Origin of the sequence: Microcoleus sp. B7-D4, assembly GCF_036705125.1 — a bacterium.
In the GTDB taxonomy this organism is placed as follows: Bacteria; Cyanobacteriota; Cyanobacteriia; order Cyanobacteriales; family Microcoleaceae; genus Microcoleus.
Genome location: NZ_JAUBTT010000012.1, coordinates 1 through 57,671 on the forward strand (window position 1 = coordinate 1; position 57,671 = coordinate 57,671).

At 45.1% G+C, this 57,671-nt stretch carries 54 protein-coding genes and 1 pseudogene; 27 read left to right on the top strand and 28 right to left on the bottom strand.

Features of this window, described 5'->3' with window-relative positions; translation table 11 throughout:
* Positions 1-557: 557 nt before the first annotated feature.
* Complete coding sequence (locus tag QUB12_RS06840) at positions 558-776, bottom strand: hypothetical protein (protein ID WP_333140974.1); 219 nt, start codon at positions 774-776, stop codon at positions 558-560.
* A gap of 888 nt (positions 777-1,664) precedes the next feature.
* Between QUB12_RS06840 and scpB the strand changes: the two genes are divergently transcribed.
* Together scpB and QUB12_RS06850 are read left to right on the top strand one after the other, a co-directional pair.
* The gene (scpB, locus tag QUB12_RS06845; protein ID WP_333081868.1) at positions 1,665-2,180 is read left to right on the top strand and encodes an SMC-Scp complex subunit ScpB; all 516 of its coding nucleotides are present in this window, start codon (positions 1,665-1,667) and stop codon (positions 2,178-2,180) included.
* Between the two features lie 42 nt (positions 2,181-2,222).
* Positions 2,223-2,570 (top strand): DUF760 domain-containing protein, encoded by a 348-nt coding sequence (locus tag QUB12_RS06850; RefSeq protein WP_006635907.1) that lies wholly within the window; start codon positions 2,223-2,225, stop codon positions 2,568-2,570.
* 318 nt (positions 2,571-2,888) lie between these two features.
* On the opposite strand, the gene QUB12_RS06855 is transcribed toward QUB12_RS06850, so the two are convergent.
* Positions 2,889-4,109: an HhoA/HhoB/HtrA family serine endopeptidase gene (locus tag QUB12_RS06855; RefSeq protein WP_333306102.1), complete on the bottom strand. Its 1,221-nt coding sequence runs from the start codon at positions 4,107-4,109 to the stop codon at positions 2,889-2,891.
* Between the two features lie 304 nt (positions 4,110-4,413).
* On the opposite strand from QUB12_RS06855, the gene QUB12_RS06860 reads away from it, so the two are divergent.
* Positions 4,414-5,337: a M23 family metallopeptidase gene (locus QUB12_RS06860; RefSeq protein WP_333306105.1), complete on the top strand. Its 924-nt coding sequence runs from the start codon at positions 4,414-4,416 to the stop codon at positions 5,335-5,337.
* A gap of 68 nt (positions 5,338-5,405) precedes the next feature.
* Positions 5,406-5,576 (top strand): hypothetical protein, encoded by a 171-nt coding sequence (locus QUB12_RS06865; protein WP_333306106.1) that lies wholly within the window; start codon positions 5,406-5,408, stop codon positions 5,574-5,576.
* A gap of 269 nt (positions 5,577-5,845) precedes the next feature.
* Here the strand turns inward: QUB12_RS06865 and QUB12_RS06870 are convergent, their stop codons facing one another.
* Positions 5,846-8,206 (bottom strand): calcium-binding protein, encoded by a 2,361-nt coding sequence (locus QUB12_RS06870; RefSeq protein ID WP_333306108.1) that lies wholly within the window; start codon positions 8,204-8,206, stop codon positions 5,846-5,848.
* Positions 8,207-8,336: 130 nt separating this feature from the next.
* Between QUB12_RS06870 and QUB12_RS06875 the strand changes: the two genes are divergently transcribed.
* The gene (locus tag QUB12_RS06875) at positions 8,337-8,900 is read left to right on the top strand and encodes a hypothetical protein (protein WP_333306110.1); all 564 of its coding nucleotides are present in this window, start codon (positions 8,337-8,339) and stop codon (positions 8,898-8,900) included.
* Between the two features lie 101 nt (positions 8,901-9,001).
* Here the strand turns inward: QUB12_RS06875 and QUB12_RS06880 are convergent, their stop codons facing one another.
* The 3 genes from QUB12_RS06880 to purS all read right to left on the bottom strand — a co-directional run bounded on the left by QUB12_RS06880 (position 9,002) and on the right by purS (position 11,389).
* Entirely contained in the window at positions 9,002-9,805 is an 804-nt protein-coding gene (locus QUB12_RS06880; RefSeq protein ID WP_333306112.1) for a DUF4058 family protein, read from the bottom strand.
* Between the two features lie 326 nt (positions 9,806-10,131).
* Positions 10,132-10,833: a phosphoribosylformylglycinamidine synthase subunit PurQ gene (purQ, locus tag QUB12_RS06885; protein WP_333306114.1), complete on the bottom strand. Its 702-nt coding sequence runs from the start codon at positions 10,831-10,833 to the stop codon at positions 10,132-10,134.
* 271 nt (positions 10,834-11,104) lie between these two features.
* Complete coding sequence (gene purS / locus QUB12_RS06890; protein WP_333055476.1) at positions 11,105-11,389, bottom strand: phosphoribosylformylglycinamidine synthase subunit PurS; 285 nt, start codon at positions 11,387-11,389, stop codon at positions 11,105-11,107.
* A gap of 143 nt (positions 11,390-11,532) precedes the next feature.
* Here purS and QUB12_RS06895 point away from each other — a divergent pair, with 143 nt between their 5' ends.
* The 3 genes from QUB12_RS06895 to QUB12_RS06905 all read left to right on the top strand — a co-directional run bounded on the left by QUB12_RS06895 (position 11,533) and on the right by QUB12_RS06905 (position 13,949).
* Positions 11,533-11,925, top strand: a complete 393-nt coding sequence (locus QUB12_RS06895; RefSeq protein WP_333306117.1) for a Fur family transcriptional regulator — start codon at positions 11,533-11,535, stop codon at positions 11,923-11,925.
* A 499-nt stretch (positions 11,926-12,424) separates the two neighbouring features.
* Positions 12,425-12,550 carry a hypothetical protein gene (locus QUB12_RS06900; protein ID WP_333306119.1) on the top strand — a complete coding sequence of 42 codons (126 nt, stop codon included), beginning with the start codon at positions 12,425-12,427 and terminating at the stop codon, positions 12,548-12,550.
* Between the two features lie 43 nt (positions 12,551-12,593).
* Complete coding sequence (locus tag QUB12_RS06905; RefSeq protein ID WP_333306121.1) at positions 12,594-13,949, top strand: serine/threonine-protein kinase; 1,356 nt, start codon at positions 12,594-12,596, stop codon at positions 13,947-13,949.
* 170 nt (positions 13,950-14,119) lie between these two features.
* On the opposite strand, the gene QUB12_RS06910 is transcribed toward QUB12_RS06905, so the two are convergent.
* The 5 genes from QUB12_RS06910 to QUB12_RS06930 all read right to left on the bottom strand — a co-directional run bounded on the left by QUB12_RS06910 (position 14,120) and on the right by QUB12_RS06930 (position 17,836).
* Positions 14,120-16,330, bottom strand: a complete 2,211-nt coding sequence (locus QUB12_RS06910; RefSeq protein ID WP_333306123.1) for a peptidase domain-containing ABC transporter — start codon at positions 16,328-16,330, stop codon at positions 14,120-14,122.
* Between the two features lie 135 nt (positions 16,331-16,465).
* Positions 16,466-16,645, bottom strand: a complete 180-nt coding sequence (locus QUB12_RS06915) for a hypothetical protein (protein WP_333140949.1) — start codon at positions 16,643-16,645, stop codon at positions 16,466-16,468.
* Positions 16,646-16,814: 169 nt separating this feature from the next.
* Complete coding sequence (locus QUB12_RS06920; protein WP_333140948.1) at positions 16,815-17,039, bottom strand: secretion protein HlyD; 225 nt, start codon at positions 17,037-17,039, stop codon at positions 16,815-16,817.
* Between the two features lie 220 nt (positions 17,040-17,259).
* Positions 17,260-17,439 (bottom strand): hypothetical protein, encoded by a 180-nt coding sequence (locus QUB12_RS06925; protein ID WP_333140949.1) that lies wholly within the window; start codon positions 17,437-17,439, stop codon positions 17,260-17,262.
* A 169-nt stretch (positions 17,440-17,608) separates the two neighbouring features.
* Positions 17,609-17,836, bottom strand: coding sequence for a secretion protein HlyD (locus QUB12_RS06930; RefSeq protein ID WP_333140944.1), 228 nt, complete (start codon positions 17,834-17,836; stop codon positions 17,609-17,611).
* Positions 17,837-18,318: 482 nt separating this feature from the next.
* Between QUB12_RS06930 and QUB12_RS06935 the strand changes: the two genes are divergently transcribed.
* The 3 genes from QUB12_RS06935 (at position 18,319) to QUB12_RS06945 (ending at position 20,112) form a co-directional block, all read left to right on the top strand.
* Entirely contained in the window at positions 18,319-19,434 is a 1,116-nt protein-coding gene (locus QUB12_RS06935; protein ID WP_333140942.1) for an HlyD family efflux transporter periplasmic adaptor subunit, read from the top strand.
* A gap of 139 nt (positions 19,435-19,573) precedes the next feature.
* A complete protein-coding gene (locus QUB12_RS06940; protein WP_333140940.1) occupies positions 19,574-19,900 on the top strand; it encodes a nucleotidyltransferase domain-containing protein in 327 nt (108 codons plus the stop codon).
* On the top strand, positions 19,897-20,112 hold the full coding sequence (locus QUB12_RS06945) for a HEPN domain-containing protein (protein ID WP_333140938.1): 216 nt from the start codon (positions 19,897-19,899) through the stop codon (positions 20,110-20,112). Before QUB12_RS06940 ends, QUB12_RS06945 begins: the two co-directional genes overlap by 4 nt.
* A 51-nt stretch (positions 20,113-20,163) precedes the next feature.
* On the opposite strand, the gene QUB12_RS06950 is transcribed toward QUB12_RS06945, so the two are convergent.
* Positions 20,164-20,511, bottom strand: coding sequence for a type II toxin-antitoxin system PemK/MazF family toxin (locus tag QUB12_RS06950; RefSeq protein ID WP_333306125.1), 348 nt, complete (start codon positions 20,509-20,511; stop codon positions 20,164-20,166).
* Positions 20,508-20,759: a hypothetical protein gene (locus tag QUB12_RS06955; RefSeq protein ID WP_333108022.1), complete on the bottom strand. Its 252-nt coding sequence runs from the start codon at positions 20,757-20,759 to the stop codon at positions 20,508-20,510. The genes QUB12_RS06950 and QUB12_RS06955 overlap by 4 nt, the downstream gene beginning before the upstream one ends.
* A gap of 245 nt (positions 20,760-21,004) precedes the next feature.
* Here QUB12_RS06955 and QUB12_RS06960 point away from each other — a divergent pair, with 245 nt between their 5' ends.
* Positions 21,005-23,689, top strand: a complete 2,685-nt coding sequence (locus QUB12_RS06960) for a CHAT domain-containing protein (protein WP_333306127.1) — start codon at positions 21,005-21,007, stop codon at positions 23,687-23,689.
* A 284-nt stretch (positions 23,690-23,973) separates the two neighbouring features.
* Here the strand turns inward: QUB12_RS06960 and QUB12_RS06965 are convergent, their stop codons facing one another.
* Positions 23,974-24,477: a hypothetical protein gene (locus QUB12_RS06965; protein WP_333306129.1), complete on the bottom strand. Its 504-nt coding sequence runs from the start codon at positions 24,475-24,477 to the stop codon at positions 23,974-23,976.
* A 9-nt stretch (positions 24,478-24,486) separates the two neighbouring features.
* Entirely contained in the window at positions 24,487-24,867 is a 381-nt protein-coding gene (locus tag QUB12_RS06970; RefSeq protein WP_333306131.1) for a hypothetical protein, read from the bottom strand.
* Positions 24,868-24,984: 117 nt separating this feature from the next.
* On the opposite strand from QUB12_RS06970, the gene QUB12_RS06975 reads away from it, so the two are divergent.
* The 5 genes from QUB12_RS06975 (at position 24,985) to QUB12_RS06995 (ending at position 31,019) form a co-directional block, all read left to right on the top strand.
* The gene (locus QUB12_RS06975; RefSeq protein WP_333306133.1) at positions 24,985-25,308 is read left to right on the top strand and encodes a hypothetical protein; all 324 of its coding nucleotides are present in this window, start codon (positions 24,985-24,987) and stop codon (positions 25,306-25,308) included.
* Positions 25,309-25,324: 16 nt separating this feature from the next.
* Complete coding sequence (locus QUB12_RS06980) at positions 25,325-26,728, top strand: hypothetical protein (protein ID WP_333306135.1); 1,404 nt, start codon at positions 25,325-25,327, stop codon at positions 26,726-26,728.
* A gap of 135 nt (positions 26,729-26,863) precedes the next feature.
* Entirely contained in the window at positions 26,864-27,874 is a 1,011-nt protein-coding gene (trpS, locus tag QUB12_RS06985; RefSeq protein WP_333306137.1) for a tryptophan--tRNA ligase, read from the top strand.
* Positions 27,875-28,250: 376 nt separating this feature from the next.
* Entirely contained in the window at positions 28,251-29,141 is an 891-nt protein-coding gene (locus QUB12_RS06990; RefSeq protein ID WP_333306139.1) for a methylenetetrahydrofolate reductase, read from the top strand.
* Between the two features lie 258 nt (positions 29,142-29,399).
* Positions 29,400-31,019 (top strand): mucoidy inhibitor MuiA family protein, encoded by a 1,620-nt coding sequence (locus tag QUB12_RS06995; protein WP_333306141.1) that lies wholly within the window; start codon positions 29,400-29,402, stop codon positions 31,017-31,019.
* 91 nt (positions 31,020-31,110) lie between these two features.
* On the opposite strand, the gene QUB12_RS07000 is transcribed toward QUB12_RS06995, so the two are convergent.
* From QUB12_RS07000 to ebsA, 5 genes are all read right to left on the bottom strand, one after another.
* A complete protein-coding gene (locus QUB12_RS07000; protein WP_333306143.1) occupies positions 31,111-31,602 on the bottom strand; it encodes a YajQ family cyclic di-GMP-binding protein in 492 nt (163 codons plus the stop codon).
* Positions 31,603-31,740: 138 nt separating this feature from the next.
* On the bottom strand, positions 31,741-32,157 hold the full coding sequence (locus QUB12_RS07005; protein WP_333055489.1) for an MAPEG family protein: 417 nt from the start codon (positions 32,155-32,157) through the stop codon (positions 31,741-31,743).
* Positions 32,158-32,172: 15 nt separating this feature from the next.
* Positions 32,173-32,676, bottom strand: a complete 504-nt coding sequence (locus tag QUB12_RS07010; protein WP_333258007.1) for a DNA recombination-mediator protein A — start codon at positions 32,674-32,676, stop codon at positions 32,173-32,175.
* A 278-nt stretch (positions 32,677-32,954) separates the two neighbouring features.
* Entirely contained in the window at positions 32,955-34,052 is a 1,098-nt protein-coding gene (locus QUB12_RS07015) for a phosphotransacetylase family protein (RefSeq protein WP_333306145.1), read from the bottom strand.
* Positions 34,053-35,442: 1,390 nt separating this feature from the next.
* A complete protein-coding gene (gene ebsA / locus QUB12_RS07020; protein ID WP_333140917.1) occupies positions 35,443-35,817 on the bottom strand; it encodes a type IV pilus biogenesis protein EbsA in 375 nt (124 codons plus the stop codon).
* Between the two features lie 246 nt (positions 35,818-36,063).
* Between ebsA and QUB12_RS07025 the strand changes: the two genes are divergently transcribed.
* The 4 genes from QUB12_RS07025 to QUB12_RS07040 all read left to right on the top strand — a co-directional run bounded on the left by QUB12_RS07025 (position 36,064) and on the right by QUB12_RS07040 (position 41,675).
* The gene (locus QUB12_RS07025) at positions 36,064-37,581 is read left to right on the top strand and encodes a glycosyltransferase family 2 protein (protein WP_333306147.1); all 1,518 of its coding nucleotides are present in this window, start codon (positions 36,064-36,066) and stop codon (positions 37,579-37,581) included.
* Between the two features lie 338 nt (positions 37,582-37,919).
* Entirely contained in the window at positions 37,920-39,149 is a 1,230-nt protein-coding gene (locus tag QUB12_RS07030) for an ATP-grasp domain-containing protein (protein WP_333306149.1), read from the top strand.
* A gap of 285 nt (positions 39,150-39,434) precedes the next feature.
* The gene (gene iscB / locus QUB12_RS07035; RefSeq protein ID WP_333140911.1) at positions 39,435-40,706 is read left to right on the top strand and encodes an RNA-guided endonuclease IscB; all 1,272 of its coding nucleotides are present in this window, start codon (positions 39,435-39,437) and stop codon (positions 40,704-40,706) included.
* A gap of 72 nt (positions 40,707-40,778) precedes the next feature.
* The gene (locus QUB12_RS07040; RefSeq protein WP_333140909.1) at positions 40,779-41,675 is read left to right on the top strand and encodes a CoA-binding protein; all 897 of its coding nucleotides are present in this window, start codon (positions 40,779-40,781) and stop codon (positions 41,673-41,675) included.
* A gap of 280 nt (positions 41,676-41,955) precedes the next feature.
* Here QUB12_RS07040 and QUB12_RS07045 read toward each other — a convergent pair whose 3' ends face one another.
* Both QUB12_RS07045 and QUB12_RS07050 read right to left on the bottom strand, forming a co-directional pair.
* Positions 41,956-42,657 (bottom strand): alpha/beta hydrolase, encoded by a 702-nt coding sequence (locus QUB12_RS07045; RefSeq protein ID WP_333140907.1) that lies wholly within the window; start codon positions 42,655-42,657, stop codon positions 41,956-41,958.
* A 357-nt stretch (positions 42,658-43,014) separates the two neighbouring features.
* Positions 43,015-43,140: a hypothetical protein gene (locus QUB12_RS07050; protein WP_333140905.1), complete on the bottom strand. Its 126-nt coding sequence runs from the start codon at positions 43,138-43,140 to the stop codon at positions 43,015-43,017.
* A gap of 111 nt (positions 43,141-43,251) precedes the next feature.
* Here QUB12_RS07050 and hpsL point away from each other — a divergent pair, with 111 nt between their 5' ends.
* Complete coding sequence (gene hpsL, locus QUB12_RS07055) at positions 43,252-44,916, top strand: hormogonium polysaccharide biosynthesis protein HpsL (protein WP_333140903.1); 1,665 nt, start codon at positions 43,252-43,254, stop codon at positions 44,914-44,916.
* Between the two features lie 313 nt (positions 44,917-45,229).
* On the opposite strand, the pseudogene QUB12_RS07060 reads toward hpsL, so the two are convergent.
* From QUB12_RS07060 to QUB12_RS07075, 4 genes and pseudogenes are all read right to left on the bottom strand, one after another.
* Positions 45,230-46,890 (bottom strand): annotated as a pseudogene (locus QUB12_RS07060) (IS1182 family transposase).
* A gap of 259 nt (positions 46,891-47,149) precedes the next feature.
* Complete coding sequence (locus QUB12_RS07065; protein ID WP_333140901.1) at positions 47,150-48,523, bottom strand: DPP IV N-terminal domain-containing protein; 1,374 nt, start codon at positions 48,521-48,523, stop codon at positions 47,150-47,152.
* Between the two features lie 68 nt (positions 48,524-48,591).
* A complete protein-coding gene (locus QUB12_RS07070) occupies positions 48,592-49,038 on the bottom strand; it encodes a hypothetical protein (RefSeq protein ID WP_333140899.1) in 447 nt (148 codons plus the stop codon).
* On the bottom strand, positions 49,035-49,907 hold the full coding sequence (locus QUB12_RS07075; protein ID WP_172192852.1) for a ParA family protein: 873 nt from the start codon (positions 49,905-49,907) through the stop codon (positions 49,035-49,037). Before QUB12_RS07075 ends, QUB12_RS07070 begins: the two co-directional genes overlap by 4 nt.
* Positions 49,908-50,059: 152 nt before the next feature.
* Between QUB12_RS07075 and QUB12_RS07080 the strand changes: the two genes are divergently transcribed.
* Positions 50,060-51,247, top strand: a complete 1,188-nt coding sequence (locus QUB12_RS07080) for an AAA family ATPase (protein ID WP_333140896.1) — start codon at positions 50,060-50,062, stop codon at positions 51,245-51,247.
* Positions 51,247-51,993, top strand: a complete 747-nt coding sequence (locus QUB12_RS07085; protein ID WP_333140894.1) for a DUF4276 family protein — start codon at positions 51,247-51,249, stop codon at positions 51,991-51,993. Before QUB12_RS07080 ends, QUB12_RS07085 begins: the two co-directional genes overlap by 1 nt.
* 118 nt (positions 51,994-52,111) lie before the next feature.
* Here QUB12_RS07085 and typA read toward each other — a convergent pair whose 3' ends face one another.
* The gene (typA, locus tag QUB12_RS07090) at positions 52,112-53,902 is read right to left on the bottom strand and encodes a translational GTPase TypA (protein ID WP_333140892.1); all 1,791 of its coding nucleotides are present in this window, start codon (positions 53,900-53,902) and stop codon (positions 52,112-52,114) included.
* A 272-nt stretch (positions 53,903-54,174) separates the two neighbouring features.
* Here typA and QUB12_RS07095 point away from each other — a divergent pair, with 272 nt between their 5' ends.
* The 3 genes from QUB12_RS07095 to QUB12_RS07105 are packed head-to-tail and all read left to right on the top strand — an operon-like array spanning position 54,175 to position 57,125.
* Positions 54,175-54,519 carry a type II toxin-antitoxin system RelE/ParE family toxin gene (locus QUB12_RS07095; RefSeq protein ID WP_333306151.1) on the top strand — a complete coding sequence of 115 codons (345 nt, stop codon included), beginning with the start codon at positions 54,175-54,177 and terminating at the stop codon, positions 54,517-54,519.
* Positions 54,491-54,877 (top strand): transcriptional regulator, encoded by a 387-nt coding sequence (locus QUB12_RS07100; RefSeq protein ID WP_333140888.1) that lies wholly within the window; start codon positions 54,491-54,493, stop codon positions 54,875-54,877. Before QUB12_RS07095 ends, QUB12_RS07100 begins: the two co-directional genes overlap by 29 nt.
* A 58-nt stretch (positions 54,878-54,935) precedes the next feature.
* Positions 54,936-57,125: a pentapeptide repeat-containing protein gene (locus tag QUB12_RS07105; protein WP_333140886.1), complete on the top strand. Its 2,190-nt coding sequence runs from the start codon at positions 54,936-54,938 to the stop codon at positions 57,123-57,125.
* 33 nt (positions 57,126-57,158) lie between these two features.
* Here the strand turns inward: QUB12_RS07105 and QUB12_RS07110 are convergent, their stop codons facing one another.
* Complete coding sequence (locus QUB12_RS07110; protein WP_333140884.1) at positions 57,159-57,599, bottom strand: hypothetical protein; 441 nt, start codon at positions 57,597-57,599, stop codon at positions 57,159-57,161.
* Positions 57,600-57,671 lie beyond the last annotated feature (72 nt).

Here is a 57,671-nt window from a genome sequence, read left to right on the forward strand (position 1 = left end):
CCGAGGGCTTGACCTCTCTTTCTACATGGTGATGATGATGACTTATTTCTCTGCAGTCTTCAGGGTTTTTTACCCTTATTTTTTTTCCGTCTCTACACAGACGCAGTTGCATCACTGGGATACTATTCCTTTTTCCGTTGTTAAAACTCCGGGTTGCTAATCTGAGGGAAGAGGATATGATTGCGTCTAATTTTCATCAATTCCGCAATGGGTGCATGGCAAAGCTCCCTCCCTACTCCCTCCGCTTCGCTGCGCCCACGATTGACCGTATAATCCAATTCAAAAGCTACTATGACGGCGTTGCGATCGCCTCGACGACCGTAAGGCGACCGATGTATGTAGGAATTCCCATAAGCTTGAGCTTGTGTCCTTGTAAAATCGCACAACTATAAGCAACTATAAGCTAAAGCTATTAAAAATATTAAAGTTTTATAATATTAAAGTTTTGAGGCGGTCGTCACCAGGGTAACTTTTTTCAAGATTATAGCCTCCTGTTTTACAATCCTTAAACATTGCTTCGATACCACTGCGACATTTAAACGCTGTTACAGCTTGTTTCAATTTCGCGATATTGGTGAGTAAATACCAGTCTTCATCTTCGCCACTATTTCGATATTTTCGTTGCCCATAACCAGCGACATCAAAACAGCCAAATCCTTGCTGCTGATTTTAACTCCTGTCACATAAAAGCTCGTACCTGCTACTAAACCACACTCACTCAACCGCTTAAATTCCTCTCCTTCTTCTTGAATATAGCGTCCCTGTTTTACTCTCAAAACAAACCTTATGTTATTTTCACACAGCCCACTTGCCAGCTTAACGATCGCAAATTCAGGCGTTTCCTAAAAGGACCATTTTATATTTTTTTAGCAGACCAAGAATGGGGCCGATTAAGCTTTGTTGTTCTCGGATGTTGCTACAGGCACAGCGAAGGCAATATCTGCTACTACAACGGTAAAGCTCTCTTGTCCCCAATCAGGCTAATCATCAACATATTTTTATCTCGCCACTGCGTTCTATCAATGGCGACCTTCAACTCTTGTTTCTTTTTAAATTGAGTTCTCCAGATATATTTAAGCAGATGAAACCAAAGCTTTTCTATCTTGAGGATAGGTAGCTTGAGAAACCGTTGAATAGAACGTCGTCGGCTCTCAAACATGATTGGGTATGGCATCAATTTCGCGAATAACTCAATACTCACTTGTTTATGGGTTGGGAGCAGAAAAACTAAAATAGTCACAGTCAAGTATTCGGTGTTTTTGAGCTGCTGTTGGAAACAAATTTGGTATGATTGAGGTAACATTTTTAACTGATGGGGCTTCTTAACAAGACTGACCCCATATTTTTTTTACCAAAAATCGGTCCTAGCCCCGTCATCTGTATTGGTTGATATATTTTACCATAAGCTCAGGAGAGCTAGAAACGTTATATATTCCTGCGTCTCGGATTGATATAAAAAAAGAAAATTAATAGTGTAGGTTTTGTTTCTCAACCTAACCTACACTATTAATAATTTGTGTAAGGGGAATGTTTATTCCTAACTCTCATTCTTCACGACACGGAAGTTACGGAAATACGGATAACTGTTGTTTTCCTGATTCCTTCTTGTTTCTTGCTTATTCCTTCTTCTTTCAACGTCCCCATTCCTCATTACTAATTCCCAAATGACTCGCTTAGCCACAACAATAGAAGCCATACTTTACCTAAAAGGTCAGCCCGTGTCGATCGCAGAAATTGCCGAGATTGCCAAGTGCGATCGAGCCGAAGCCGAAGACGCCATCATCGAACTCATGTCTGACTCGTCCCACCGCGACAGTGCATTAGAAGTCGTCGAAACCCCCACAGGATACAGCCTGCAACTCAGAGAAGAGTTTGCCAGTTTAATGCAAACTTTAATACCTCCAGAATTAGGTGTGGGAGCTTTGCGGACGCTGGCTGCGATCGCCCTCAAAGGCGGCATCGCTCAGCCAGATTTAGTTAACTTGCGAGGTTCAGGAGCTTACCAGCAAGTGCAGGAACTGGTAGAAATGGGTTTCGTCCGCAAACGGCGGCCTGCTGAGGGGCGGTCGTATTGGTTACAAGTTACCGAGAAATTTCACCGGTACTTTCAAGTAGACCAACTGCCAAAACAATTGCAACTTGACTTTCAGGCAAATTTGTACCCAAGCAATGACGAGTAGTTTGAAGTAGAATGTAACCAGCCAGAAATTAAGAATCGCCAAATGGTTTTTCACCCTGACTTTGACACATCCAATGCCCAACAAACCGCAGTCAATCCACTGCTGAAGTACCTCCAACACCAATCCCCGGAGGTGCTAGCCCGCGTCGCCAAGTCTGTCAGCCCCGACATCAGAGAAATAATCTCTCATAACGTTCAAGGACTTGTCGGCGTTTTGCCTTCAGAAAATTTTAACGTCGAAATTACCACCGATCGCGAAAACTTAGCAGGTTTGCTAGCTTCAGCGATGATGACAGGATATTTTTTGAGGCAAATGGAGCAAAGGATGCACCTCGAAGAAAATTTAGCAAGCACCAGCTCGATTCAACCAAACTCACCCAAAGACAAGTAAAAAGGTCAACGGGTTGGGGAAGCCAGAAAGATGAAAGTTGTTCAGAAAAATCCATAATCCTGAATCATGGAGGCACAGGGAATTAAGAAACCGGGCTGTTAACCGGCAATCCCTAGCGCTACACCGAGGATTTTGGTGAAAAAACCCGGTTACTGCTTCCAGGACTATAAAGCATCAGATTCATCTTCCATCCTCCACCCTTGCAACTAATACCAATTTCAAAAAAGAATGCAACTGCAGATAAGATCCAAATCCTTATGCAGTAAGTCATTCTTAATTCTTTAATCGAAAATCGAAAATCGAAAATCGAAAATGGTATTACCCACCGGCGGAGCTACCCGATAGGGGAAAAGCACCCGGACGTACTTTAATATTCTGAACTTGACCCAAACGGTTAATTTCCAGTTCGAGTTCTTTGCCCACAACCGTGTTTTCCACCCGTTCTTGCACGTCACCGGGAGTGTTAACCGCAATTCCGTCAACTTTTTGAATGACATCTCCGGGGCGCAAGTCGGCTTTTTGAGCGGGGGAATTTTCCACGACTCGCGCCACGGCTACGCCTTGATCGAGGGTAATTTTATTATTATCGAGCTGTTTGTTGAGTTCTGCCTTGGTGGCTGCTGTCAAGCTGACCATTTGAATGCCGAGATAGGGATGTTCGGCTCTACCTTTGGCGAATAGCTGATCGGAAACTCGTTTGGCGGTTTCGATCGGAATTGCAAATCCCAAGCCCTGAGCGTCGGCGCGAATCGCGGTATTGATGCCAATTACTTCGCCTTGGTCGTTGAGCAGCGGGCCGCCTGAATTGCCGGGGTTGATGGCGGCGTCGGTTTGGATGAAGCGGACTCGCTTGTCGGGGATGCCGACTTGGGAACTCGATCGACCCGTAGCGCTGATAATGCCCACAGTCACGGTATTGTCGAGACCTAAAGGATTGCCGATCGCGATCGCCCACTGTCCCGGTACAATATTGTCCGATCGACCCAAAGCCACCTGCGGCAGTTCCTTAGCATTAATCTTAACCACAGCGACATCCGTCAGCGGATCGACTCCCTGCACCTTACCCTCAAACTCGCGGCCGTCTTTGAGCGTCACCTTGACAGTATCCGTCCCGGAGACAACGTGAGCATTAGTAACGATGCGGCCGTCAGAAGTGAGAATAAACCCGGAGCCCGTACCTCTCTTGGTTCGTTCTTCCGGCTGCGGCAAATTCTCCCCAAAAAACCGACGAAACAAAGGATTTTTGAAAGCTTCGGGCACTTGATTCGCCACCTTGCTCGATGCGTCAATCCGCACTACAGCCGGGCCGACTTTTTCGGCTGCTTCAGCAATAAAATTGGGATTGCTGCGATCGACCGCCCGATTTTCCAGAACTGGAGGAGAGGGATAGGGGGGGATTTGCTGGCGTACTACTGGCAAAACCAATCCGGTTTCCAGATTGTTTGAGCCTTGCAGATAGCGATTTCCCAACCATCCCATACCTCCGCCGATTGACAGCAAAGTCACATAAAGGGTCGCTTGCTTAAAAGATAAACTCATTTAATAACTCCCGCTAAATACCTCATCCCCGCAGACACGTTCCCAATCAAGCATTTTTGTCTTGGCGACGGGAAGGAAGCGGGGCGGGGCGTACCGCTTCCTCAAGAACATAGCTGTTAACAGGCAGGCGCCCATCGGCATCACAGGCAATTTTGCCGGATTTGCCAAGAGCGAATCAAACTAATAATTCTCATCCTAACTTGGCTTAGCCTGGGATTTACAGTCTGGGGGGTGGCTAGAGCTTGTAAATATGCAATTTTACAGGATTTTAAAATTGTCAACTGTCCGAAATGAATACTTTTTTATGTACATAATGACTTTTAAACCCTTATTTCCGCTGATTTTTGCACTAATTTGGTCGATCGCACCCGTTGAGAAAACGGCGGCAAATACCGAAATCCCACCTGCAAATCTTCCTTCAGGTGCACCTGTAGAAAACCCCGACCCCGCACGCGATTGCCCGAGTCCGGCTATGTCTCGGTTGCGCCGCCACACGGTGGCCCAGGGCGAAACAATAGAAAGCATCGCGCGGCAGTACAATGTGATTCCTGGGGCGCTGATCGGGATAAATCCGATGTTGCGGGGCGGTGGAGTATCTGCTGGAAGTGCGATCGTCATTCCTCCGTACAGTGGCATCGAGGTAGAAGTGCCTGCAGGCTGGAATTGGCAAAAACTGGCAGAAGCTTACAAAGTGCGCGCAGATTTGCTATTTGAGGCGAATGGGTGCAGGCCTTTGGGGAAAACGGTGTTTGTGCCTGCGGTGAATAGGTCGATCGGGCCTTCTATCAATCCCGAAGCAACGCCATCGGTGGAAGGATTTCCGCTACCCGCCCCAGCAGTGGAAGCTTTGCGTTACGGGCGGCAATTGCATCCGGCGCGGCGCGAATTTTTTTTCCACAGCGGGGTAGATTTTTTGGCGTCGGAGGGTACGCAGGTTTTGGCCGCGGGCGAAGGGACTGTCGCCTTTGCCGGGCCGCAGGGGGATTACGGGAATTTAGTGGTGGTGAACCATGAAGCGGGGAAGCAAACGCGCTACGCTCATTTGAAAGATATTGCGGTAAAAGTCGGTCAAAAAGTGCTGTCTGGAGAAGTTTTGGGAACTGTGGGGACGACGGGAAAACGGGACATTCCGCCCTCTCATTTGCATTTTGAAGTTCGGTACAATTCGGGGTTGGGTTGGGTTGCTGAAGACCCGCTGCTTTATTTGCAAGCGACTATTAAAAAATAGGATTGTTAGTGTGCTGGGGGTGTGATAAGCCGCCCCAAATCCAGAGGGGGTAAGGATTGAGCTGTGTTGTGGTTAAAAAAGATAGGCAGCAGAATTATTACACGATTGCCTATCGCAAAAAATATGTTACTAATCGAGTTCCCATTAATCACTTATTGGTGAACAACTTATTGCCCGATCGCACATTTCTCTCAAATTCGATCGGCCTGAAACCGAGTGAAAATTTGTCTGCTTTGTGACACAGCCCGCCGGGGGTTTCAACCCCCGTCTCATAGAAGACAGTCGGTTGAAACCGACTGAAAATTCGCATGAAACCGATACACATCAACTAACTCTTCAGTCCTCTTTGAGAGGACTTTCGCTATGAGACAGGGGTTTCAACCCCTGGCGGACTCGGCAACGAACCAACTAGCCCCTGGCGCGGACTAACTAACGGACTAACAAATCAAATTCGATCGCCCCTCAACCCAAAAACCCGATCGCCCATCCACAACAAACCCGATCGCCCTTAAACCAACTCCACACCACACACCGCTCTACTGTCGAATTGAGTAGGGATCTGGGTTAATCCACCAGTGAGAAAAAAGTCAGGCAGAGCCCCGAATGAAGCGAATCCATTAGCGTTGTCTCTTATACCTGTAATGACAACACTACCCGATATTCCTGGCCTACCAGTAGCCGCAAAACCAAGATCATCACAGTCCCCAAAAGCGTTTGACTTATTTCGGATCTCGAAACTTACCGTGCCACTCGAAGAGGAAACGGGAATGTTTTTGGTTTGTATTTCACCACTTCTTGTCCTAAGTTCTACGAGTATGTTGTTTAGTTTGTTTTGTGGATCGCAGTAGGTAACTTTGACTTCTGCCGTTTGTCCATAATTGAGAACTGAAGGGATGACTTCTGCCTTAAAGACTTGCTCCGAACAAGTTGGTGGAGGTGTTACAGGAGTAGTCGCAGGTTTATCGCAAAAGTCAAATGGAATACCCGTCTTATCAGCAAGAAACTTTCGGAACTGAGGCAAAAAGTTGGTTTTAGAAGGTTCTGTCGGCTTCTCTTCCCCAAAAAATAAATCAGTGAGATCCTTAGTAGATGAAGCTAAATCTAAAGTACCTCCTACAGCATTTTCTAAGTCTTCTGCAAGTCCTGCTGATTTGAGAGCTTTCTCAATTCCTATCCCAGTCAATTCGTCAATTACCGCATCACCAAGGTCTTTATCGCTACCTGTAAGAAGTTTGCAACTGTAGTCAAGGACTTTAAATCCAACAGACGCTGCCTTCAATTCTGCGCCAATAACGTCAAGTGATAGGCTAAGTCCTCCACTAGGAACAGCAAACAATATACCAGTAACTAATGCAACGTTAGCAGCAAAATCAACCACTTTAGCCAGTTTTGCAGTTCCTTCACAGAAGTCTTTAACCGACTGACAAGCTTTCGCAAAATCTGGTTGACCAACGGTCGGAGGAGTAACTGGTGGTTTAGGAGTAGGTATTGGAGTTGGCTCGATTGGCAGAGGAAAATTTACTTTGTCAATAACCTGACCATCCTTAATCCACGATATAACACCTTGATCCGGCTTTCCAGTTTCTTGACTTTGTTGATACTCAACTCGCGCCGTTTCATTAGAGCCTTCAAGCGTGATATCAGCGCTTCTACCATCTCGATTAAAGAGCGTTGTACTACCACGAACACCAGTTGTACGATTGGGTACGAATATAACTGATTCTACGAAACGTCCGTCAGCATCATCTTGAATAACAGTGATATATTTGCTACCATCACTCGCCGGAAACTCCATCTGAAATCTGTTGTCAGATAGCTTTTTTACTTCCGGTAAATCAATTGTGACTCTATCTTCAGGACGCTCTGGTTCGACATCATAAGGTCTGAAACGACCTTTTAAATCATCTGGTGTTACTCCCAGAACAGTACCTAACAAAGTCCCTGTTGCAGCCACCTTAATATCCACAGCCGAACCACCAGAAGGCTGCACTTTCGACTCCAAAACAATATCTGATTCCTTAAGATTTGTACTAAGTCCGATAAAATCAATTGCTCTTTGAAAGTCGGTAATTAAGTCAAACGTAGGAGAGCCTAAAGCCGCCTCAGAGCGCAGAAAAAATATATCTTGACCCACACCACCAGTCAGAGTGTCATTGCCCCAATCGCCAATCAGGAAGTCATCGCCATCTTCCCCATTCACAATATCGTTATTGCGACCACCCCGCAAAAAGTCGTCTCCGCCTGCACCGAAGATTACGTCATCACCTGCGTTTCCGTTGACACCATCAGCACTTTCACCGCCCTGCAAGGTGTCTGCACCTTCACCGCCCAGCAGACCATTTTGGCCCGCACCGCCACTCAGAAAATCGTTCCCCAAGCCGCCATAGAGCAAATCAGCACCACCGAGGCCCTCAATTCGGTCATTTCCTTCGTCGCCATAGACGACATCCCCAGATTCCGAACCAGTAATCGAATCCGCACCGCCTAAAGCCCGCAAACCGCCGATGAGAGTATCCAGCAAGCCGATCGCGATCGTAAATGTGTCGCTTCCCTCAGTTAAAATGTAAGCACTACCATCGCTCGAAAGTGAGCCACTGCTGACTTGAGAAGCCGATCGCCCGATATCCCCATCAACACTACCGGAGATAAAGTCCTTTCCCGTGTTACCATTCAAAAAGTCTGGCGCGATCGAACTTTCTAGCGTATCGTTGCTTCCCAAGCTAAAGATATTCTGGATATTCTGAGCATTCGATACCGTCTCTTGAGTCGTGGCTTTTTTCGAGCCACAGCCGCAATCCGCTTGATTCGTGGCGCTGCTACCGTTCAATATGTCATCGTTCTTGTCCAGCAAAGCTAAATTGTCAGGCATATACTTTTGCTTTGTGTTGGTGATTTAAGAAATCTACCTTACCTGTCTCATCTATGTCATGGCTGAAAAAGCCCGAAAAAGACTGAAAAAGCCCGAAGTTTCCTTAACTTTATATTTCTTCACTTAACCCATGCAGCCCAACGACGATCGCCCGTTGCAAGCCGTCCCTGACGATAACGAATTGCTGAAATTGGTCGATGGTCTAATATTTGAAAAAACAGGTAAACATCTCAACACGCTACAACGGTTAGTGTTGCAGGGAATGTATGATGGCAAAACCTACGAAACGATCGCCCGCGACACCCGCTACACTACTAAATACGTCCGAGAAGTCGGCTACAAGCTACTCAAAAGTCTTTCCGCAGTGATGGATGAAGAGATGCAAAAAGGCAATCTCAAAGCTGCGATCGATCGCAGAAATATTAGCAATACCTCAAACTTCGGCAGAGATTATATTCAATACGTCGAATACGTCCACACCCTCAACCTCAACCCCTGTCCTTCTTTGCCTAGCAAATCTGACAACAAATACGCCACTGAATCCAGATTCAAAACTCAGATCGAACGACTCGAAATTGATGTTGCTGATGTCGTTTGTAAGTTGCACAGTCAAGGTATCGAACCATCCCAAATCGCTCAGTTGCTTGGTCTGCCAGATGTGACGATAGAAACAATATTGCGTGAATTATCATAGCTAAGATGCGAGATATTTGTAGGGTGCGTCGCTGCGAAATTTTCAAGTTGATTTAGAGATTGTCGATCGCGACGCACCCTACGATATAAAGTAAAATATAATTAATTATCTCGAAGTTCTTTTTCTTGCAAAAGTTGGGTTGCCCAAACCCGATCTTCTTCCGATAGAGACGGTACGGGTTCTCGATTATAGTCGATCCGATAATCATAGCCAGCGCGATCGTAAATACCTGCAAATATTTCTGGTAAATTAACAATAGGTTCTACATCTTCCTCGCGCAAGGGAAGCGGAAATATAGGTAGAGAATCGCGGAGATTAAAAGCATAAAGTTCGGCAAACGGACGGCGATTACTGGGACTGACCAAAACCCGATAATCGCTTTGAATAGAGTTATTAAGAATGGGCATAGATTCCCATTTTCGTAGTAAATCGATTTCGACTAAATTGGTTAAGCTGCCTAAAATACTCTGGCGTTTTTTGAGATAAGTAATTCTTCCTTCTCCACTACGTTTGTTGACAGGAGAAAGAATTTCAATTGCGGTGACAACTTGTTTCGTTGCCATTTCTCGCACTTCCAGGTAAGTCTGTTTAATTTTTTCAGGAGCAGGCACTTTGACGGTAGTCGGAAGTGTTACAGTTAAAGTGGCAACTGAACCTGTAGGAATATTCGGGTTATTAGATTGACGCTTAATCGCGACATCGGGGATACCTACTAAAAGGGACTCGTCGTTACTTTCATTTGGATCGGTAATTTCATAGATTCGTTTGTCGATTGCAACCTCATATTTAGGGCGAATTTGAGGGACTAAGGATGCCGCGATCGCAGAAATTAACCAATGATGAGTTTCCTGCCAGAAATCGGGGTGTTCTAAGTAGGGATCCATTCCAGGAAAGGGTGAAGGCATAGGACTGTTCTCCGATGTATTGACTCTCAAATCATTTTAGCATTTTTAATTTGGTAGGTGCGTCGCTTTAAAGCGAGGCAGATCCTCTGGATATAGGTTCCCAGGCTGAGCCTGGGAACCAGTTAAAGCTTGTCAAGAACAGGCATCCTGCCTGTTCCACAGTAATTATTGGAGATGTCTATTTGTAGATGAATTTAATCTGTTGTGGAACAGGCATCTTGCCTGTTGCAAAAAGCGGGCTTTCCGGCCCACCCCACAATAAATTTAATTTTTTGTGGAACAGGCATCTTGCCTGTTCCTAAAATCATAGACACCCCAAATATCAACTACAAAACAGCAGCAACACTTGCCATCAACAACCCTTGAAACAATTTCACCCCATCAGTTTCGCCCAACATCGGATCGGATGCCCGTTCTGGATGCGGCATCATTCCTAACACATTGCCTTGGCGATTGCAAATACCGGCAATATTATTTAACGAACCGTTGGGATTCCCAGCATCGCTAATTTTGCCCGCCGGAGTGCAGTAGCGAAACAACACTTGCTTGTGCTCTTCTAGTTCTGCTAATGTATCCGCATCAGCATAATAGTTGCCTTCACCGTGGGCGATCGGCAAATCGATGATTTCACCCATAGTATAAGCCGCAGTCCAACGAGTATTACCGCGTTCGACTTTCAAAGAAGCGCGATCGCAAATAAAATTCAATCCCGCATTCCGCACCAGAGCACCGGGCAACAAACCAGCTTCAGTCAACACCTGAAAACCGTTGCAAATACCCAGTACAAGTTTGCCCTGTTTCGCGTGTTCCGCAGTAGCCCGCATCGCCGGAGAAAAACGGGCGATCGCGCCGCACCGCAAATAATCTCCGTAACTGAAACCACCGGGAATTACAATGATATCAATATCCGAAATATCGGTATCTTCGTGCCAAATCATGCGAGTTGGTTGGTGGAGTAACCCTTGAGTAACCCATACTACATCGCGATCGCAATTTGAACCCGGAAAAACAATAACTCCAAATTTCATAAGCTGAAGGAAGAAGGAAGAAGGAAGTTCGGCAACGGATTATGTAACGGATGTAACGGATGTCCGGAAGAAGGAAGATGTGTCAACATAAGACTAAAATCTTATGTTTTTCTCCCTTGTATCGAAGTCTCGATCCCCCTAAATCTCACTTAAGAAGGGAGACTTTGAGTCGTTCTAGTTCTTGTATTGTTAACAAAGACTTTCAAAACCCTCTTGTCCCCCCCTTATTAAGGGGGGTTAGGGGGGATCGAAGAGCTAGGGGCGATCGCATTTATGCCGCCGCTGTCTCCACAGCAACAGGAATTTCAGTCAAATCAAAGCGATAATTTTCAATCACTGGATTGGCCAAAAGTTGGTCGCAAACGCGATCGAGTTGTTCGCGCGCCTGGGACTCACCAGCAGCAGTCAGCGTCAATTCAACGTACTTCCCGATTCGCACACGCTCAACATTGTCGTATCCCATGTGTTGCAAACCAGACTGTACGGCAGTGCCGGCGGGATCTAAAACAGAAGGGCGGAGGGTAACATAGATTTGGGCAAGATATTTCTGAGTCACGGGAATGTTGCGGTAGGTGATGTGAAAGTTAGCCCCATTGTATTCTACAACCGAGCTGCGCGCCGATCGCCATTTGGTTAGCCCAAGTAAGATAGCCTAGAAACAGGGCCAGATTTGATTCCAGCAGATTACACAAAAAAATTATGAGAACCAACCGCACCCGCAGTCAGGAGCGTATTTTACACTTACTCAAGCACTTGAATCGATCGCTCTCAGCGCAAGATATCTACTTAGAACTGCGTAACAGCGACCAAAGCATGGGCCTAGCAACAGTTTACCGCTCCCTCGACGGTTTAAAGCGAGAGGGGTTCGTTCACGTCAGAACTCTCGCTAGTGGCGAGTCTCTCTACGGTGCCGCCCACCAAGACCAACACCACCTAACTTGTCTGGAATGTGGCACCTCTATTACGATCGACGAATGCCCCGTCCACCACTTAGAAAGCCAACTACAACAATCTCATTCTTTCAAGATTTATTATCACACTTTGGAGTTTTTCGGATTGTGCGATCGATGTACTTTGGCTCAAGAAACTTAGAGAAGTTATTAGTCATTAGATACCAGGCGATTTCAAGAAACTGTTGGCGAATTAAAAAAGGTAAAACCAAATATCCCATAATCATCGCAAAAGAACTACAGCGGTTCTCAAAAAAGTGAGGTATGCCCTATGCCCTATGCCCTATACCCTATAGGGCCTCATCTTTCTGAGAAAGGCTATAGCATATTCCATGTAGATGTGGTACACACAATCTTGCGATCGCCCGTGTAAGGTGCGTCGCCACCCGTCAATCTTTAAGTTTTATCCACCAATATTTCTCAGATCCGCACCCTACAGATTAACACTATAATGCGAGTACCTCAGAAACAGAAGTATCATTGGCTAGAGAGCTAATCCATGCCCCCAGTGATCGTGGACTCCTGGTAGTGCCACGATCGTTTCAGGGCTAACCCCGAAAACCTATGAAGCCTGGCGGCAATACTTGGGAGATAATCGCCCAACTCGCATTGCCTATGACCAGGGAGTATTGGAGATTGGGATGCCAGGAGAACCTCACGAACTCGTCAATCGGCTGCTGGCAAAAATCATTACAATGCTGGAAATGGAGTTGGGGATGGAGGCGAATGATTTTGGTTCGACTACGCTAAATCGTGAAAGCATCTGAAAATTAAAGTGTGTCATCATAATACTACCCTAGTTTTATAGATATGCAATCCACAAATGAGTATCCAGACTTTAGTTCTCAAGGATATCAGGTTGACCGAGTTCTAGGGGAAAATCGCTCTGGAGGTCGAGTTACTTACAAAGCAATTCAAATAAAAGATCAAAAAGCTGTTGCTATCAAGCAATTTCAATTTGCAACCAGCACAACCTCTTGGGCTGGGTATCATGCTTATCAAGCAGAACTTAATATCTTAAAATCACTTAATCATCCTAACATCCCCCTCTATCTTAATTCATTTGAAACTGCGAACGGGTTTTGCTTAATTCAGGAATACAAAAGAGCTGTTCCTTTGTCTCACTCTCAACATTTTGAACCACATGAAGTTAAGCAAATTGCTGTTGAAATATTGAATATTCTTGTCTACTTACAGCAGCACTCTCCCTCTATTGTACATAGAGATATTAAGCCAGAAAATATTTTGGTTAATCGTTCACGACAGATCGCAGCTTATCTCATAGACTTTGGCTTTGCCCGCACAAGTGACGATACAACAGTTAGCAGTGTTGTTAAAGGCACAATGGGATTTATGCCACCAGAACAACTATTCAATCGTGAACTGACAGAATCATCCGATCTCTATAGTTTAGGAATGACACTAATTTGTTTATTGACAAAAACCAAATCAACGGAGATTGGGAATTTACTCGATGAGCATAGTCACATTCAATTTAAAAAGAAGCTACCGAGATTGAATTATCAGTTTGTTAACTGGCTAGAGAAAATGGTATCTACCAGCATTAAAACCCGCTATCCTAATGCCGCTATTGCGTTGAAGGAACTTCAGCCAATTGACATTGGTCGTGAAAACGGTATCCTTGGAAAAGCGTTGAATTTCACAAATTCCCAACCAACAAAGGTTATATTTGGCAGCCTAGTCATTTTTGGAATCATGGCATCGCTTGGAACACTGATTGTGCCTCAACAAGCTCCTATGACTAGATACATAGGGAAAAACGTTGGCTCTTTGTCTGCATCAGAACCCAGAGTTTCGCTACCACAAGCTAATGACTCACCCCCATCCTCGACTAGAGACTCTTCTGATGTGAACGAAATATTTTCCATGGTGAACAACACCCTGTGGCGAGTGGGGGTAGAACCTGGATTTTACCATCCAGTTCCCTGGAGATTTTCCGCCGACGGAACTGTGAGTGCAAGTAATTTGTGGCGGGGTGTTTGGAAAAAAAGCAATGTTAGGGCACGATCAATTGAAGTTCGTATAGTGATGCACGAAAATGGTGATACAGATAGTTTCTCTGTAATGTTTAGCCCTGACGGGCAAAGTTTTACCGCATTTAAGGAAGGCAAAGAATATCGCTTTGCTGAAAGGATAATGCCCTAGGAAGGCAGAGTTTCATCCCATGACTCAAGCAATCTGTGTGCGTAATCCTCGCACGGCTGAGGTGGATGACTGGATTACACAATGGTATATGTCAGATTGATTTAGGACAACAGAATACTCAAATCCCCGACTTCTTCAAGAAGTCGGGGATTTAATAAGTTCTCACTCGCTCAAGGATGCAAAAACTCTAAATGGTCTCCTGGAATCGCTCGCAATTTTGCAGCCGAGCCTTGCATTTTCAACCGACCGCGTTCTAACATGATAATCCAATCGGCGCGATCGATCACTCGCGGCCTGTGACTGATAAAAATCGTCGTTTTCCCGTGTCGATACATCAACAAATTTTCTAAGACTTCCGCTTCGCTTGCGGGGTCAAGCCCTGCGGTAGATTCGTCTAAAATCAATACAGGCGGGTTGTTGAGAATGGCGCGGGCGATCGCCAATCTTTGTCTTTGTCCGCCAGAAATATTCGCTCCAAACTCCCCTAAAACTGTTTGATATTTATCAGGCAATTGGCTGATAAATTCATCCGCCCCCGCAATTTTGCAAGCTTTCACAATCTGTTCAAAGCTGATATCTGGACTGCCTAATCGAAAATTTTCCATAATCGAACGGCTCCAAAAATGCGCTTCTTGAGGAACAAGAACCACCTGCTGTCTGAGACTGTCGAGAGACAAATCCTGCAAGTTGTAATCGCCAATTCTAATATTACCAGATTGCAGCGGGTACAGACCAGCAATTACTTTTGCTAGCGTACTTTTTCCGCAGCCAGAATAACCAATTAAAGCAATTGCTTGACCGCCGGGAAAGGTGACAGAAAAATTTTCCAGCAAATCAAGTCTGCCGGGGTAGTGAAAATTAACACTCTTGCAAACAATACCGTCGCGCCCCTGAATAGTTACAAAAGGTTTATTCGTATCGTCTTTAGTTTCCGGTTCAGCATCGATGACTTCCGACAGCCGTTGAGTTGCTGTCTGCACGCGAGTCATTTCATCAGTAAATCCTACTAGCGAATTCACCCAAGTAGTAACGTTTTGATTCATGCTAATAAACGCTAGCAACTGACCTATACTCAATACCTTGTCAATCACCAAACCGCTACCAAGCCACAGCAGAGTAATGCTGCCAGCAGAGGCAACAAAACCTGAAAATATATTGTTGAGAATGCCAATCTGTGTAGTGCGAAAAGTGAGCTTGGCTAAGCGACCGAAGCGGGTTTGAAATTCTTCCCAAAGTTGCTGACCGCTGCTAGTAGTTTTGACAGTCAGCGCGCCTTTAAAAGTTTCTACTAAAACGCCTTGAGTTTCTGCTTCCAGCACAAATAAACTGCGCGTTTTTTGCTGCAATACGGGCAAAAATACCACTGTAGAGGCAGTCATTAACAGAGCTATAGCTGTAGCGGCTAAAGTCAGTTCCTTGCTGTAAAATAACATAAAAATAAAAGAAACTACAGCGATAAAAAATTGACTAGGCAAGCTGATAGCGACTTGAGAAACTAATTTATTGATTTCTTGGATATCTTGTAATCTACTGACAATTTCGCCACTGCGTCTGGTTTCGTAAAAGCTCAAAGGCAATCGCAGGAATTTGCGCGCGAATTCCATCACCAATCCCAATTCTAAACGCTGGGAAAACTGAGCAATTAAGTTCGACTCTACCAATCCTAAACTGCTGCTAAAAAGGTTCATAACTATAACTGCGATCGCCACACTCGCCAGGAGTTGTCTGTCGCCCCGCACCAGGATGTCGTCAGTGAGCAGTTGAACGAGAAAAGGCGAAGAAATCGACAGCAAACCCAACACCATATTCAGCAAAAATGCTTCCATTAAAATCGGGCGGTAAATCCCAATCCGGCGCATCCATTTTTGTAAGGAATTGGCGGGCGGTTGGCCCTCTGCGGCCGCAAAAAACCGCTCAGCATCGGGTTCTACTAGCAAGCACAGCCAATCTGTCCAAGCTGCTGCTAATTCTGCTTTAGAAACATAGCGCATACCGACAGCCGGATCGCCGATCGCATATTTGTTGCCCTGTTTGCCGTACAAAACAACCCAGTGATAGCCGCTCCAGTGAATAATCATCGGTAGAGGGGCATCATCGAGCTTGTCTAAAATAGCAGCCGCTGCTCGCACCGATCGAGCATTAAAGCCGATCGCCTCAGCACCTTGTTTCAAGCCCAGCAGAGTCGTCCCTTTTTGGCCGGTGCCCGCACATTCTCGCAAGCGGCTAATAGTAAAATTTTGTCCGTAAAATTTCGCGATCGAAGCCAAACAAGCCGCCCCGCAATCTTCTTCGCTCTGCTGGAGAACAACCTGATATTTCTTAAACCTGTTAACTTGTCCGAATAATGGCATTTTGCCGATCAAAGGGATGTTCTTTAACATTTTGCAAAATGAATAATGGTAGAGCATAAAGAAGATTACTCATCACCAACTACCAAATCAGCAAAAAGCACCCATAAAGTTATGGGTGCTTTCTCGATTCCACAGTTATATATCTGAATTGACTAGCACTAAACTTTAGTAGTAGGCGTAGCGGACTACTCTTCTGTATGAACCGTCGCAATTCCGGCGGTACACGACCCAACTGCGCCGCTGCCGCTGACAATTGTATCGATTAGTATAGTGACCGCCGTTGACGCTAGCTGATTCTTCAGGGGTGAGTTCAGCAAACAGTGAATCGTCCTTTGTTTCTTGCATGATTTGACTCCGTTTAAGTTAATAAAATTGAAGGGAAACTAGAAATATTATTTAATTTCTAGAGCCTCGTGTAAATACTGACTAATACTTCTGGTAGTGCTGTGCGGCTTCCGGAATATTACCGATAAATTTTGAAAGTTTACTCGATAGCACAACTTGACTCAGCTATCTAAACCACTAGGGTTTTGTAAGGGCGATCGCGGCTCGGATCGTACAGATAAAGCTGGCTAGGCTGCGGCAGGAAAAACAGCATATTCAGGCCATAGCTGCTGTTATCAGTCTCGCTGTTGCTGTTAGCGCCACTGACACCGCTGGTAATCCTGCCACCGCTGACAGTAGCAGATTCTCGATCGGTTAGTTCGGTGAAGAGTGAATGTTGTTGATTTTCGGACATAAAGAACTCCTACTGATATTTCATAAACCTGTTGACTTGTCCGAATAATGGCATTTCTCGGATAAAAGGAATGTTCTTTAACATTTGGCAAAATAAATAATGAGTAGAGCCTAATGAACATTACTCTTCACCGAGTACCCAATCAGCAAAAAGCACCCCTAAAGTTATGGGTGCTTTCTCGATTCCACAGTTATATATCTGAATAGACTAGCACTAAATTTTAGTAGTAGGCGTAGCGGACTACTCTTCTGTATGAACCGTCGCAATTCCGGCGGTACACGACCCAACTGCGCCGCTGCCGCTGACAATTGTATCGATTAGTATAGTGACCGCCGTTGACGCTAGCTGATTCTTCAGGGGTGAGTTCAGCAAACAGTGAATCGTCCTTTGTTTCTTGCATGATTTGACTCCGTTTAAGTTAATAAAATTGAAGGGAAACTAGAAATATTATTTAATTTCTAGAGCCTCGTGTAAATACTGACTAATACTTCTGGTAGTGCTGTGCGGCTTCCGGAATATTACCGATAAATTTTGAAAATTTACTCGATCGCACAACTTGACTCAGCTATCTAAACCACTAGGGTTTTGTAAGTGCGAGCGCGGCTCGGATCGTACAGATAAAGCTGGTTAGGCTGCGGCAGGAAAAACAGCATATTCAGGCCATAGCTGCTGCTGTTATCCGTCTCGCTGTTGCTTTTAGAACCACTAACACTGCTGGTAATGCTGCCACCGTTGACAGTAGCAGATTCTCGATCGGTTACTTCGATGAAGAGTGAACCTTGTTGATTTTCTGACATAAATAACTCCTATTAATACCTATGTACTTACTTACTACCTACGCATACAGGAAAAACCCGGTAACAGTGCCAAAACTCTTTGCGGAAACGCCGTATTTCATGACCACGAATTTCAAAGGTGGTACCCGCCACGTGATTTATCCGTGGAATCAATCCAAAATCTAAAATCGAAAATCACTTATTGCCCCCGCATTTATCTCGCGCAAGTCAATCCAAAATCTAAAATCTAAAATCTAAAATTGAATGACAGTGGCCCGCTGGCTTCACTCCTCTTGATATTTGGCGAAGTTTGTGGGTGGGAACGGCAAAGCTGTGCGGATTTTTACCTTTACCCTGTGAATTTTGATTTAGACTTCTAAACCTATGCTTGGTTTCCGGAAAGCCGATCGTAAAAGTGACAAAAGAAATCAGCGATTGAGCTCTCCCTCTCCCCCAACTCAAAACTCAAAACTCCAAACTATTCCCCTCTCCCCCTTGCCGCCATGTCTCTCACTCCCGAAGCCACACCCACTGAAACCTTTGATAACGACCAGTTTTTGCCCCCTGTCAGCCGCTGGACGACTTTGGGGGGCATTTTGATGGTGGCGACCTTTGGCGGGGCGATCGCCCTCGCTAGCGTCACCAAATACAGCGCTACAGTCAAAGCAGATGCGATCGTCCGTCCAGCCGGAGAAGTGCGCGTCGTGCAAGCAGCAACCGAAGGAACCGTCGAAAGCATTGCTGTCAGCGAAAATCAGACAATAAAAGAAGGAGATGCGATCGCAGTTGTAGACGCTTCGCGTTTGGGCGACCAAAAAAAGCAGTTACAAGAAATAATTAATCAGTCTCAAACAGCAGCACAGCAAATCAACCAGCAACTGCGCGACTTAGAAAATCAAATTTTGGCCAGCGCCCAATTTAAAAACATCCAAAGTGAAACTTCCGCCCAACAGGAATTAATCGAAGCCGCTTTAGTAAAATTTGCCACATCGCTGCCAGATGTCGCCGAAAGACTGGGCAGAAGTCGGCGGGTTTTGCTCGTTAAGCGATCGTCTCTTCAACAACAATTGATTCAAGCTAAAAAAGAACTAAATCAAATTGACTTAAAACTCGAAAATAGCGTGATCCGCGCGCCCGCTGATGGTACAATTCTCAGATTGGAAGTACGAAATACTGGTCAAACCGTACAAGCCGGCAGCGCGATCGCCCAAATCGTCCCCAGCGACGTACCCCTGGTAGTCAAAGCCAAGGTGACATCCCAAGACATCGCCCGCATCCAAATCGGCCAACCCGTACAGATCAGGATTTCAGCTTTGCCTTTCCCCGATTACGGCACATTAAAAGGAACTGTCAGCGAAATCGCCCCAGATGCGATCGCCCCTCAAAATCCCACTAATAATTTAGGTACAGCTTATTACGAAGTGGCAATTAAGCCCGAACAAACTTATTTAACAAAACTCAAATCCGCCAACGGCCAATTCTTCGGAAACTCCCAGGCTAATGTTCCCCGCCAGTATTCGATTCAATCGGGAATGGAAGGCAGAGCCGATATTATTACCGGCGAAGAAACTGTTCTGACATTTGTTTTGCGGAAAGCCAGGTTGCTGACAGATTTGTGATTAGTCATTAGTTATTTTGAGACGGCGGTTGAAACCGCACACTCTTCAACCCGCGAAGGCGGGTTTTGTTTGTGTAGACGCGGTTTCAACCGCCGAGTATAGTTAGATATATACTAAATACATAACATCGATCGCAAATATGAAAATCAACGATAAACTCAAGACCATTTTAACTGAATTGCGATCGCACTTCGAGCAACTTTACGGCGATCGTCTCACCCAAATGGTACTCTACGGTTCCCAAGCGCGGGGCGACGCAGATCCCGACTCAGATATTGATGTTTTGGTAGTTCTCAAAGGGCAAGTCAATCCCGGCGAAGAAATCAAAAGAATCAGCCATATTCGGGCAGACTTGTCTCTCCAAAATGATGAAGTGATTAGCTGTTTGTTTATGGACGAAAATCGGTTTTTGCACTACAACGGGCCTTTATTGAGGAACATTCGTAAAGAGGGAATAGCTTTATGAAACCCGAACAATTAGAATTAATCCAGAAATCTCGCGAAAGCATCAGTGCGGCAAAATTACTGTTAGATAATGGCTTTCCCGGCTATGCCGCTGCTCGCGCTTATTATGCTATGTTTTACATTGCTGAGGCATTTTTAGCGGAACAAATTAACTGTGCTGAACAATTTATCGAATTAGATCAAAATCTGATTGGAACTCTGCCGTCATCCTAAATACCAATGCTGAAAATGCGATCGTTAATATTAATTAAACACTCCAAACTTTTATAAACCTAAACAGTAACGAACCGCCGATTCAACTTCTAACATCTTTTCTGCGGAAAGTTCCCCTGCAGAATCAGTAGGAAATCGCTCTCGATCCAAAGATCGAATCTGAAAACAGAGGAAAACTGTTTCTATTTGCAAACCACTTTCAGACGCAGAAACACGCACATTTGTTCTATATTCGCGGTGAATATTAGTTCCTTTAGTGCCGAGAATGACAGTAACAACTAAGGGTGACTGGTTAATAGTATCAATCGAAAGCACCAAAACAGGTCGCATTCCAGCTTGTTCTCTTCCATGAACTGGGTTAAGATTGACAAAATAAATTTTCCCTCGCTGAATGCTCATAGTGCTTGTAAACCATCCATTTCTGCCACAATAAACTCTCGATCGATCGCAGCAATCTCAACTTGAATATCTGGATCGTTGGCCATCTCTGCTATCTCTGCTTCCAGGTATTTAGCATTAGCGAGTTTATTAGCTATGTAAGTTTTCTCCCGCACTCGGCAAGCGATACGTTCCAGCAGCCAAAGTTGTTCTTCTATCGACAGGGAACTAATAGAACGTTCAATTTCTACTAAAGTTTGTGAAATCATTTTAGTTTCCTCTTGTTTTTTGCCCCATCGCAAATCATCGAGATTTTTTTGAATGAGACCGGGCCCATTCCGAATAGATTCATTATTGCGATCGCTTACTTATCTTGTATCTATATTATACGACATAGTGGCGTAGCAGCTTATGACGCACACTCCAACGACTCCAGACGATTCAGCAAGTCGGGTTTTCCCCTTGTTTTTCCCCGACAAAGAATGTAAAATTCTAAAAACATGGGTTGTCAGCAATGAACGAAGCGCGCCACCAAGGCTATCTCAATCTGATTGAATCGCTACTGAATTGCCCCAACGGGGAAGAAGTCCAAATTTTGGAGGCAAACTCCGAGTTAGTTGATACAGGGTTGGTGCAGGTAATGTTAGATGAAGCAAACAATCTTAGAACTTTTAACAACCTGGATGATGCTAATTCTTTAATGACTCTTGCAGGGCATCTCCTGGGTAGTTATAGCAATACGATGCTAGAGAAATCCTCACCTTACAGTTATATTGAATTCCTAATGGAAGTGTTGCAGAAAACGCAAGATAGCAATGGCGACCGTACTGTAATTTATGCCCTGGTGCGGGATAATCTAAACTTAATCAATGATAATTTTGCTGCGGTTTTGCAAAATTGGGCGAGGGAAACTTTGCCAAAGTTAGATAAAAAAAAACAAATTTATATAATAGGAGTCGTTGGGAATTTTAGTAATGCAATCGCGGACTTTTCTTTAGGCAGCAGGGCGAGTAATTTGGAAATTGCAATTGCAGGTTATGAAGTTGCCATGACAGTTTTTACCCGTCAAGAATATGCTGAGAATTGGGCAGAAACTCAAAATAATTTGGGGATTGCCTACCTGTACAGAATCAGAGGGAAAAAAGCGGAGAATCTCGAAAAAGCGATTGCCACTTATCAAGCATCGTTACAAGTTTACACTCGCGAGGAATATCCTGAAGATTGGGCGGGGACTAAAAATAATTTGGCGAATGCCTACCGCGACAGAATCAGAGGGAAAAAAGTGGAGAATCTGGAAAAAGTGATCGCATTTGATCGGGAATCATTGGAGGTTTACACCCGCAAGGCATTTCCCTTTAAATGGGCAATGACTCAAAATAATTTGGCGAATGCCTACCTCTACAGAATCATAGGCGAAAAAGCGGAGAATCTCGAAATAGCGATCGTTACTTATCAGGAATCATTGGAGGTTTACACCCGCGAGGCATTTCCCTTTGAATGGGCAAGGAGTCAAAATAATTTGGCAAATGCCTACCGCAACAGAATCAGAGGGAAAAAAGCGGACAATCTAGAAATGGCGATTTCCGCTTATCAAGCAGCTTTGTCAATTTACACCCGCGAGGCATTTCCGATAAATCATGCTGAAACCTTATTTAATCTCGGACTTGCCTACCGAGATAATTACCAACTCCCAGCAGCTTACAATACCTTTAATGCTGTCATTGAGACAGTCGAATCAATGCGGAGTGAAATCATTATCGGCGGCGAAGCTGACAGACAGAAATTAGCTGAAGAATGGAATAAACTTTATCAGCAAATGGTAAAAGTTTGCCTAGACATGGAAAACAAAACCGCCGCCCTAGAATACATCGAACGCAGCAAAACCAGAAACCTAGTAGAATTGTTTCACAAATCTCGCAGTCTCCCGCAAAATGTACAGCGGATTAGTTTTCAAGAAATTCGCAGTCTGTTACGTGAAGATGAGGCAATTTTGGAATGGTACATCACCTTTAACGGGTTTAAAGTTTTTATTATCACCCGCGAGTCCCCTCAACCAATTCTCGGACACTCTTCATATCAAGACTTGGAAGCATTAGAGAAGTTTCAGCAGGAGTATATCGACGACTATATCAATCACCCTGATAACTGGATAAATCAGCTAGAAACCCGCCTGGAAAAATTAGCTGAAATATTGCACATTGATGAAATAATTTCTATACTCCCCGAAAACTGCCAGCGCTTGATATTAGTTCCCTTCCGATATTTGCACTTATTCCCGCTTCACGCCTTAAGCAGCCGAAGGCTAAGACAAAATGTAGAAGAAACTGGCAGTCTCCTCGAACTTTTCCCAGGCGGTGTGAGATATACTCCCAGTTGTCAGCTATTACAATTATCTCAGCGGGTAAATCCGACTGGGGAAGAGTCATCACCCACAAGATTGTTTGCCATTCAAAACCCGACAGCAGATTTAGACTTCACCGACATCGAAGTTGAAGCAATTGCCAAATCCTTTAATCCTGCCAAAGTTTTGATTCGGGAAAAGGCAAGTAAGACAGGATTGCAGCAACAGCTTGAAGCGTTGCACAATGCCGACATCGCCCACTTTTCCTGTCACGGCTTTTTCGATTTTTCCAATCCCCGGAAATCAGCTTTAATCTTAGCTGGGGCAAAAACTGCCACCGATGGTACTGACTCCGAAAACAAAAGTTATATTCGTTCTCCCCAAGACGAATTGTTGGACATTAAAAAATGTCTGACGCTGGAAGAAATCTTTGATTTGCCGCTGAGTAAGTGCAGTTTAGTTACGCTTTCCGCCTGCGAAACAGGGTTAACGGATATTAGAAATAGCACTGATGAGTATATCGGATTGCCTAGCGGTTTTTTATATGCCGGGGCAACGAGTATAATTAGCACTTTGTGGACGGTGAATGATGTATCTACCGCGATTTTGATGATTAAGTTTTACGAACTTTTGCTGTCTGAAACTCGCCCGCCTGTGGCGATTGCTTTGCGGGAGTCTCAAATGTGGCTGCGGGATGCAACGGTGCAAGATTTGGTAGATTGGGCCGAGCGTTCAAAGTTACTGGATAGTGAAAGTAAAAACAGGATTCAAAAGAATTATAAACGCGATTACGATGATGACGATCGCCCTTGCCAATCCCCTGTATACTGGGCGGCTTTTTGTGCCGTTGGACAATAAGCCAAAGGGTTTTTGCATGAGTGGGGGCGGGTTTATTAGTTGGTTGGTTTGATTTATAAATCTCGGCGAACCCGCCCCTACAAATTTGTTAAAATTGGGGATTTGATATTGTAAAAAATAGATATAATTGCTGTAGGGGCGGGTTCGCGACTGTCTGTGAAACCACACCGTAAATCTCAAAAACCCGCCCCGGCATCGTGGGTGGGGGCGGGTTTATTAGTTGGTTGGTTTGATTCCAAAACATCGGCGAACCCGCCCCTACAAATTTATCGAAATAGGTGATTTTATGAACTTAAAACCTCTTCAACTAATTTTCTGAATTGTCCCGTTTGCAAATTTAAGCTGAAGCGATCGCCCTCCATTAATTCAATGACTAAGTTATCATCGATCGCCGAAAATTGTTCGGGAACATCTGGCAATCCGCGATTAAATCTGAGGGAACCATTCGGATTAAATAATAATATCTCATTTTCAGTCAAAACAGCAGCAACTTCCCGGACAATTGCCATCTGAATTAAGTTAGCCGTCAGAGGCATCGCCAGACAAATGCGACCGCTTTGCAGGCAAATAGCTACTAACTGCTGTTCAATTCCCATCCATAGCATCTTTTTATCGTGAGAATGCTCAATGCTTAACTCAACTAATTGACTCCGCCAACTCAGCCCATAACATCCCAAAACTTCCCCCAAATCAAGGCAAGCAAATGTTTGAGCATATTCGTGACAAATGATTTGCCTAATCCCAGGAATTTTGTCGAATTCTGATTTGCTAATAGTTTCAATTTTCATGGTAGCTGGTTATTGATAAATTAACGGTACAATTGAAGTGATTTGAGGATTTACATCCAAGTCGCCTTCAGGATAAAAATATCGAACCACAATCGCCCCCGGTTTTTCTCCTCCTCTCAATTCTACTTTACGAGAAATGTTTGCGCCATATTCGTTAATTTTTCGATCGCCTTCAACTTCTGGTGCATTTAATCCTTCGGCAAATATTTCTAATAGCTTTTCTTTGCCCCCAGATGCTTCGTCAATGCCTAGTGTTCTCAAATCTCTTAAATTATCTAAAGACCGCCTAGTATTTGTGGGAGTAGAGGTGACGCGACCAAAAAAGAAGTCGAATTTACTGGATTTGATAGTGAACCCCGCACCTTGAATTACTTGATCGCTTGATGTCAATGCTTGCCACTCCTGAAAAAATTGACATTGAATTGTCTCCAATGATATCATAGAGTTACGATGGAGACAATACTCCTAAAAATTACCAGATTCAATTAACAAAAGAGAAGATAGGCCATGAATGATGACCAACGTTATATATCCGCATTTCTGCAAATCTTTGAGACTCAACCAGAAGTATTTGAGGAGGTGGGTGCAGTAGAAGATTTAGCAAACCTCAACCAGACGATCTCTCAGATGGTTGATGAATCTGATGAGGAAGTAGCGGATACTATTGGGACATGGTGCAAAAAATATCCTAAAATCAGAGATACCCTCCGTTCAATTATTAATAGAAAACTAAAACCAGAACCCACAAAAAAAGAAGCACAAGACCCAAAACTATCAAACCGCTATCCAGAATTACCCGAAAACCTCAGAAAACACCGCCCCAATTCTTAGCCACCGCGCCAACAACATGAGTGACAAAATTTCTGCCCCCAATGTCTATTTATACGCTTTCCAACTGCAAAATGACAGTAAGGGCAGCAATAATCCTCTGTGGAAACACTGCGACAATATCCTCGCCAACTTCACCAATGAAAGGGTAACACCCAATCTAGTTTTTCCCCAAGATTCCCACAGTTACCGCGAGGATTTATTGCCAAATGTCTTACTGGAATTCAACAGCAATCCACCTATAGAAGGTTTTGCCCAACCGCTACAAATTCAAGATAGCTATGCTTTATGCTTAAATATAGGTTGCCCGGAAGACGGCACTGCTGCTAATCTAGATGTCGATTTCATCCAGCAATTCAACCCAAATCGAGCCTTACTCATCAACGGGGATGACAATTTTTTAGGTCAAACTCTCCTAATTACCACCGGGCTTCCCGAAAACTCTTCAGATAATTTAGATTCCCTCAAACTCCTCGCCGATAAATGTCGCGATGCTTTATTCCAAGGTGACTCGCCGCCTGTATTTTATCGTTCAGGTAAATTATTTGGTAGTCCGATTTTTGAGTACGGTACAATTAGCGATATTGCGAATTACCGCCACCTGCTTGTCTGGCTGCTGGCTGACAAACAAACTGACAAGGATTTTAACACTTCCCAGGAAGAAATACTCGACCTACTATTTCACCGCAACAAAATTATCAAAGCTTTTCAAGACAGCCGCCAGATTTACCGCGAACTCGATCGCGAATACCGCATCATTGAGAAAAATATGGAGATTTTGCAGGCTCAATTTTCCAGAGGGACTGTATTAACTTCCGCCCAATTGCAGGAATTTCAAGAACAGTTAAAGCAACTCTTCAGCAAAGCAGTAACTTATACTCGCCTGCTGCGGAAACTCGAAGATTATGACAATACAATTGCGCTAAATCTTAACAATTACACTGACATTTTGTCGAAAATTTGTGATATACTAGTAATTGATAAGGAAGAACTATCAATATTAAATAACTTCAGTAGAAAAACGGCTCCTTATATGCGATCGCAAATTGCCGGAGACTTAGGATATTTCCGACACGGAACAAGCTTAATCGAACAGGCGATCGCCTCAATTCGCGGCATAGTAGAAATAGAACAAGCCAGGAGCGATCGCACCAACCAAATCGCACTCCGCAACAGCGAGATAGCAGAGAAAAATCGGGAAGATCGCCTAGAAAGCACAGTACAGGCGATCGGCGTCGGTTTAGCAGCCGGCGGCATCGCAGCCTCCAGCGGCACAGACAAAGTATTCCAGACAGTGCAAAACCATCAAATCCCAATTTTAATGCAATGGCATCCCTTTCTATTTTCGTTTGCCTTGAGTTTTGCGATCGCTCTTTTCGCAGCCGGCATCACTTGGTGGCGCACTAAACCGAAAAACAGTTGACAGTTGACACTTGACAGCGAGCTTTTTAAGGCTGGGATTTAGATCGTTGCCGATCGCTCGAATTTCAACCAAGAGTATCTTAAATCAAAATAACGTGTCAATATAGAAATGTGAGTTCAATTCTATTCTTTCCTCATGGGCAAACAGCGCGTTCTTTCGGGAGTTCAGCCAACCGGCAATCTTCACCTCGGCAATTATCTCGGTGCCATTCGCAACTGGGTAGAAAATCAAAGTCAGTACGAAAATTACTTCTGCGTAGTCGATTTGCACGCAATTACCGCACCGCACAATCCAGCAACTCTAGCCTCCGACACTTACACGATCGCCGCACTCTATTTAGCTTGCGGCATCGATTTAGAATATTCTACTATTTTCGTGCAATCCCACGTCTCGGCGCACACAGAACTAGCATGGCTGCTCAACTGTATTACGCCGATTAACTGGCTCGAAGATATGATTCAGTTTAAAGAAAAAGCAGTTAAACAAGGCGAAAATGTCAACGCTGGTTTGCTAAATTATCCCGTGTTAATGGCAGCAGACATTTTGCTTTACGATGCCGACAAAGTGCCAGTGGGAGAAGACCAAAAACAGCATTTGGAACTCACTCGCGATATAGTCATCAGATTAAATCACCAATTCGGCACACCCGAAAAGCCAGTATTGAAACTTCCCGAACCGTTAATTCGGACTGACGGTGCGAGGGTGATGAGTTTGACAGATGGTACGCGCAAAATGTCGAAATCTGACCCTTCCGAACAAAGTCGAATTAATTTATTGGATTCGCCAGATACGATCGCAAAAAAAATCAAGCGCTGCAAGACAGATGCCGTGCGCGGTTTGACTTTTGACGACCCCGATCGCCCCGAAGCTAGAAATTTGCTGACACTTTATCTCCTGCTTTCCGGCAAATCTAAAGAAGAAGTAGCAGCGGAGTGTGAAAACATGGGTTGGGGAGATTTTAAACCCTTGCTGACAGAGACGACAATTAATGCCCTCAAACCAATTCAGGATAAATACAAGGAAATAATGGACGATCGGGGATATTTAGAGTCTGTACTACGTCGCGGAAGAGAACAAGCAGAAGCTATTGCTAATCAAACTCTAACTAAGGTTAAGACAGCTTTCGGTTATTCTTTACCTGTTTAGTGGTTTGTGGTTAGTTGTTATTGGTTACTGGTTAAGAATGACCACTGCCAACTACCCACTAACAACTGCCAACTGTCAACTAACAACTGTCAACTGTCAACTGTCAAATAACAAATAACCCATAACCATTGGTAACAAGTTAAGCTAAGAAAGGATTTGTCAATCAGCAATTATACTCAACATTTACTCGGATTTTGGGCATAAAACTGAGATTTGGGCGGTTGAGGAATCATGCCGAGGGTGATATTTATACCTACTTTCTCTCAAATCGTGAATTTTCCACTCCTAAAAAAGCAGTTTTTTGAGTAATATTACTGATTGACAAATGCAATTAAGTCTTAACTTGTCACCAATGACCCATAACAGACAAATAATCATGAACCGTTTTCGCACAGCCTGCACCACCCCCGGAGAATTTATAATTACCGCCGAAGTTGCCCCCCCAAAAGGCGGCGACATAACTCACACAATTCAAATGGCTGAACGCCTCAAAAACAGAGTGCACGCCCTTAATGTCACAGACGGGAGTCGCGCAGTTTTGCGAATGTGCCCCCTAGCAGTTTCGGCGATTTTAGTGCAGCACGGAATTGAGCCAATTTGTCAAGTTGCTTGTCGCGATCGCAATCAAATTGGCCTGCAAGCCGATCTCATGGGAGCCCACGCTTTAGGCATTCGCAATGTATTAGCACTTACAGGCGATCCCGTGAAAGCCGGCGACCATCCGAAAGCAAAAAGTGTATTCGACTTGGAATCAGTACGACTGTTACAAGTCATCCAAAAAATGAATGGCGGCAAAGACTGGAATGACAAACCTTTAACAGACGGCTTTACCGATTTATTTGTTGGTGCTGCCGTCGATCCGCAATGCCCCAGTTGGTCTGGTTTGCAAAGTAGATTTGAGAAAAAAGTAGAGGCTGGAGCACAGTTTTTTCAGAGTCAATTGATTACAGATTTTGAAGTTTTGGATAAGTTTATGCACCACGTGGCTGCGGGCTGTAACAAGCCAGTTTTAGCAGGAATATTTTTGTTTAAATCAGCTAAAAATGCTGAATTTATTAAAAAATACGTGCCGGGAGTTCACATTCCGCAAGAGACGATCGACCGTTTGGCTAAAGCTCCAGAACCCTTGCAGGAAGGCATAAAAATTGCTGCCGAACAAGTCAAGCTAGCGCGGCAGATTTGTCAAGGAGTTCACATGATGGCCGTCAAACGAGAAGATTTAATTCCTCAAATTTTGGATTTGGCAGGAATCGAACCACTGAGCTAAAATTAACCGTTGGGGCGGGTTTTATCAACTATTAATGCCTAACATTAACGATCTCATAAACCTGCCCACCCCCGCGCTAGCATTTTGAAGATCAAACTGTAGGGGCGGGTTTGACCAACCATCAATGTATAAAACTAATGAGCTCGTAAACCCGCCATCCCCCGCTGTAGATAATCCAATAACTTCTGAGTTTGATTAATAAACTACTTTGAAAAATGCTCGATCGACTAAACGGTTATTAAATAGGAGCAACTGGCAATGACTGACTCAGAAATACTTAATTCTGATACGATTAAAATACTAAATACTAGCATATCCGAAGTTACAGTTTACACCGATCGCGCTTTGGTGACGCGCCGTGGTACGGTATCTCTGACGGGAAACGAGCGAGAATTGGCGATCGTATCTCTCCCCGCAACCCTCGAAACAGAGTCAGTCAGGGCTACGGGTGCGGGTACAGTTGCTGTGCGATTGCTGGGAGTACGCAGCGACAGAGTGTTTAGCAGGGAACCTGTAGCGGATGGCATCGCCGAATTCACCCAACAAATCCAAGAATTAGAAACCCAAAAACGGGCAATAAAAGACAAGTTAGTTGCCCGAAGAATTCAACTCAAATTTGTCGAAGATTTAAGCGAAAAAAGCGTCGGTTTCTTTTCCAGCAGCATCGCCAAACAGCAGGTAGGTTTAAACGAAACTGGCGAAATGCTCAATTTTTTAGGAACTAATTACCTAAAATATGTAAGTGCGATCGCGCAGCACGAAAGACAACAGCACGAATTAGACAATCAAATACAAGCTTTACAGCACCAGTTACAACAAGTAAAGACTCCCCATTCCCAGCAAAGTTTTAAAATCATTGTCGCCATAGAACCAAGCGGCAGCGGCAACTTTGATCTCGAACTTTCCTATGTAGTAAAGCGAGCATCTTGGACTCCCATTTACGACTTGCGAGTCAATACCACCAACAACCAAATTAATCTCCATTACCTAGCCGATGTCAAACAAAATACAGGCGAAGATTGGACAGGAGTAGCGCTGACATTATCTACAGCAAAACCCGGATTGGGAAGTCTCCCACCACAACTAAAGCCTTGGTATATCGAGATATTCGAGTTAAAGGAACCCGCTGGTCGGGGCTCGTCAGAGGATGATTTATTTGACCTAGAAGAGATCCTAGAAGAAGGTTATGCAGGCAATTCATTCCGCGGTGGAGGACGGCGCATAGAAGCTGAAATAGCAACAGCTCAAGTATCCAGAGAAGGCGGCACAGTCTCTTTTCAAATAGCCGGAAATACCAATATTCCCAGCGACAGTTCGAGGCAGAAAGTGACTATTTTTAGCGAAAATTATCCCTTTCAACCTGAATATATTGCAGTTCCGCGCTTAGTCAGTTTTGCCTATTTGCAAGCAGTGGTTGTGAATCCGCTGACGGGTGCAACTCTGCTTCCCGGTAAAGCAAATATCTTTCGCGACAACACTTTTGTCGGTACTGTGCAGTTAGAAAATGTTTCCCCCGGGCAAGAATATAAAGTTAATTTAGGAATAGATGAACGGTTAAAAATAGAGCGGGAATTAGTGGAAAGACAAGTAGATAAAAAACTGATCGGCCAGCAGCGGCGCATGAGTTACGCCTATCGTTTGAGTGTGACTAACCTGCGGCAGGTGCAGGTACACCTGACACTACAAGAGCAATTGCCAGTCAGCCGCAATGAACAAATTAAAGTGCGATCTACTCTCACTAATCCGAAGATAGTAGCAGGTGAAATGGGACTGCTAGAATGGATAATGTCTCTGCCGCCGCAAGCAAAGCAAGAGTTATATTACCAGTTTGTTGTCGAACATCCTCCCGACTTAACAGTCACGGGTTTAGATATTTAATATTAAGTCGATAAAAACTTCTTTGTAGTCAGGACTTTAGTCCTGATTCGTCACCACGGATGAGGACTGAAGTCCCGAAAAACTATCAAATTTACCTGTAATTGGTAAACTGCAAAGCCATCGGATAATCTTCTTGCTTCAAGCGTTGAATCACCAACTGCAAATCATCCTTATCCTTAGCCGAAACGCGCACTGCATCACCTTGAATCGAACCTTGAATCTTTTTAAACTCATCTCGAATTAATTTAGTGATTTTCTTGGCAACTTCCTGGTCAATCCCTTTTTTCAGTTTGATTTCTTGGCGTACTCTAGTACCACTAGCAGCTTCAATTTTCCCATAATCAAAAATTTTCAGAGACAAATTGCGCTTGGCGGCTTTAGTTTGCAAAACAGTGTGAATCGCGTCGAGAGTAAATTCGCTGTCCGTATTGACAGTAATTGATTCTGCGCCCAATTCTACGGTAGTTTTGGTATCTTTTAAGTCGTAGCGGCTTTGAATTTCTCGCGTTGTTTGGTCAACAGCGTTAACTAATTCTTGCCGATCGAAATCGCTGACAATATCAAAGGAATAACTAGCAGCCATAAATTAGTAATTGGTAAAGGGGCATTGGGCATTGGGCATTGGGCATTGGGCATTGGCAAAACAGGGCATTGGGGATTAACAACTAACCAATAACCAATAACCAATAACCAATAACCAATAACCAATGACTACTGAAAATTAGCCGTTAACAGCCATTAAACTGAAATAGAATAAAGAAACAGTGCAAGAAGAACTAATCGCAAACATGAGCGATCGCCCCAGCGGCACATTCAGAATATAGAAAACCGAAAACAACAACCGGGCGATCGTAAAAGCGATCGCAGCCCAACCCGCCGGTTCCGAATCTACCCCCGTCACAAAAGCCATCAAAGCCGCCGCTGAAAACAGCATAAACGTCTCAAACGAATTTTGGTGAGCCCAAGTTGCCCGCTGAGCGTAAGCAGGCAACCTCTCAAACATAGCGCGGGGGGCTGCTTGGTCGTAGCCTAGCTGCAAGCGGGCGAACGCAACCACCAAAAACGGTGCGTACACCAGCGCAGCAGCAGCAGCAATACAATCAAGCAGAATAACCGACACAGGTAATCCCAACAGCATCATCCGCCTCGCAGTTCAATCAAAATAGAACAGAGTAACCACCTTGCGCTGTTCCTCCGCATCCTGGCAAGTTTTCAGCAAAGTGTGGCTTTCGTGAAAAGCAAAACATATCAGTTGCTGGCAGCGAGAAATAATCTCCTGATTGCACATGGCGCTTGCTTCCGGGAGAGACAAGCTATCATTTTTGGGATTTTCTACCAAATGTATCACTTGTTCGAGTTGCTCGCGAGACTCCCGAGGCTGGCGACTCATGCTTTGTGGCAAAATCACCGTCAGCAGATTAGGATCTGCTCGCATTGCCCCCCGAATTGCTGCTGAATTGGTGCCTGTAGCGCCAGAAGTGATGAGCTGATTGCCTCCCAGAACTATGGCGTAGCTCAGCATCTCAATTAGCTGCTGGTGGGTAATAGGAACGTGGCGAGAACCCAAAAGAGCAAGCCGCTTGGAGCTGGTTTGCTGGATCGCCGCTAGTTCTTGTAAAAAATCATCTACTCTGGGTAGCTCAATTGATTGACTCAAAGAATTTATTAAATTAAATAAAACTACGTTGTGGATTTTAGCAGACTCACTAGCCATTGCCGCCAAAAAGAAGTTAAGAATTGCTGATTTACGGGATCAGACTAGAGGATCGGGAGATTTGAGTTCGCCTGAAGGCAGAATGTCTGAAGGCATTCGGCAGCCGGAGCTCAAGGTAGAATTCAAGAAAAATTGAGAATTTAAGAATTTTGGCTTTTTATTTATTTAAACAAAAAGTTCTCTCTGCCGAATACCTTCTTCCCTCAGCTCCGGCTCTCTTCTTAATGGACTCGATCGCTCAGGCCCAAGGATGCCATCATGCCATCAAGGTCAAAATGTTCTGCCATTAGCTGAGTAACGCATTCCACCTTGATCGGTTCGTGCAGGCGCACGCTGCCAAAGGTGCTGTCGATAATTTCTACCGTGGTTAAGGTATCCAAATCAACAGACAAAACCGGAATTTCCATTTCTTCTGCCCTGCCAATCACTAGGGGAGAAGGAGGCAAGTGGCCTGTCAAAATTAAGCACTGAGTCGAGCTCTCCAGAGCCGCTAGCTGAATGTCCGTGCGATCGCCCCCCGTCACCACCGCCATATTTCTCGCTTTGCGGAAATACTTCATAGCCGAACTAACATTCATCGCGCCAATTGTCAAGGTTTCCACCATCAAGTCCAAACGGTCTCGACGGCAGAGCACATCAGCTTTCAATTGGTGCACCAATTCTTTGACGCTGACACTTCGCAGCAAAGCACTTCTCGGCAGCATTCCCAAAACTGGAATACCCGCAGCCTCCAGAAAAGGCCGCACAGTCGCCGTTACGGATTCGAGTTTGTCCGAGGGAACGTCATTGAGTACCACGCCCAGCAACCGCGAACCCAAACGCTGTTTAGCCGACAGCAAATCGTCTACATACAGATCGATCGGGCGGGCTACCAACAGCACAGAGGCATCAATTGCCTCAGCGATTTGAGCCAAAGACAAGTCAAACAGACTGCCTTCCTCCAAATTAGCTGGGCCTTCTAACAGCGCCAAGTCTCCGCTGGGAGCTTGCAAATATTGCGCTAAAGACTGGCGGTAATCTGTCTTGTCTTCTCCCCGCAAACGCTTGTGAACCGTCTCTTCATCCAAATAAAGCAGTGTTGACGGCATCTGACTTTCTGAGAGATTCAGCGTCTCTACCGCGAACCGCACGTCTTCGTCCTCTATCCCAGCTCCTGGCGAGCTGAAACAGGTTCCCAGAGGTTTGCCGTAGGCGACGGCCAGTCCTTTTTCCCGGAGTCCGAGTGCCATCCCTAGGGCGATGGCAGACTTGCCACTGTAAGCTTTTGTGGAACCGATCAGCAAATATTTAGTCAATTTTGGTACGCCTTCAATCCTCAATTTGCACCTGTCTATTTCAATAAATTTAGTTTTTTCTACAGTCTTTCTGAACTGATCCTCAAATTGGCAATACTATTATACTCGATTTTGTCGCTTTTGGGCACAGTGTTTTTTTGCGAAAATTTTTTATTCACCTGTTCGCAACCCTTTTCTTCCCATTCTTTTTACTTGATTTTGGGAAAGCAGTTTTTAAATTCTTTGTTTTACAAGCAGTTTTTGATAAGTATTTATCGCCCATAATTCCTTTAAAAACCGATTTTAATTGTAATATTTTTATGCCTTCTGATTGCGTACCTTAGATATTAACATCGAATTTTATCGAGTAAAAATAACACGGTAAAAATGGTTCACCTTACCTTAATAGCGTACTTAGAAGGTTGAAGATAGTTTTTTTAGTGGCTAAATAGAGGATTGTATAGGAAGAGAAAACGGTGCTTGCATAGGCAGTTTTGCATATAATTGAAAATCGATATAGCGGTTCTCAATAAAATGAGGTACACACCGATCGCAACTGATGCCCTATGCCCTATGCCCTATGCCCGCGAGAGCACCTCATGTTACTGAGAAAGGCTATATGTATTATTAGTTATTAATTATTAGTTATTAATTATTAGTGCGATCGCCCGCGTTAAAACTGAGCGGTGGCACTGCGAGCAATAAGCTGCTTAGAATCGGGCTTCTAGCTTCTCAATACATAAATTGTCGGGCGGCGTTGGCGGCAATTTCGGCAGCCCCAAGGCTGATTGCGATGCTAGGCAGATCGCAGTTCAAGGGCTGTAGATTGATTTTCCTTGGGCGGATCTACAGCGCTTTCCTCTCAGCTACCGAGTCGCAAAAGTTGAACGAAATCGGGCGCCGCGATTCGCCTCACGGCGATAGCTTCGCTCGCGCGTACTCGCACAGCACCAATGTCCGAAACAGGCTTTTGGGCTTGTCCCACAACAAATACAGCAGTTTTCAATTGGATGAAATACAGGTAGGGACTCAGGCTTTGTCTGAATCCCTACGCGAAATCTGTATCACGCTCAACTGAAAACTGCTGTAGATTTACTTTAGCAATGGGGATAAGTGCTGATCCCCAAAGATTATTGAGAATGATCCAACAACTCCCTTACTATTTCCACTTCTCAAATAGGACTGGCGCACCAATCATGTAATGTTGCCGTCGTGGCGTTACACTATTGGTGCGCCAGTTATAGCGCCCGTCAATCGATTTTAGATTTTAGATTTTAGATTAAAGAATTGAAGAAAGCAACCCCACTGATAAATCCGGGGGCTGGCGATCGGGAGCGAGGAGCTTTTTTCTAGATCCACGAATCAATCCGGGGGCCCCGGATTAAATTGCTTGATTGTCAATTGCCGACTTTCGGGAGTGTGGCTGCGGTGAAAGTTATTCATCCATTCGCATCAGCTTGCGGTAAAATGTTTTAGAAAAATCGACGGTACGAGTTCGCTGAAAAGTCAGGAGAACCTCAATTAAGCAACTAACAAACTCAGAGCTTTGCATAGTCACTTCGTAGCTGAGTTCAGCATTGCCGTCAAACAACACCCGACAGCGGGTTAAGTCGATCGGCAGCGACGAGATATTCCAACTAGCGACAAACGGCACGCTGTCCCCGCCGTCAATTTTTCTTGCTCCCTCCAAGCTTTTGAGCTTGTAGAGGGCAATAGCGTGCGGTAAAAACTTGCGCCTGGGCTCTTGACAGAAAGGCGCGTAGACTTTCACTTCTTTGTCATCGGCTGGCTTGAGTTGAGGAATAGACATATTTCCACCTCAGACAATTATTACTAACAGATAGTTTAGATCCCCTGAAAAAACTAGCAGATATTCCAGGTCGATCGCAAGCAAAAGTCAACCCAAATACTCTATGCAGTACCCGTTTACCAGGGCCGTACAAGCACCGAACCCGCTGGTTGTCCTCCCGTCCGCTTTCGACAAAAGCCCAGAAACTGATACAGTAGATGCTTATATCTAAAATCAAAAACTATTGGTGGTTGAATCAAGTAACCTATGCAGGAGAGTTCTTGGCCAGAAAACGACGCTCGCAGCGAGCTTAACTTAGACATCTCTGATTTAGCTCAAGAAGAGCTCAAGAGTTTGACCTCGCACTCGAAGCTCAGCAAAGTATTTGCTATACCAGACATTGGCGACAAGGTGTTTGACGCGGAAACAAAAGCAGAGCTCCCGGTTGCGGTGTCTGTGCCGGGAACTCCCTCTTTTCCTCAAAATCTGTACCGGGGACGGCGCGGAAAAGCCGCCGCAGTGCTGACTGCGATTTGGGCCGGCACGATCGCCCTGCACTTGATTTCTTGGGGTGCGTGGGTAGTGTGGGGGTTGACGGGATTGCTGTGGATGCAAGCATTTCGAGTTTTGTTTGCCGAACCCAAGCCCGCACTGCCACCTCTTGCCGATGAAAGTCGAGAGGATTGGCCTTACGTGTCGCTGCTGGTGGCAGCGAAAAATGAGGAAGCGGTGATTGCCAGATTCGTAGAATCCATCTGCAATGTAGATTATCCGATCGACCGCTACGAAGTTTGGGCGATCGACGATCACAGCAGCGACGGCACACCGCTAGTATTGGAACAGCTAACCAAAAAGTACCCCCAGCTCAAAGTATTTCGCAGGGGAGCAAATGCCAGCGGCGGCAAGTCGGGAGCCCTGAATCAAGTGTTGCCGCTGACTCGCGGGGAATTTGTCGGAATATTTGACGCCGACGCGACGGTAACGCCGGATTTGCTGCGCCGGGTGCTGCCAGTGTTCCAAGGAGAAAAGGTAGGCGCTGTGCAAGTCAGAAAAGCCATCGCCAATGCTTCGGTAAATTTTTGGACTCGTGGCCAAGAAGCAGAAATGGCTCTCGACAGTTTTTTCCAGCAGCAGCGGATTGCGATCGGCGGCATTGGAGAATTGCGCGGTAACGGCCAATTCATGCGCCGCACTGCCTTGGAAAGCTGCGGAGGCTGGAACGAGGAGACGATTACCGACGACCTGGATTTGACGGTGAGGCTGCACCTAAACCGATGGGACATTGAATTTCTCTCTTTCCCAGCCGTGTCAGAAGAAGGAGTCACTAACGCTCGCGCCCTGTGGCATCAGCGCAATCGCTGGGCAGAAGGTGGCTATCAGCGTTATCTTGACTACTGGCGGCTAATTTGGCGGAACCGCATGGGAACTGGGAAAACTTGGGATTTATTTGGATTTTGGGTATCTCAATATTTCTTACCCACAGTAGCCCTACCCGACTTTGTGATGTCAATTGCGCTGCGCCGGATGCCGATCGCCAGTCCCATAACTTTTATGACCCTTACCTTGTCGGTGGTGGGAATGTTTGTCGGTTTGCGCCGCACTCGCAAAGAGACCAAATTGGACGTAAGGCGAGTTTTTCTCACCTTGCTGCAAACGCTGCGGGGTACTGTGTATATGTTCCACTGGCTGCTGGTAGGGACTGTGACGGCTCGGATTGCGGTACGGCCCAAGCGGCTCAAATGGGTCAAAACCGTCCATCAAGGCGCTGTTAATAGCATCAAGTAAACAATTCGCAGAAATATCTCGGCACAGTATGGCCGAACGTCCGAAGATTTTCTGAGACAAAAAAAACACCAACGCTCGCCAAATATCTCCCCGCCAGAGCCTAAGAGTAAAATTTGGCAATTCCGAGAAAAAAACACTTTGAAACAGCTTAGGTAATAGGTAATCGGCGAGCGGTAATAGCGAATAAGTAATCGGCCATACAAAAGTCTAAAATTAAAAGATAAAAGCGAGAATTTTTAACTTTTAACTTGACAAAAAACCAATTACTATCTATTAATTATGAATTGCCAATTAGGACGAATTGCTTGTTGCCAACTACCCGTCACCCGTAATTGATAATGGATTTGTTAGAGTACCAAGCTAAATCTTTATTTCGCCAGATGGCAATTCCGATTTTGCCGTCGCAGCGCATTGACAATCCCGCCGACCTCAAAGGACTGAAAATTCCTTACCCCGTTGTACTCAAATCGCAAGTGCGGGCTGGGGGACGGGGCCGGGCGGGCGGTATCAAGTTTGTGGAAAATACGATCGATGCAGTAGCAGCCGCTCAAACAATTTTTAATTTGCCGATCGAGGATGAATATCCCCAAGTCCTGCTGGCAGAAGCAAAGTACAACGCCGACCAAGAATTGTACTTAGCGGTACTCCTAGACCCCGTAGCACGCCGCCCGGTGCTTCTGGGTTCGAGCCAAGGAGGTATGGATGTCGAAGGGTCGATCGAGCAAATGCAGCAAGTTGCCGTAGATCAAGAATTTTCCCCATTCTACGCGAGGCGTCTCGCGCTGAAAATGGGATTGCAGGGAGACTTGATTCAATCGGTGAGCACCATTGTCGAAAAAATGTACCGGCTGTTTGTCGAAAAAGATTTAGATCTAGTAGAAATCAATCCTCTCGGCATCAGTCCAAGGGGAGAGGTAATGGCTTTAGACGGTAAAGTCACCGCCAACGACGATGCCTTGGGACGACATCCAGATTTGGCCGCACTCTCGGAGAAGAAGCTCTTGGGCGGGTTGGCACGGGAAAGAAGAAGTCCCCATGCTGGGGGCGATCGCTCCCATTCCCAGTCCAAGGTTCAGCAGTCGCCGGAGTTTGACCCCAAATCTAAATCTTCAATCTCGAATTCCGAATCCGTGCAATTAATCGAACTAGACGGGAATATCGCGATTTTGTGCAACGGAGTGGGCCTGACAATGGCAACTCTAGATGCTGTAACCCACCAAGGAGGAAAGCCAGCTAATTTTGTGAATATTGGTTCCCTAGACCGCTACTATGCAGCAAATGCCCTGCGCGATCGCGCGGAGTTGGGTCTGGAGTTAGTCGCTCAGGATAAAAGCGTTAAGGTGATACTTGTAAATATTTTGGGCAGCGCCTCCAAGACCGAGGAAATAATCGCTGCAGTAGCCGGCTATTTGGAACGGAAAGCTCGCGCTAACCGCCACATCCAAGTTGTGCTGCGGCTGGTAGAGATCGATGCTGATGCTGTTAAAAAGCGTTTGGGACAGTTGCCGGTGCAGCTAGCTAGCACTTTGGATGAGGCCGCGGCCGCTTCTGTATCCTCCGCCAAGTAGCGGCAGTCGATCGGCAAAAAACGAGATTTCTGTACAGGTCAATCACCCGGCGCTGCTCGGAGTACCGAGACAGCGCGGGCACAGAAAGAGCCTAGTTGACCAGTCTAAGTGGTTCGCCCACTACGTTTAAGGTAAGCGTTCAAGTACCTACCGGAGGATGCGTGCTAGTCTTCCGCTCTAGAACTTAAAAGTTAAACAGGTGTAAGGGTTAAGCCAGTGCTTTTAAGATAGTTACCGACCTTAAACATTGACGAAGCAAACATTACCCCGTAAGGGAGGACTTAAATGTCTAATTTGGTTTTTGTACTTGATACCAAAAAACGACCGCTCAATCCAATCCGCCCCGGATTGGCACGTAAATTGCTAACTAATGGCAAAGCTGCTGTCTTCAAAAGGTATCCATTCACGCTAATTTTGAAAGTAGAGGTAACAGTACCGCAAAAACCAATCACTCTCAAAATAGATCCTGGCTCTCGAACTACTGGAATTGCGTTAATACAAGGAGAAAACGTAATCTTTGGTGCAGAGCTAACACAGCGAGGACAAGCTATTAAAGCCAGTCTGGAGTCTCGCCGTTCATTGCGTAGAGTCAGGAGAAATCGCCATACCCGCTATCGTCGGGCTAGATTCTCAAACAGGACTCGCCCTAAAGGTTGGTTAGCACCAAGTTTGCAACATCGTGTCGAAACAACACTGACATGGGTGACTAGATTGATGAAACTCGCCCCCATTGCTTCTATTGCTCAAGAGCTTGTCAGATTTGACTTACAGCAATTAGAAAACCCAGAGATTTCTGGAATCGAGTACCAACAAGGCGTTTTGCATGGCTATGAGATCCGCGAGTATTTGTTGAACAAATGGGAGAGAAAATGCGCTTACTGTGGTGAAATAAATATACCATTACAAGTCGAGCACATTCATCCCAAAGCCAAAGGCGGAGCTAATGGCATTTCTAATCTTTGCCTTGCTTGCGATGCTTGCAACAAAAAGAAAGGTACTCAAGATGTTGAGCAATTATTGTCTAAAAAGCCAGAGATTTTGAAGCGGATTCTATCTCAAGCAAAACGTCCGTTAAAAGACGCAGCAGCCGTTAACTCAACTCGTTGGACATTATTTAATCGACTCCGTACAACTGGCTTGCCTGTTTCTACAGGTAGTGGTGGCTTAACGAAGTTCAACCGCATTCAATTAAATTTACCTAAAACTCATTGGCTAGATGCAGCTTGTATCGGAAAGGTTGAGTCATTGAATATTTTAACAAGCAAGCCACTATCGATCAAAGCAACTGGTCACGGGACACGTCAAAGGTGCCGCACTGGTAAATTCGGCTTTCCATCTCGCTATGTTCCCCGGTTTAAGTTTGTTAAAGGTTTTCAAACGGGAGATATTGTCAAAGCGATTGTAACCTCTGGCAAGAAAATTGGTACATACGTTGGACGTGTTGCCGTAAGAACCAGTGGCTCATTCAATATTTCCGCCTCAGAATTAGTGTCAGGGATTAGCCACAAATATTGTTCAGTTATTCACAGAAAAGATGGTTATTCGTATGCAGCATAAACCTGGCCCCCCTTTTCCTCTCGCCGGTGACCTGGGTACAGGTACAGCGGGAGTCTCCAAGGGGGAAGAAAGATGAATTTAACTCCTGAAAGCAAAGTCCTAATACAGGGCATTACAGAATCTCCCGCGTCCACCCGCGCCGCCCTGATGATGAAAGCATACGGCACGAATGTAGTCGCCGGTGTCAGTCCCGGTCGGGGGGGGCAGGAAGTGGAGGGAATTCCGATTTTTGATTTGGTAGAACAAGCAGTGGCGGCAGTGGGTCACGTTGACACTGCGGTAATTTTGGTAGACGCTTACTCGGTGCTGGATGCGGCTCTAGAAGCGATCGCCGGAGGAATTCGGCAAATCGCGATCGTCACTGGGGGAGTGCCTCCTCTGGATATGGTGCGCTTAGTCAGAAAAGCAGAAGCCACCGAAACTTTGGTAATCGGGCCCAACAGTCCGGGGATTATTGTGCCCGACAAACTGCTGCTGGGAACTCACCCCAAGGAATTTTACACTCCCGGCCCGGTGGGAGTAATCAGCCGCAGCAGCACTTTGACTTACGAAGTTGCCCTAGAACTGACGGAGGCTGGGTTGGGACAGTCGATGGCGGTTTGTATTGGCTGCGACGCGATTGTCGGTTCTTCTTTTATGCAGTGGCTGCAAATTTTGGACGAAGACGACAGTACGGAAGCGATGGTTTTGGTCGGGGAAGTTGGCGGGTGGAGTGAACAAGCTGCTGCTTCTTACATCGCCTCGGCGATCGACAAACCCGTGGTTGCTTATCTGGCCGGCCGCTACGCTCCCAAGGGGCCGTCTTTGGGCCACGCCGGCATCCTGATCAGTTCTCGCGCGGCTGCCCAGAAAGCCTTTGGAGTTTCGGCCCCAAACAAAATGGCTGCCTTTGAAGAGGCGGACATACCTGTGGCGGCTCGACCTTCAGAGATTCCTAAGTTACTCAAAAAATTGCTCAAGAAAAATTGATTGCTTTGGAGTTTCCACAAAAGTCCTAACCCTCTTGAGGGTTGGGATAGGGGTAGGGCGGGGGCGGGTTTGCTCTCATATCATTTCCGGTTACACTCATACATGATGTTGACGGTTGACTGTTGACGCCGTGAACAGTCAACCGTCAACAGTGAACAGTCAACAGTGAACAGTGAACTCGGATTTACTATTCCGAGGCTAACCGATTTGATCTCAAAAGTGTCTGCAGAATGCCACAAAAGCCGCTTCAACCCGCCTTTAGGACATTTTTATGATTTTTTTACCAAAGCCCTCTGACAGGCGTCACCGGCTGCGGTGCGGGTGCTGGCAAGGGGGCGGCGCGGCGCGGCGCTGGAGGCGGAGTTGTTGGCTGCACGCTGCGGCGAGGTTCGATCGGACTTTCGGTGGGAGTTGTTTCAGTTGTGCGAGTTGTCGATCGCGTCACATCTTCAAGCAGGCTTCGCAGAGTTCCGGCTATACTCTGAACTTTCCCAACAGTGGTGCGAAGGCTGGCAACATCTACGTAAACCTCGTTAAGAGGATACTTTTTCAGGATTTCCAGCAGCGATACCTTACCGTCGTCCCCGGCAGCCAGGATCACCGCTGCCCGCAAAGCTTTCCCGCTTTCTGTGCGGCGCTGAGTCCGAATTGCTTGACCGATGTCGTCAGTGATTTTTTCTCCGGGAGTGCTGTAAACTACCCTCGCCAGATTAGCAGGCTTTAAACCAATTTCTAAACCCATGAACCCCCGCAGCATTTGCGCGTCCATTTTGGAGAACCGGATAATTTGTTGGAGGGTTGGCGTCGTCGTGCCGTTTTTAGCAAAGTCTTCTAAGTCGCTGATATTGATGCCTTGTCTGATCGGGCCAAATGTGAGGACAACTTTTTCGGCCCCTAATGCTCTACTGCTGCTAGATAATATGCTCCCGCTTGCTCCTAAAAGTAGGGCAATGCCGATCGATACAAATTTTGTTAATTTCATATTCACCGCTAGATTAAAATTATTTTTTCGAGATTTGTACATTTTTGTACATTATAGATGCAGCAGTTATATTCTACAATGTCGCCCGTGTAATTTGTGCCCGCGTCACACCCACCATCTCGACCGAGACTTTTTTTCGTTCTTGACTTTAAAAATAAGTTACCACATCTGCAGAAATCTGTTCGCTTCTATTCCTTCTGCCTTCTACCTTCTACATCTGCAGCCTTCTATATCACAGTGTCTTCCGCCTTCTACATAAGTGCCTTATAAAAATTCTAGGAACCGCCCTGACGGGGAGGACTTTCTTAATTGCACAAACATAAGGGTTCGATTGCTTCTTCTTTCTCTCTTAGACAACTAAATCCCTCTTCCTTCTTCCGACTTCCTTCTTCCGACTTCCTTCTTCCTTCTTCCTTCTTCCGACTTCCTTCTTCCGACTTCCTTCTTCCGACTTCCTTCTTCCGACTTCCATCGGACTGACATCCGTTACATCCGTTACATCCGTTACATAATCCGTTGCCGAACTTCCTTCTTCCTTCTTCCCTCTTCCTTCTTCCCTCTTCCCTCTTCCTTCTTCCCTCTTGCTTCTGCTATATGTTGAAAACCAAGCGCAAATCCAAGAAATCCAAACACAATCACAGCGAAAAAACCACAGCGCTCAGCAAAAAAGAAGTAACTGCACAAAAACGCAAAATTTCCCAAAAGCGCAATGAATTGGTGCAGGCGATCGCCATAAGCTGCTTAGTCAGCGTTGCTCTCAGCATTCCCCTGTTGTTCGTAGCCCGCCCTAAGATTGCTATTGCAGGAGGCGCCGCCGCAGCCATCTTGCTGCTTTCCTACAAATACCCCCGTCAAGCTTTGTGGACTTTTCTAATTTACCTGCCTTTCAGCGGTACAATTACCTACGCAGTTGGCGGCGGGAATGCTGCATTTCAAGTAGCCAAAGATGCTTTCTACATACCAGCCCTCATCGGCCTAATTCAAAGCTGCAAAAAGAAACAGTTGCCCATGTTCATTCCCAAACAAATGCTTTCTACCTTCAGCATCCTGTTGATGATGGCAATGCTGACTTTAATTTTTGTCAACGGGGAGATGCAGCTCAACCCTAGGGCGGGCGACAAACCAATTCTGCAAGGAATTCTCGGATTAAAAGTATTGATAGGTTACATACCGCTGATTGCTTGTACCTATTATCTGCTCCGCACTAAGAAGGATTTGGTATTTTTTAGTCGAATGCACATCGTTTTGGCGATCGTTTGCTGCCTTCTCGGTTTGATTCAGTACCTGTTGCTGCAAAGTGGAAAGTGTGCCGGAACCCGAGGAATGACCGGAGCAGAATTATATAAAGCAACGCTGCAAGCTAGATGTTTTGTCGGCGGTTCTTTGGTGTTCAGTCCAGAAGTCAAGATGGTCCGCTTGCCGGGAACTTTTGTCGCGCCTTGGCAGTGGGCCTGGTTTTTAATTTCTAATGCTTTTTTAACCTTTGCCTCTGCCTTTTGCGATCCTTCATTCTGGTGGCGAGTTATCGGTTTATTGGGCATGGCATTAGTATTTGCCAATGCAGTTATTTCCGGTCAAAGAGCTGCTTTAGTTATGGTTCCCCTTGCTACAGCAATCCTGCTAGTTCTCACCGGTCAATTAGTTAATTTAAAACGATTTATTCCCATCGGTGCAGGACTGGCGATTCTGCTGTTTGTCGGTGCAGCTATTAACCCGGGAATTGTCGAGCAGCGGTGGGAGAGTTTTCTTAGTCGCTGGAATGCTGCACCGCCCCAGCAGTTTCTCTTTAATCAGTTCGAGCAAAGCCACAATTTTATCATTGACAAACCTCTCGGTAAAGGTGTGGGACGAGCGACTAATTCAACGCGAATATTTGGTACCACGCAGCTAATTGAAACTTTCCAACCTAAGTTAATCTACGAACTCGGTTATCCGGGAATGATTAGTTTTCAGATCATGCTTTTACACTTAGCTTTTCTAACTTTTAGAGCTTACCGATCAGTCAAGGACAAAAGTTTGCGGAGTTACGGAGCTAGTTTTTGGGTGTTTGTTGCATTTATTACGATCAATACTCAATACTATCCGCTGGATGTAGATCCAGTGTCCGTGTATTATTGGGTTTTAGCTGGGGCGATTTTAAAGTTGCCCAAAATTGATAAACAGGTGCAGGATGAAAAACATCAGGAAGTTGAGTCAAATGAATTGCAAGTTCACCAGGCATTAAATGAGAAAAAAATTATTGCATCTTCCCCAATTTGAGAAGAGTTTTGAGTGTTGAGTTTGGTGGATTCTTTCTTGTTCAGTAACCTGCTTTCGCTCCGGGGTAATGCCAATATAGCCCAATACGCTTGGGCCCGTGGAAAATTGTAGCGAAAATGTTGGGCGGAGTGAAACGGAGGGTTCGTTCCACTCCGCCCAACCTACGCACGATCGGTTTTTTTAACACTAACCCAAGCGTATTGCAATATAGCAATCCTCGCATCAGTTGTAAAAATATGTAGCGGTAGTGCTAAGAGACTGTTGGCGAATTAAAAAAGGGTGAAACCAAACATCCCATAATCATGGAAAAAAACTATGATGAGGCAGAGGGAAAAAGAGCAGAAAAACGAGAGACACGGGTCAAGCCAATCGGAATGTGGCGCCAAAATGCCCACATTCTTGACAGATTCATGGCAGCAGCAGTCATAATATGTTGTAGACGAGTTTTGGCAAGACCCATGTAACGAGCGTTACGCAAACCAAAAACACGAATTCCTTGAGACAGAGAGCTTTCAACACCAGCCCGTAGGGCATAACGCTGTTTAAACTCCTGGGTATGTTGTCTAGCCCTAGCTTTGGCTAGAGCTTCGTAAAGAGGTTGAGGTTTGAGAGTCAGAACACGAGCCTGTGCCGGCGAATGAGTACATTGAGAGCGAACAGGACAACCAGCACAATCGGGGCGACGAAAGCGCACTTGAATGACCGGATTGCCATAGTTATCCGAGCGTTGATGCCAGGATTTGCTGATGTGGCCTTGGGGACAAGTAGCATGGCGATGCTCCCAATCAACGGTAAAACAAGAAAGCTCAAAGCCCAGCTTAGCTTTTTCTTGCCAACTAGAGTCAGAGGGTACAGGGCCAAGGAGTTCAATACCTAATTGTGTCTCGCTGGTGAGCAAGTGTTGAGCATCAACATAAGCAGTATCGACAATATGTTCTTGTGGTAACAGGTGTTTATCAGCTAAAGCTTGATGAATCACATGAGTCATTTCGACATCTCCGATGGTTGCGGGTGTCGTTTCAACATTGGTAATTAAATGAGGCAAATCTCGATCGCAAGTTTCTGTAAGATGTACTGTATAACCTGTCCAATTAGTATCTCTTTTTGTCCGATTGCGAGCTTCGGTATCATAGGGGGAAGTAATTAACTGCTTGTGGGGCGGTAAATTATCAGCTTCTCGCCAATAAACTTTGCCTCCCGACCACCCATATTGCTGTATCCAGACACAGCGTAAAATTTCTACCGCTTAGAGACAAAGCGCAACCATTCAGGACTCAAGGGATCATATAAAGCTGACAACAAGTGATGACCATCACAGCCAATAGTCAATACCAAGCTTTGTTTTTCAGTTTCAGATTGCGGCAAGCGATATTGCTCAAATCTCGTGCCATAACGCTCAGACCAATCCTGATTGACTACTGTTAATAACCATTCATCGGCAACAGTTGCTAACTGATTTAAAGCATGACGTAAAGTTTCTCCAACGCATTCGAGGCGGTTCATTTTACGGATGGCTCCGATGACATGGGTGGAGTCAGTTCTGGCTTTACCCCTGGCTTTGAGCCATCCCCTATCTTGAAAATGTGCTAGCATTTTATCAAGTAATTGACTTTCACGTCCCGCAGCAATTAACCGACTTCTCCATTCACTTAAAACTGAATAATTAAAACCGCTATCAGTAATTTCTAATCCCAGAGCATACTTCCAGTCAATACGACTTCTGACCGCTTCTGCTGCTTGTCGGTCAGTCAATCCCTCGGCAAATTGCATGACACTGATTAATGCTAATTGTCCAGGTGATAACGCACTTTGACCGCAGTCGGCTCGAAACAAGGTTACAAAGTCACTATCACAGTACAACACTCCGAGTTCATCGCGCATTTTCATATATGGGTTTCCTTTGGGAAATGAGGTTCGTGCTATAGAAGCGGTCATTTCTGGAATCGATGACCAGTCGCGGAGGTGAAGAGTCATAATAAATGATTTAATATGGTGTCTCATTACACCATCATTCTGGCTATTCAGGACGGCAAGGTGTGAGGGGTCAAACCCCTTAGACATTCGCCAACAGTCTCTGCTAAGAGTGCCTACCCCAGTCAAGGCGGGGCAACCGGGCGTGGGTTTTGCCCCTACAAGAATTACACAAATCATTTAGGATTGCTATATAGCCCGCCCTTCTGGGTTTATCTGTGCTAAAACCCACCCCTACAGCATATTGTGGCTCTTAACTTTACTACGGTTGCCAAACCGGATTGCTAGCATTCAAATCCTTGTCGTTTGTCAATTTAGTCAAGGCCGAACCGTCCCGATTAATTACATACAAGTTGCTTTGGTCTCCTTGGATTTCGTTAAATATAAAAGCGATTTGCTGGCTGTCTGTAGACCAAGCTAATTCTGAAATTCCCGACGGTTTTAGCCGAGGAGCGAGTTGATTTAGCTGGTTCCCGTCAGCCTTGATTGTGTAGAGTTTTTGATTGTTGAACTCTCCGGTGACGAAAGCAATAAAATTGCCATCCGGCGACCACGAAAATTCGTCGTAGTTTCTGGGTTTTTGGGTGAGATTCTTTGCTGTGCCCCGGTTAATGTCGAGCAGGTAAATATCTTGCTGTTCGCCTGATGAATCGCCGGGTTTATTGTAATAGTAAGCAATGCGGCTGCTGTCGGGCGACCAAAATAGTTTGACGTTGTAAACCTCATTTTGCGGGTTGTTTGTCAAATTTTTGATGTGGGTCCCATCGGCATTAATTGTGTAAATTTGCTGTTTCGGATAAGCGCCGAACAGGAAAGCAATTTTTGTGCGATCGGGCGACCAAACAAGTTCACTTCCGCCGGATACATATTCGCCGGCAATTTTAGTTAGTTTGGTCATTTCCGAACCGTCGGCATTCATTTTGTAGATATTTTTATCCTTGACAAATACTACCTGCTGGCCGTCCGGTGAAAGGTAAAATTCCGATGAAATTTCTGTTTTAGGTGGCTCTCCTCCTACTTCCCAATTCCGAACTAATTTACTTCCTTTAATGCCAGAAGTGTCGCTTATATAAAGTGACTCACTGCCGGGAGTATCAGAGGTAAAACCGTTGCAAGAACGGGCAAAAACAAGTTTCTGGCTGTTGGAAAACCAAGCTATTTCAAAATGAGCTGCTTTGCAACCAGCCTCAGCAAACTGTTTAGTTAGTCGAGAACCGTCAGCATTGACTGTATAGATGTCGCTGTATCCGCCAACGAAAGCCAGTCGCTGGCCGTTGGGCGACCACACTAGGGGAGCGATAACATCTATATTAGGTGTAAGTTCGCGGCGAGCCCAACTGGTAGCATTGACCGCAAATAAAGGGGATCTGTTCTCGCTGCCACGCATCTGGAGGGCGGTAAACGCTAGTATCCTTGGTTTTTGGGCTGCGGTTGGGGGAGGGCTGTGAAGGCTCAAAAACAAGCTGATTAAGAGTGTTAGTGAAAATATGCCGATCGCACTTATCGGCCATAATTTATTGAAGCTGAAAAGTTGCAGAATTTGCCACAAGCTTTTCAGGGGCGGCCAAGATGCCCAACCCCTACTCCCCACACTCAACTGAAAATCTTGTGGAACAAGCTTTTGTGGAACGGGCATCTTGCCTGTTCCATATCCCAGGGGGAAATGCAAGTTAAAACGCATTTTATCGATTCCTCTGCTAATTTTCAAAGTGTTTGTCTGTCGATATGCCGCGACAGCCTCAAACTCTGTTTAATTCTGCCAATAATTAGCTCGAACATTTTTTTGCGAGACGGATTCTTGCTGCTGGGCGGCATCCCTAACTCGCAACACATCAAGTTCAAGTCAGTTGCACTCATTGCCAACAACTTTTGCCTCACCTCTTCTTCATTACCATTCTTAGCTTGTAAACGCAGTTCTTCATAAACTTCTAGAACATTGGCAGCCGATAAATTAGCAGGTTTATTAACATCAGCACCCGTGGGAATATCCGAAGTTTTTGAGCCAGCAGAAATCACTCCCCGCTTGACTTGAGTCTCAAGCCGGGTTAATTTTCGAGCAACGTCCCGCAAGATTTCCTTAAGTTCGCCAATTTCCTCAACCAACCCCCCGCTTTCTTGTTGGGAAGCCGCCAAAATTTCTTTTTTACTCATTTCAGATACTCCTCACACTCGCGCCATAGTTTTTCAAATTCTCTAACTAATTCTCGCGGCAGTTCTCCCTCATTTATCGCCCGTTTTAGCCCGACGCTTTCGCGAATCGTCGATTCTAAAAATCTAACTTCTATGTTATTATCTTTTGATATCTCATCGCAAAGTCTCTTTACTTCTCTCATGTAAAACTGAACTTCATTTGTCAGCAATCCTCCATAGGTTTTAGCTTTATTCATAAAGACTGCTATCTTGGGAAACGGATAAGGCTCAATCCGTTTCTGAAGCGAGTTTAAAACTAAACTCAATCCCCTAGAACCAAAATAATCGGGATTGACGGGAATTAATATTAAGTCGCAGCAAGAGAGTACGCTGTAGGTGAGGAGACTGAAGGAAGGCGAACAGTCAAAAAGCATCAAGTCGTATTTGGGGAGATTGGCAGAGTTGGCGATTTTGCCGATGAATCTGCGGATGAAGTCTTTAACACTTTTCCCCTCAAATCCATCGATATCCAACCAATACAATTCTTCAACTGAAGGGACAAAATGCAACTGTTCGTCAATCTGATAAATGGTGTCGAAACCAACGGGAAATTTAAAATTCTGTCCGGCTTTTTTAAAGACTTCTAGAGCGTCGTAAATTGTAAGTCTATGCTTGAGAGATTGTTCGTACCACTTACCAAACTTATCATCTAAATGACCTGTATTTTCGTTAAGTCCGATCGCCTCTGTGAGCGACATTTGCGGATCTAAGTCTAACATCAAGACTTCTAAGTCGGTTCCTTGGGATATAATATTTCCCAGACTCCAAGTGACGGTAGTCTTCCCGACACCGCCTTTGAAGTTGATTACGGCTATTGATTTAGGACTCATGGCTGACTTTGTTTGGATTTTGCTCAAATATAAATTAAAACATATTGTGGCGGTTAGTCGATCGCGCGATCGGGCATGAGAATCCCGATGTGTCGATTGACATAAAAAGCAGACTATGATATAGAAAACTATCATAAAATAAATAGCACCTTATGTCAAATCAACTAACTCATTTGCAAATCAAAAATTTTCGCTCACTAGCAGATGTAAACATTCAAATCAACCCTCTCAACATTATCTTCGGCCCTAATGGAGCTGGAAAAACTACATTACTCGATACCATCTGGTTTGTGCGAGACTGTGCCATCAGGGGTGTTGATTTAGCTTCTTCTGAGAGAGATCATGGGATTGGTCTGCTGTGGGATGGAGCCGATGAGGGGGAAAATATATCAATCAAAATTGTAACCCCATCGGGTGAATACGAAGTTTCATTTGGTTATTCTTCAGGTAGAATCGAACCTTTTGCGGGAGAAAAGCTTTTTTCCAATCATGATAATAAATTGATTGTTCGCATTATAGGCAGTGACAAAGCTCAGGTTTATCGTACAGACCTGCAAGAATTAGAATTCATTACACTTAGAGAACCAGAGAAATTAGCCCTAACCCGATATATAGCATTTGAGAATAGCGAACCCGCTGCCTCTAACATAGACAACTTATTGCGCGTTGTTCGCAACTATAACTCCCGGTCAGCTTCTTTGTTCAAGATAAAGCGATTTGGTTCAGAATCTGATTCTGGAGAGCGATTACAAGACAGGTGCGAAAATTTATGGTCAGTTTTGCGGAATTTACATGATAAGCGAGTCATTGATGAACGCTACGATACAATCATCAGTTTTATGCAAGAGAGCTTTCCAGCTTTTGATAATCTGTTTTTTGAACAAACAGGTCGATACACAGTCTATGGCAACTTCTTAGAAAAAGGACGGCGCAAACCAATTAGATCATCAGGAGTATCTGACGGTCATCTCCAGATGCTGATTAATCTCACAGCTTTGTTCTCTGAAGGACAGAATCGTTATTCACTAATTTTATTTGATGAGCCTGAAATCTCGCTTCATCCTTGGGCTTTAGCTGTTTTTGCTAAAGCTGTAAAACTCGCTACTGAAAAATGGAATAAGCAGGTTTTTATTGCGACTCATTCACCTGTATTAATTAGTCAATTTGAACCAGAAAATATTTTGACTGCGGAACTTGACAAGGAAGGAAAAACCGTCCTCAAAAGGATCAGTGAGATAGAAGGTATTCAAGATTTACTAGAAGAATATGCTACTGGATCGCTATATATGGCTGAGATGATTGCGCCTCAAAGTAAATCTGCATTAGAGGTAGCAAGTTAATGAAGAGTCACGATACTACGAGTGACCAGCACTGTTATTTTTTCAAGTTTGGATTGCTGGTAACAGGAAAAACGGAAGAGGAACACATTCCCAAGTTATTTAGAACTCTGATGGAATTGGGTATTTGCTATTTTGAAGTTATTCGCAAGGTTGAGCAGCTAGGCGTAAGAACTTCAGAGAAAAACCTTGAGATGGTTGGAAGTGGTAAAAAGATTCCTAATAATGATGTTGTAAGAATTGGATTCCCAGCGAGAGATTACTTAAAAGATCCATGTACTTATGTCCTGCTATTGGATGACCTAGAACACAATCGAACCGATCAAGCACAACAAATTTTTGAGAGATACCGAAATGCACTTGATCCTATTTTGCGCGACAAAAAACACCGTGCTTCAGTTCACTTTTTAGTGAATATGCTAGAGGCATACTACTTCGCTGATGCTGCTACCGTCAATGCAGTGTTAGGAACCAGCTTAAACGATTACGAGGGAGATGTGGAAACGATTCGCCATCCCAAAGGTGAACTAAAACAGATATATTCGGGATTTAATGAAAAGGAACACGGCGGCCGAATTCTCGATAGACTTGATCTTGAAAAGGTTTTATCTAATCCGAATACTTGTGCTTCTCTGAGAACCTTATTTGCATGGTGTTTAAAGGCTTTGGGGCAAATAGCTACCGATAAATATCAGCTTTCAAGTGGAGAATTAAGTAAAATAACCAAAGCACAATTGGATAATATTTAATTTTTTAAGTTCTGGCAGGTTTTTACGGCAGATAAAATTTAAGGTGCACATTGTGCACCCTACAAGCTTTTTTAGCGTTTCACCAGTAAGGTGCACATTGTGCACCCTACAAGTTGTTTTAGCGTTTTACCAACTTCTTAGAAACCTTCCGCAAGCGAATGGATTTCGGTGTTACTTCAACCAATTCATCCTGCCCGATGTACTCCAAAGCGCGTTCCAAACTCATATCGACTGGTGCTTGCAATTGCGCCAATTCTTCACCGCCAGATGCGCGGTGGTTTGTCAACTGCTTCGACTTGCAAATATTCAGCTCCATGTCTTCATCTCGGTTGTTTTCTCCGATAATCATCCCTCTGTAAACCTTGGTTCCGGGGGTAATGAAAAACACGCCGCGGTCTTCAGCATTTTTCAGTGAATAAGTAGTTGCAACTCCTTCTTCAAAGGAAATCAATACTCCGTTGCGACGGGCGACAATTTCTCCACCCAGGGGGCGATAGTCGAGGAAGCTGTGGTTCATAATTCCAGCGCCGCGAGTCAACCGCATGAACTCGCCTCGGAATCCAATCAAACCGCGAGCGGGGACTGAAAATTCGATTTGGGTGCGACCGGTGCTGCTGACGTGCATATCTTGCATTTCTGCTTTCCGCTGACCGAGGCGTTCGATGCAGCCGCCGACTGCTTCTTCGGGTACGTCTAACACCAAACATTCAAAAGGTTCGCAGGGACGACCGCCGACTTCGCGGAAGATTACTTGCGGTTGGGATACTTGAAATTCGTATCCTTCGCGACGCATATTTTCGATCAGGATTCCGAGGTGGAGTTCGCCACGGCCGGATACGAGGAATTTGTCGGGAGAGTCGGTTTCTTCGACGCGCAAGGCGACGTTGGTTTGGAGTTCTCGCATCAGCCGATCGCGAATTTGCCGCGATGTTACCAAACTACCTTCTTGACCGCAGAACGGCGAATCGTTCACGGAGAAAGTCATCTGCAAAGTCGGTTCGTCTACTTTGATTAAAGGCAGCGCTTGCGGGTCGTTCGGACAAGTAATTGTCTCGCCAATATACGCATCAGCAAAACCGGCAACGGCGACAAGATTACCAGCAGTAGATTCTGGGATATCTATCCGCTTCAGGCCTTCAAAGCCCATCAATTTGGTAATTTTTGATTTGACAAGCGCGCCGCTTTCTGTGATCAAGACTGCTTGTTGACCAACTCTAATTGTGCCATTGTGGATGCGACCGATGACGATGCGACCGACGTATTCTGAGTAATCTAAGGTGGTTACTTGCAGTTGCAGCGGCTTGTTGGGGTCGCCTACGGGGGGTGGTACGTGGTCGAGGATTTCTTCAAAGAGGGGCTTCATATCTACCCCTTCGTCTTCGAGGTGTTTTTTGGCGTAACCGCTTAAGCCGGAACCGAAGAGATAGGGAAATTCGCACTGATCGTCGTCAGCACCTAGTTCGAGGAACAGATCCAAAACTTTATCGACGGCTTTGTGGGGGTCTGCTCGATCGCGATCGATCTTATTCACAAAGACGATCGGGCGCAGTCCTTTTTCTAGGGCTTTTTTGAGCACGAACCGCGTTTGCGGCATCGGGCCTTCGTTGGCGTCTACGATCAGCAGACAGCCGTCAACCATGCCGAGAACTCGTTCGACTTCTCCGCCGAAGTCCGCGTGTCCGGGGGTATCGACGATGTTGATCAGGGTTTCTCCGTACCTGACGGCGGTGTTTTTGGAAAGGATGGTAATGCCACGTTCGCGCTCGATGTCGTTGGAGTCCATGACGCAATCTGGGATTTCTTCCCCTTCGCGGAAGATCCCGGACTGTCTGAGGAGAGCGTCCACAAGGGTGGTTTTGCCGTGATCGACGTGAGCAATGATGGCGACGTTGCGAATGGGAAGACTCATAATGCGTCTGGAACGTTAAACGGATCTAACTAAAGATTTCTTAATAATTGTAGCGCATGGAGTCAAGGGCCGATCGGGCGGGGCTGTAAGATTGGAGTGCGATCGTCGCTAGAATCAAGATTATGGAAGCGCAACCGAAAGAAATTGAGCGTTACACTACCCCTGACGGCAGAGTTCCTTTCGATCGGCGATCTTGAGTTGGCCCTGGTGAAGAAGGTTGGATACGGGGCGATCGCCGATATTAAGATGAGGGTGCAAGTACGATCGACTTTATGGAAGTACAACCCAGAGATATTCAGCGTTATATCAGACAAAATGGCACAGTTCCCTTTGCAGAATGGTTTACAGCCCTGCGGGATGTTAACGCTAAAATTAGGATTGATAAAAGGCTTCAGCGGGTTAGCGGTGGCAACTTAGGAGACTATCGCTCAGTTGGCGCAGGAGTCTGGGAATTAAGGATTGACTATGGCCCGGGCTACCGAATCTACTTTGGACAAGCGGGAGCTACGATTGTGCTTATCCTGTGCGGTGGAGATAAAAGCACTCAAGACCAAGACATTGTTAAAGCTCAGGAATACTGGAGAGATTATGAAAGACGCCAAAGTGCCGACGAGTGATAGTTATCATTCTTTTAAAATTTCCAATTTCAAAGACCCAAATTATGCTGCTGCTTACCTCTCACTGATCTTTGAAGAAGAGGAAGAAGGCGATTTAGAGATGGGAATAATGCGAAAATCGCTTCGAGATGTATTTGAGGCTCTGGGCGAACCAATTATGTCTGATGAGGAGGCCTCATTGCATCTGGAAAAATTAGATGTTTTGTTGTCGCAGAATGGAAGCGCCACAATTTATGCTTTGGCTAATTGGCTGAAGGCTTTGGGATTGAAGTTAACGGTTGTGGTTGATGAAGGGGATAAAGGGGAAGAGGAAGATTCTGTTGGTACTGCTGAATTGGCGGAAGTTGGTAATGTTTGATGACTCGCCCATTTCCCAAACATGGCTTTTTAAGTTTTTTTGATTTTAGGGTAGCACTATGTCAGAAACCGAACTAGATTTAGTATCAATAGCCACGAGAGTATTGCAGATTGAAGAAGAGCAAGTTATTCTGAAAAAATATTTAGCCAAACTTAAGAGGCAGTTAGAGGCACAGGAACAGCGATTTAACGATCGCCCTGAACCGCAAATGCTAGAAAGTTTGACGGCTGAAATTGCGTCCCTGCAACAGCCGTGTGATTTGGGAAATGGCGATATGTCTGTCATTGCCGATCGACCGATCGAGCTTGACACCGAGACAGAAAAGCAAAAGTCAGACTTTCAGTATCAGTTAGTATGCGATCGTCCCAACAGTCGCGCTGTTTTGATGGAAGCTTTATCACTAGCTCAAGAGCGGCTGATTATTGTTTGCCCTTGGCTTAATTGTAACAGCATTAATGATGAATTGCTGCAAAAATTTAGAGCGTGTTTGAACCGAGGATGTTTGATAAATATTGGTTGGGGTTATCTGGGAGACAGGCAAAAAATCGGCAAGGGATGGCGCTACAATGCTTTGGCAGATTTGCAAGAATTAGCCAGCGAATATCCAGATAAATTTTGTCTCTCTTTATTGGGAACTCACGAAAACTTTTTAGTCTGTGATTCTAGTTTTGCCATGTTGGGTAGTCATAACTTGCTGACTAACAACGACCAAAGTGCAGAAAAAGAAGTGGGAATTCGCACGACTGACTGCCAAATTGTCAAGCAATTAATTGAGCGATTTGAAAGCAGCGAGGTATTAAATGAGGAGGAGATAGAAAGGCGGTTTGTAGCGAGTTCGGATTACCTGGATCGAGCCGATTATTTGGAAGGATTAGCGGTGGATGCTGAAGATATTGCTTTAGAGGATAGCTGTGAGGATGTGGAGGATGAGTCTGAGGAATGTCGAGAACCTGTTGTTGCCGTTGAGGAGTTTTGGGAGCGTTGCACTCAGGGAGAAAGAGATTTTACAGGGATTAATTTAGCTGGTGCTGATTTGAGCGGAAAGCGTCTAAATTCTGGTGTTAATTTGAGTAAGGCTAATCTGAATAAAGCTAATTTGATTGGTACAACTTGGCAGGCAGTAAATCTTAGTGGGGCAATTTTGAAGGGAGCAGATATGAGGGATGCACGTTTTGATGGCACAAATTTTAGTCAGGCTAATTTATCAATGACTAATCTCTCGAATACAAATTTATCCAGCACCAATCTGCATCAGGCAAACTTAGTCAACGCCAACCTTTCTCAGGCTAATTTATCTAGTGCCAATCTGCATCAAGCCAACTTGGTAAATGCCAACTTGTCTCAGGCTAATTTATCCAGTGCCAATCTGCATCAGGCAAATTTAATCAATGCCAACCTCGCTCAGGCTAATTTACAATCAGCTAAACTAGAAAATGCAAAATTGAGCAAGGCGAGTTTAAGAGGAGCAAAACTAGAAAATGCAAATTTTAGTGAAGCCGATTTGAACGGTGCAAACCTCAGCGGATCTCACGTTAGCCAACATCACACACGACCCAAATTCACAACTGCAAACCTGGCTGAAGCTAACTTGAGCGGGCTATACTTGAGGAAAGTAGACCTAAAAAATGCTGATTTGACAAATGCAAATCTGAGTAATTCTAACCTTTTAGAAGCCAACCTCGATCGAGCAAATCTCAAAGGAGTTCAGCTTCAAGGAGCGATTTACAATGAAGCAACTTTATTTCCTACTGATTTCGATCCCGTGAAAGCGGGCGCTTACTTAATTGCTCCTTATGTATCGCTGCCAAATGTCGATCTAACTGGTAGGGACTTGAGCAGTGTTAACTTGATGGGAGCCAATTTACAAGGTGCTAATTTGATTTCTGCACAATTGAATAGTTCTAATTTGAGAGATGCGAATTTGAGTGGGGCCAAACTTCAGGGAGCAAACCTAGAGGGCACAAATTTGAGCCGATCTAATTTAAGACAAGTTAACTTGAACGATGCAAGATTGTCTCAGGCTGATTTAACCACAGCAGACTTAACTGAAGCTGACTTGCGGCAAGCTGATTTATACGGTGCAAAGCTGGGTGGTGCTGATCTAATTTCAGCAGACATCCGTGCAGCAAGATTAGACTATGCAGACTTATCTGGCGCTAACTTAACGGGTGCAAAAATAGGAGGAGCAAACTTGGGAAATGTTAAACTCACTGGTGCAATTATGCCAGATGGAGCTACTCACGAATAAAATTAGTTAAGGGGTTTGCTAAACAAACTCTACTCAACAAGCGTGAATACACTCTTTCACCACACAATAAATATTCCGCAGCCCCTCTACCTGCAATTCTGACAACCCGTGCTTAATCTTACCTACCAACTTACCCCAGTTGTAGAGTTCTTCCACACCGCGAGACTGCCGAAATTTCCCCTCATAAAAATCTACCCAAAATATCGGTGCTTGATGTTGGCTGCTTCTCCAGCGTTTCCGCCACCGAATGCAATCTTGCAGCGTCGGCGGTTCGACTCCTAAAATTGGCGGCATATCTCCGTAGCTGACAAACCGACTAATCCCAACTCCGACAACGTGGATGACGTAAGCCCAGCAGCGAATGTCCCGAATCTGTTCTGGCTTGACTTTCAAGACTTTGGCAACTGCTTCTTTGGTTACAAAGCGAGAGAGTGGATTTATTTGCTTGGCTTCTGAGTTTTGTTTTGGTATCATGGTTGGTGACTCCGACTTTTTTGGGGTGACTCCGACTTTTGTGGGTGAATGCGACTTGATTTTGGGTGAATC

Excerpts from the sequence above, each read along its gene's own strand:
- scpB (WP_333081868.1), top strand. The coding sequence starts at position 1,665 with ATGACTCGCTTAGCCACAACAATAGAAGCCATACTTTACCTAAAAGGT.
- QUB12_RS06850 (WP_006635907.1), top strand. The coding sequence starts at position 2,223 with ATGGTTTTTCACCCTGACTTTGACACATCCAATGCCCAACAAACCGCA.
- QUB12_RS06855 (WP_333306102.1), bottom strand. The coding sequence starts at position 4,109 with ATGAGTTTATCTTTTAAGCAAGCGACCCTTTATGTGACTTTGCTGTCA.
- QUB12_RS06860 (WP_333306105.1), top strand. The coding sequence starts at position 4,414 with ATGTACATAATGACTTTTAAACCCTTATTTCCGCTGATTTTTGCACTA.
- QUB12_RS06870 (WP_333306108.1), bottom strand. The coding sequence starts at position 8,206 with ATGCCTGACAATTTAGCTTTGCTGGACAAGAACGATGACATATTGAAC.
- QUB12_RS06875 (WP_333306110.1), top strand. The coding sequence starts at position 8,337 with ATGCAGCCCAACGACGATCGCCCGTTGCAAGCCGTCCCTGACGATAAC.
- QUB12_RS06880 (WP_333306112.1), bottom strand. The coding sequence starts at position 9,805 with ATGCCTTCACCCTTTCCTGGAATGGATCCCTACTTAGAACACCCCGAT.
- purQ (WP_333306114.1), bottom strand. The coding sequence starts at position 10,833 with ATGAAATTTGGAGTTATTGTTTTTCCGGGTTCAAATTGCGATCGCGAT.
- QUB12_RS06895 (WP_333306117.1), top strand. The coding sequence starts at position 11,533 with ATGAGAACCAACCGCACCCGCAGTCAGGAGCGTATTTTACACTTACTC.
- QUB12_RS06900 (WP_333306119.1), top strand. The coding sequence starts at position 12,425 with ATGCCAGGAGAACCTCACGAACTCGTCAATCGGCTGCTGGCAAAAATC.
- QUB12_RS06905 (WP_333306121.1), top strand. The coding sequence starts at position 12,594 with ATGCAATCCACAAATGAGTATCCAGACTTTAGTTCTCAAGGATATCAG.
- QUB12_RS06910 (WP_333306123.1), bottom strand. The coding sequence starts at position 16,330 with ATGTTAAAGAACATCCCTTTGATCGGCAAAATGCCATTATTCGGACAA.
- QUB12_RS06915 (WP_333140949.1), bottom strand. The coding sequence starts at position 16,645 with ATGCAAGAAACAAAGGACGATTCACTGTTTGCTGAACTCACCCCTGAA.
- QUB12_RS06920 (WP_333140948.1), bottom strand. The coding sequence starts at position 17,039 with ATGTCCGAAAATCAACAACATTCACTCTTCACCGAACTAACCGATCGA.
- QUB12_RS06925 (WP_333140949.1), bottom strand. The coding sequence starts at position 17,439 with ATGCAAGAAACAAAGGACGATTCACTGTTTGCTGAACTCACCCCTGAA.
- QUB12_RS06930 (WP_333140944.1), bottom strand. The coding sequence starts at position 17,836 with ATGTCAGAAAATCAACAAGGTTCACTCTTCATCGAAGTAACCGATCGA.
- QUB12_RS06935 (WP_333140942.1), top strand. The coding sequence starts at position 18,319 with ATGTCTCTCACTCCCGAAGCCACACCCACTGAAACCTTTGATAACGAC.
- QUB12_RS06940 (WP_333140940.1), top strand. The coding sequence starts at position 19,574 with ATGAAAATCAACGATAAACTCAAGACCATTTTAACTGAATTGCGATCG.
- QUB12_RS06945 (WP_333140938.1), top strand. The coding sequence starts at position 19,897 with ATGAAACCCGAACAATTAGAATTAATCCAGAAATCTCGCGAAAGCATC.
- QUB12_RS06950 (WP_333306125.1), bottom strand. The coding sequence starts at position 20,511 with ATGAGCATTCAGCGAGGGAAAATTTATTTTGTCAATCTTAACCCAGTT.
- QUB12_RS06955 (WP_333108022.1), bottom strand. The coding sequence starts at position 20,759 with ATGATTTCACAAACTTTAGTAGAAATTGAACGTTCTATTAGTTCCCTG.
- QUB12_RS06960 (WP_333306127.1), top strand. The coding sequence starts at position 21,005 with ATGAACGAAGCGCGCCACCAAGGCTATCTCAATCTGATTGAATCGCTA.
- QUB12_RS06965 (WP_333306129.1), bottom strand. The coding sequence starts at position 24,477 with ATGAAAATTGAAACTATTAGCAAATCAGAATTCGACAAAATTCCTGGG.
- QUB12_RS06975 (WP_333306133.1), top strand. The coding sequence starts at position 24,985 with ATGAATGATGACCAACGTTATATATCCGCATTTCTGCAAATCTTTGAG.
- QUB12_RS06980 (WP_333306135.1), top strand. The coding sequence starts at position 25,325 with ATGAGTGACAAAATTTCTGCCCCCAATGTCTATTTATACGCTTTCCAA.
- trpS (WP_333306137.1), top strand. The coding sequence starts at position 26,864 with ATGGGCAAACAGCGCGTTCTTTCGGGAGTTCAGCCAACCGGCAATCTT.
- QUB12_RS06990 (WP_333306139.1), top strand. The coding sequence starts at position 28,251 with ATGAACCGTTTTCGCACAGCCTGCACCACCCCCGGAGAATTTATAATT.
- QUB12_RS06995 (WP_333306141.1), top strand. The coding sequence starts at position 29,400 with ATGACTGACTCAGAAATACTTAATTCTGATACGATTAAAATACTAAAT.
- QUB12_RS07000 (WP_333306143.1), bottom strand. The coding sequence starts at position 31,602 with ATGGCTGCTAGTTATTCCTTTGATATTGTCAGCGATTTCGATCGGCAA.
- QUB12_RS07005 (WP_333055489.1), bottom strand. The coding sequence starts at position 32,157 with ATGCTGTTGGGATTACCTGTGTCGGTTATTCTGCTTGATTGTATTGCT.
- ebsA (WP_333140917.1), bottom strand. The coding sequence starts at position 35,817 with ATGTCTATTCCTCAACTCAAGCCAGCCGATGACAAAGAAGTGAAAGTC.
- QUB12_RS07025 (WP_333306147.1), top strand. The coding sequence starts at position 36,064 with ATGCAGGAGAGTTCTTGGCCAGAAAACGACGCTCGCAGCGAGCTTAAC.
- QUB12_RS07030 (WP_333306149.1), top strand. The coding sequence starts at position 37,920 with ATGGATTTGTTAGAGTACCAAGCTAAATCTTTATTTCGCCAGATGGCA.
- iscB (WP_333140911.1), top strand. The coding sequence starts at position 39,435 with ATGTCTAATTTGGTTTTTGTACTTGATACCAAAAAACGACCGCTCAAT.
- QUB12_RS07040 (WP_333140909.1), top strand. The coding sequence starts at position 40,779 with ATGAATTTAACTCCTGAAAGCAAAGTCCTAATACAGGGCATTACAGAA.
- QUB12_RS07045 (WP_333140907.1), bottom strand. The coding sequence starts at position 42,657 with ATGAAATTAACAAAATTTGTATCGATCGGCATTGCCCTACTTTTAGGA.
- QUB12_RS07050 (WP_333140905.1), bottom strand. The coding sequence starts at position 43,140 with ATGTCAGTCCGATGGAAGTCGGAAGAAGGAAGTCGGAAGAAGGAAGTC.
- hpsL (WP_333140903.1), top strand. The coding sequence starts at position 43,252 with ATGTTGAAAACCAAGCGCAAATCCAAGAAATCCAAACACAATCACAGC.
- QUB12_RS07065 (WP_333140901.1), bottom strand. The coding sequence starts at position 48,523 with ATGCCCGTTCCACAAAAGCTTGTTCCACAAGATTTTCAGTTGAGTGTG.
- QUB12_RS07070 (WP_333140899.1), bottom strand. The coding sequence starts at position 49,038 with ATGAGTAAAAAAGAAATTTTGGCGGCTTCCCAACAAGAAAGCGGGGGG.
- QUB12_RS07075 (WP_172192852.1), bottom strand. The coding sequence starts at position 49,907 with ATGAGTCCTAAATCAATAGCCGTAATCAACTTCAAAGGCGGTGTCGGG.
- QUB12_RS07080 (WP_333140896.1), top strand. The coding sequence starts at position 50,060 with ATGTCAAATCAACTAACTCATTTGCAAATCAAAAATTTTCGCTCACTA.
- QUB12_RS07085 (WP_333140894.1), top strand. The coding sequence starts at position 51,247 with ATGAAGAGTCACGATACTACGAGTGACCAGCACTGTTATTTTTTCAAG.
- typA (WP_333140892.1), bottom strand. The coding sequence starts at position 53,902 with ATGAGTCTTCCCATTCGCAACGTCGCCATCATTGCTCACGTCGATCAC.
- QUB12_RS07095 (WP_333306151.1), top strand. The coding sequence starts at position 54,175 with ATGGAAGTACAACCCAGAGATATTCAGCGTTATATCAGACAAAATGGC.
- QUB12_RS07100 (WP_333140888.1), top strand. The coding sequence starts at position 54,491 with ATGAAAGACGCCAAAGTGCCGACGAGTGATAGTTATCATTCTTTTAAA.
- QUB12_RS07105 (WP_333140886.1), top strand. The coding sequence starts at position 54,936 with ATGTCAGAAACCGAACTAGATTTAGTATCAATAGCCACGAGAGTATTG.
- QUB12_RS07110 (WP_333140884.1), bottom strand. The coding sequence starts at position 57,599 with ATGATACCAAAACAAAACTCAGAAGCCAAGCAAATAAATCCACTCTCT.